Annotated in this window: 67 protein-coding genes and 1 pseudogene (2 of these 68 cut by a window edge); 16 read left to right on the forward strand and 52 right to left on the reverse strand. The window is 40.7% G+C overall.

Annotation, left to right across the window (positions count from 1 at the left end):
- The 9 genes from N521_RS08310 to rpsU form a co-directional block, all read right to left on the reverse strand.
- On the reverse strand, nt 1-1448 hold the 5' portion of the coding sequence (locus N521_RS08310; RefSeq protein WP_370648338.1) for an HD family phosphohydrolase. 667 nt of this gene lie to the left of the window's left edge; only the first 1448 of its 2115 coding nucleotides appear in the window; the start codon lies at nt 1446-1448; its stop codon lies off the left edge, out of view.
- 114 nt (nt 1449-1562) lie between these two features.
- Entirely contained in the window at nt 1563-2522 is a 960-nt protein-coding gene (locus N521_RS08315; RefSeq protein ID WP_008342419.1) for a PhoH family protein, read from the reverse strand.
- Between the two features lie 3 nt (nt 2523-2525).
- Complete coding sequence (gene yqfD, locus N521_RS08320; RefSeq protein ID WP_035390845.1) at nt 2526-3716, reverse strand: sporulation protein YqfD; 1191 nt, start codon at nt 3714-3716, stop codon at nt 2526-2528.
- An 18-nt stretch (nt 3717-3734) separates the two neighbouring features.
- Nucleotides 3735-4016 (reverse strand): sporulation protein YqfC, encoded by a 282-nt coding sequence (gene yqfC, locus N521_RS08325; RefSeq protein WP_003217398.1) that lies wholly within the window; start codon nt 4014-4016, stop codon nt 3735-3737.
- A 206-nt stretch (nt 4017-4222) separates the two neighbouring features.
- Nucleotides 4223-4702 (reverse strand): hypothetical protein, encoded by a 480-nt coding sequence (locus N521_RS08330; RefSeq protein WP_017358016.1) that lies wholly within the window; start codon nt 4700-4702, stop codon nt 4223-4225.
- 31 nt (nt 4703-4733) lie between these two features.
- Entirely contained in the window at nt 4734-5726 is a 993-nt protein-coding gene (floA, locus tag N521_RS08335; protein ID WP_007501317.1) for a flotillin-like protein FloA, read from the reverse strand.
- Between the two features lie 27 nt (nt 5727-5753).
- Nucleotides 5754-7067, reverse strand: coding sequence for an NfeD family protein (locus N521_RS08340; RefSeq protein WP_017367624.1), 1314 nt, complete (start codon nt 7065-7067; stop codon nt 5754-5756).
- Nucleotides 7068-7208: 141 nt separating this feature from the next.
- A complete protein-coding gene (locus N521_RS08345) occupies nt 7209-7658 on the reverse strand; it encodes a GatB/YqeY domain-containing protein (RefSeq protein ID WP_007501319.1) in 450 nt (149 codons plus the stop codon).
- A 14-nt stretch (nt 7659-7672) separates the two neighbouring features.
- Nucleotides 7673-7846 carry a 30S ribosomal protein S21 gene (rpsU, locus tag N521_RS08350; protein WP_003152957.1) on the reverse strand — a complete coding sequence of 58 codons (174 nt, stop codon included), beginning with the start codon at nt 7844-7846 and terminating at the stop codon, nt 7673-7675.
- A gap of 182 nt (nt 7847-8028) precedes the next feature.
- Between rpsU and N521_RS08355 the strand changes: the two genes are divergently transcribed.
- Nucleotides 8029-8958, forward strand: coding sequence for a Na/Pi symporter (locus N521_RS08355; RefSeq protein WP_017367625.1), 930 nt, complete (start codon nt 8029-8031; stop codon nt 8956-8958).
- A 40-nt stretch (nt 8959-8998) separates the two neighbouring features.
- Here the strand turns inward: N521_RS08355 and mtaB are convergent, their stop codons facing one another.
- The 12 genes from mtaB to gpr form a co-directional block, all read right to left on the reverse strand.
- Nucleotides 8999-10357 (reverse strand): tRNA (N(6)-L-threonylcarbamoyladenosine(37)-C(2))-methylthiotransferase MtaB, encoded by a 1359-nt coding sequence (gene mtaB / locus N521_RS08360; protein ID WP_017367626.1) that lies wholly within the window; start codon nt 10355-10357, stop codon nt 8999-9001.
- Complete coding sequence (locus N521_RS08365) at nt 10357-11127, reverse strand: 16S rRNA (uracil(1498)-N(3))-methyltransferase (protein WP_035390848.1); 771 nt, start codon at nt 11125-11127, stop codon at nt 10357-10359. Before N521_RS08365 ends, mtaB begins: the two co-directional genes overlap by 1 nt.
- A 23-nt stretch (nt 11128-11150) precedes the next feature.
- A complete protein-coding gene (gene prmA / locus N521_RS08370) occupies nt 11151-12086 on the reverse strand; it encodes a 50S ribosomal protein L11 methyltransferase (RefSeq protein ID WP_035390850.1) in 936 nt (311 codons plus the stop codon).
- 22 nt (nt 12087-12108) lie between these two features.
- Nucleotides 12109-13242 carry a molecular chaperone DnaJ gene (gene dnaJ, locus N521_RS08375; RefSeq protein WP_035390852.1) on the reverse strand — a complete coding sequence of 378 codons (1134 nt, stop codon included), beginning with the start codon at nt 13240-13242 and terminating at the stop codon, nt 12109-12111.
- 165 nt (nt 13243-13407) lie between these two features.
- Nucleotides 13408-15246: a molecular chaperone DnaK gene (gene dnaK / locus N521_RS08380; protein ID WP_008342469.1), complete on the reverse strand. Its 1839-nt coding sequence runs from the start codon at nt 15244-15246 to the stop codon at nt 13408-13410.
- Nucleotides 15247-15270: 24 nt separating this feature from the next.
- Nucleotides 15271-15828 (reverse strand): nucleotide exchange factor GrpE, encoded by a 558-nt coding sequence (gene grpE, locus N521_RS08385; RefSeq protein ID WP_008342471.1) that lies wholly within the window; start codon nt 15826-15828, stop codon nt 15271-15273.
- Between the two features lie 63 nt (nt 15829-15891).
- Entirely contained in the window at nt 15892-16923 is a 1032-nt protein-coding gene (gene hrcA / locus N521_RS08390) for a heat-inducible transcriptional repressor HrcA (protein ID WP_008342473.1), read from the reverse strand.
- Nucleotides 16924-17004: 81 nt separating this feature from the next.
- The gene (gene hemW / locus N521_RS08395) at nt 17005-18144 is read right to left on the reverse strand and encodes a radical SAM family heme chaperone HemW (RefSeq protein ID WP_035390855.1); all 1140 of its coding nucleotides are present in this window, start codon (nt 18142-18144) and stop codon (nt 17005-17007) included.
- Nucleotides 18145-18258: 114 nt separating this feature from the next.
- Nucleotides 18259-20097: a translation elongation factor 4 gene (gene lepA / locus N521_RS08400; protein ID WP_008342476.1), complete on the reverse strand. Its 1839-nt coding sequence runs from the start codon at nt 20095-20097 to the stop codon at nt 18259-18261.
- A 165-nt stretch (nt 20098-20262) separates the two neighbouring features.
- Entirely contained in the window at nt 20263-20595 is a 333-nt protein-coding gene (locus tag N521_RS08405; RefSeq protein WP_017358024.1) for a YqxA family protein, read from the reverse strand.
- A 13-nt stretch (nt 20596-20608) separates the two neighbouring features.
- Nucleotides 20609-21817, reverse strand: a complete 1209-nt coding sequence (locus N521_RS08410; protein WP_007501337.1) for a stage II sporulation protein P — start codon at nt 21815-21817, stop codon at nt 20609-20611.
- Nucleotides 21818-21883: 66 nt separating this feature from the next.
- A complete protein-coding gene (gene gpr, locus N521_RS08415; protein WP_035390857.1) occupies nt 21884-22999 on the reverse strand; it encodes a GPR endopeptidase in 1116 nt (371 codons plus the stop codon).
- A gap of 198 nt (nt 23000-23197) precedes the next feature.
- On the opposite strand from gpr, the gene rpsT reads away from it, so the two are divergent.
- Nucleotides 23198-23464, forward strand: a complete 267-nt coding sequence (rpsT, locus tag N521_RS08420) for a 30S ribosomal protein S20 (protein ID WP_008342485.1) — start codon at nt 23198-23200, stop codon at nt 23462-23464.
- 134 nt (nt 23465-23598) lie between these two features.
- Here rpsT and holA read toward each other — a convergent pair whose 3' ends face one another.
- Entirely contained in the window at nt 23599-24618 is a 1020-nt protein-coding gene (holA, locus tag N521_RS08425; RefSeq protein WP_017358025.1) for a DNA polymerase III subunit delta, read from the reverse strand.
- 238 nt (nt 24619-24856) lie between these two features.
- Here holA and N521_RS19160 point away from each other — a divergent pair, with 238 nt between their 5' ends.
- A complete protein-coding gene (locus N521_RS19160; RefSeq protein ID WP_008342491.1) occupies nt 24857-24991 on the forward strand; it encodes a YqzM family protein in 135 nt (44 codons plus the stop codon).
- 39 nt (nt 24992-25030) lie between these two features.
- Here N521_RS19160 and N521_RS08435 read toward each other — a convergent pair whose 3' ends face one another.
- The 3 genes from N521_RS08435 to N521_RS08445 all read right to left on the reverse strand — a co-directional run bounded on the left by N521_RS08435 (nt 25031) and on the right by N521_RS08445 (nt 28615).
- Complete coding sequence (locus N521_RS08435; RefSeq protein WP_035390859.1) at nt 25031-27358, reverse strand: DNA internalization-related competence protein ComEC/Rec2; 2328 nt, start codon at nt 27356-27358, stop codon at nt 25031-25033.
- Nucleotides 27351-27920: a ComE operon protein 2 gene (locus N521_RS08440; RefSeq protein ID WP_008342495.1), complete on the reverse strand. Its 570-nt coding sequence runs from the start codon at nt 27918-27920 to the stop codon at nt 27351-27353. Before N521_RS08440 ends, N521_RS08435 begins: the two co-directional genes overlap by 8 nt.
- 65 nt (nt 27921-27985) lie before the next feature.
- Nucleotides 27986-28615: a helix-hairpin-helix domain-containing protein gene (locus N521_RS08445; protein WP_035390861.1), complete on the reverse strand. Its 630-nt coding sequence runs from the start codon at nt 28613-28615 to the stop codon at nt 27986-27988.
- A gap of 90 nt (nt 28616-28705) precedes the next feature.
- Here N521_RS08445 and comER point away from each other — a divergent pair, with 90 nt between their 5' ends.
- A complete protein-coding gene (gene comER, locus N521_RS08450) occupies nt 28706-29554 on the forward strand; it encodes a late competence protein ComER (protein WP_008342498.1) in 849 nt (282 codons plus the stop codon).
- A gap of 48 nt (nt 29555-29602) precedes the next feature.
- On the opposite strand, the gene N521_RS08455 is transcribed toward comER, so the two are convergent.
- From N521_RS08455 to N521_RS08490, 8 genes are read right to left on the reverse strand one after another with little or no spacing between them, the layout of a single operon-like run.
- On the reverse strand, nt 29603-30346 hold the full coding sequence (locus N521_RS08455) for a class I SAM-dependent DNA methyltransferase (protein ID WP_035390863.1): 744 nt from the start codon (nt 30344-30346) through the stop codon (nt 29603-29605).
- The gene (gene rsfS, locus N521_RS08460) at nt 30343-30699 is read right to left on the reverse strand and encodes a ribosome silencing factor (protein WP_008342502.1); all 357 of its coding nucleotides are present in this window, start codon (nt 30697-30699) and stop codon (nt 30343-30345) included. Before rsfS ends, N521_RS08455 begins: the two co-directional genes overlap by 4 nt.
- A 12-nt stretch (nt 30700-30711) precedes the next feature.
- Nucleotides 30712-31275, reverse strand: a complete 564-nt coding sequence (gene yqeK, locus N521_RS08465; RefSeq protein ID WP_035390865.1) for a bis(5'-nucleosyl)-tetraphosphatase (symmetrical) YqeK — start codon at nt 31273-31275, stop codon at nt 30712-30714.
- Nucleotides 31265-31834: a nicotinate-nucleotide adenylyltransferase gene (locus tag N521_RS08470; RefSeq protein WP_035390868.1), complete on the reverse strand. Its 570-nt coding sequence runs from the start codon at nt 31832-31834 to the stop codon at nt 31265-31267. The genes yqeK and N521_RS08470 overlap by 11 nt, the downstream gene beginning before the upstream one ends.
- Nucleotides 31835-31847: 13 nt before the next feature.
- The gene (gene yhbY, locus N521_RS08475; protein ID WP_008342507.1) at nt 31848-32138 is read right to left on the reverse strand and encodes a ribosome assembly RNA-binding protein YhbY; all 291 of its coding nucleotides are present in this window, start codon (nt 32136-32138) and stop codon (nt 31848-31850) included.
- A complete protein-coding gene (gene aroE, locus N521_RS08480) occupies nt 32132-32974 on the reverse strand; it encodes a shikimate dehydrogenase (RefSeq protein WP_008342509.1) in 843 nt (280 codons plus the stop codon). The genes yhbY and aroE overlap by 7 nt, the downstream gene beginning before the upstream one ends.
- Before the next feature lie 21 nt (nt 32975-32995).
- Nucleotides 32996-34096, reverse strand: coding sequence for a ribosome biogenesis GTPase YqeH (gene yqeH / locus N521_RS08485; RefSeq protein WP_007501357.1), 1101 nt, complete (start codon nt 34094-34096; stop codon nt 32996-32998).
- Nucleotides 34097-34098: 2 nt separating this feature from the next.
- Nucleotides 34099-34620 (reverse strand): YqeG family HAD IIIA-type phosphatase, encoded by a 522-nt coding sequence (locus N521_RS08490; RefSeq protein WP_008356191.1) that lies wholly within the window; start codon nt 34618-34620, stop codon nt 34099-34101.
- 362 nt (nt 34621-34982) lie between these two features.
- On the opposite strand from N521_RS08490, the gene N521_RS08495 reads away from it, so the two are divergent.
- The gene (locus tag N521_RS08495) at nt 34983-35123 is read left to right on the forward strand and encodes a sporulation histidine kinase inhibitor Sda (protein WP_003217327.1); all 141 of its coding nucleotides are present in this window, start codon (nt 34983-34985) and stop codon (nt 35121-35123) included.
- A 136-nt stretch (nt 35124-35259) separates the two neighbouring features.
- On the opposite strand, the gene N521_RS19660 is transcribed toward N521_RS08495, so the two are convergent.
- From N521_RS19660 to N521_RS08510, 4 genes are all read right to left on the reverse strand, one after another.
- Nucleotides 35260-35409 carry a hypothetical protein gene (locus tag N521_RS19660; RefSeq protein WP_003217499.1) on the reverse strand — a complete coding sequence of 50 codons (150 nt, stop codon included), beginning with the start codon at nt 35407-35409 and terminating at the stop codon, nt 35260-35262.
- A gap of 78 nt (nt 35410-35487) precedes the next feature.
- Nucleotides 35488-36216 carry an SGNH/GDSL hydrolase family protein gene (locus N521_RS08500; RefSeq protein ID WP_225310445.1) on the reverse strand — a complete coding sequence of 243 codons (729 nt, stop codon included), beginning with the start codon at nt 36214-36216 and terminating at the stop codon, nt 35488-35490.
- Nucleotides 36217-36287: 71 nt separating this feature from the next.
- Complete coding sequence (locus N521_RS08505; RefSeq protein WP_035390873.1) at nt 36288-37028, reverse strand: polysaccharide deacetylase family protein; 741 nt, start codon at nt 37026-37028, stop codon at nt 36288-36290.
- A gap of 165 nt (nt 37029-37193) precedes the next feature.
- Entirely contained in the window at nt 37194-38315 is a 1122-nt protein-coding gene (locus N521_RS08510; protein WP_035390875.1) for a response regulator aspartate phosphatase, read from the reverse strand.
- A gap of 231 nt (nt 38316-38546) precedes the next feature.
- Between N521_RS08510 and sigK the strand changes: the two genes are divergently transcribed.
- The 4 genes and pseudogenes from sigK (at nt 38547) to N521_RS08525 (ending at nt 41536) form a co-directional block, all read left to right on the forward strand.
- Entirely contained in the window at nt 38547-39275 is a 729-nt protein-coding gene (gene sigK, locus N521_RS08515) for an RNA polymerase sporulation sigma factor SigK (RefSeq protein WP_058014952.1), read from the forward strand.
- A 490-nt stretch (nt 39276-39765) separates the two neighbouring features.
- On the forward strand, nt 39766-40425 hold the full coding sequence (locus N521_RS08520) for a hypothetical protein (protein WP_017358036.1): 660 nt from the start codon (nt 39766-39768) through the stop codon (nt 40423-40425).
- A 27-nt stretch (nt 40426-40452) separates the two neighbouring features.
- Nucleotides 40453-40610 (forward strand): annotated as a pseudogene (locus N521_RS19990) (RNA polymerase subunit sigma-70); the annotation flags it as partial.
- A 224-nt stretch (nt 40611-40834) separates the two neighbouring features.
- Nucleotides 40835-41536: a FadR/GntR family transcriptional regulator gene (locus N521_RS08525; protein ID WP_008342522.1), complete on the forward strand. Its 702-nt coding sequence runs from the start codon at nt 40835-40837 to the stop codon at nt 41534-41536.
- 110 nt (nt 41537-41646) lie between these two features.
- Here the strand turns inward: N521_RS08525 and N521_RS19565 are convergent, their stop codons facing one another.
- The 12 genes from N521_RS19565 to N521_RS08580 form a co-directional block, all read right to left on the reverse strand.
- The gene (locus tag N521_RS19565) at nt 41647-41787 is read right to left on the reverse strand and encodes a GapA-binding peptide SR1P (protein ID WP_017358037.1); all 141 of its coding nucleotides are present in this window, start codon (nt 41785-41787) and stop codon (nt 41647-41649) included.
- Nucleotides 41788-41915: 128 nt separating this feature from the next.
- Complete coding sequence (locus tag N521_RS08530; RefSeq protein WP_017358038.1) at nt 41916-43256, reverse strand: MFS transporter; 1341 nt, start codon at nt 43254-43256, stop codon at nt 41916-41918.
- A 177-nt stretch (nt 43257-43433) separates the two neighbouring features.
- Complete coding sequence (locus N521_RS08535) at nt 43434-44192, reverse strand: SDR family NAD(P)-dependent oxidoreductase (protein ID WP_035390877.1); 759 nt, start codon at nt 44190-44192, stop codon at nt 43434-43436.
- Between the two features lie 16 nt (nt 44193-44208).
- Nucleotides 44209-45168 carry a transketolase family protein gene (locus N521_RS08540; RefSeq protein WP_017358040.1) on the reverse strand — a complete coding sequence of 320 codons (960 nt, stop codon included), beginning with the start codon at nt 45166-45168 and terminating at the stop codon, nt 44209-44211.
- Nucleotides 45165-46001, reverse strand: coding sequence for a transketolase (locus N521_RS08545; protein WP_017358041.1), 837 nt, complete (start codon nt 45999-46001; stop codon nt 45165-45167). The genes N521_RS08540 and N521_RS08545 overlap by 4 nt, the downstream gene beginning before the upstream one ends.
- Nucleotides 46002-46259: 258 nt before the next feature.
- Nucleotides 46260-46532, reverse strand: coding sequence for a DUF3986 family protein (locus N521_RS08550; protein ID WP_035390879.1), 273 nt, complete (start codon nt 46530-46532; stop codon nt 46260-46262).
- Nucleotides 46533-46562: 30 nt separating this feature from the next.
- Nucleotides 46563-46973 (reverse strand): Imm1 family immunity protein, encoded by a 411-nt coding sequence (locus N521_RS08555; protein WP_035390881.1) that lies wholly within the window; start codon nt 46971-46973, stop codon nt 46563-46565.
- 20 nt (nt 46974-46993) lie between these two features.
- Nucleotides 46994-47422 carry an NUDIX hydrolase gene (locus N521_RS08560; RefSeq protein ID WP_035390882.1) on the reverse strand — a complete coding sequence of 143 codons (429 nt, stop codon included), beginning with the start codon at nt 47420-47422 and terminating at the stop codon, nt 46994-46996.
- Between the two features lie 225 nt (nt 47423-47647).
- Nucleotides 47648-47875 carry a hypothetical protein gene (locus N521_RS08565; protein WP_035390884.1) on the reverse strand — a complete coding sequence of 76 codons (228 nt, stop codon included), beginning with the start codon at nt 47873-47875 and terminating at the stop codon, nt 47648-47650.
- Nucleotides 47876-47977: 102 nt separating this feature from the next.
- Nucleotides 47978-49390, reverse strand: a complete 1413-nt coding sequence (locus N521_RS08570) for a polysaccharide deacetylase family protein (protein ID WP_035390886.1) — start codon at nt 49388-49390, stop codon at nt 47978-47980.
- A gap of 154 nt (nt 49391-49544) precedes the next feature.
- Complete coding sequence (locus N521_RS08575; RefSeq protein ID WP_035390889.1) at nt 49545-50099, reverse strand: hypothetical protein; 555 nt, start codon at nt 50097-50099, stop codon at nt 49545-49547.
- A complete protein-coding gene (locus N521_RS08580) occupies nt 50053-50655 on the reverse strand; it encodes a GNAT family N-acetyltransferase (RefSeq protein ID WP_420359193.1) in 603 nt (200 codons plus the stop codon). The genes N521_RS08575 and N521_RS08580 overlap by 47 nt, the downstream gene beginning before the upstream one ends.
- Nucleotides 50656-50943: 288 nt before the next feature.
- Between N521_RS08580 and N521_RS08585 the strand changes: the two genes are divergently transcribed.
- The 5 genes from N521_RS08585 to N521_RS08605 all read left to right on the forward strand — a co-directional run bounded on the left by N521_RS08585 (nt 50944) and on the right by N521_RS08605 (nt 54838).
- Nucleotides 50944-51270, forward strand: coding sequence for an uberolysin/carnocyclin family circular bacteriocin (locus N521_RS08585; protein ID WP_017358050.1), 327 nt, complete (start codon nt 50944-50946; stop codon nt 51268-51270).
- A gap of 299 nt (nt 51271-51569) precedes the next feature.
- Nucleotides 51570-53108, forward strand: coding sequence for a hypothetical protein (locus N521_RS08590; RefSeq protein ID WP_225310443.1), 1539 nt, complete (start codon nt 51570-51572; stop codon nt 53106-53108).
- Between the two features lies 1 nt (nt 53109).
- Nucleotides 53110-53610: a stage II sporulation protein M gene (locus tag N521_RS08595; RefSeq protein ID WP_035390893.1), complete on the forward strand. Its 501-nt coding sequence runs from the start codon at nt 53110-53112 to the stop codon at nt 53608-53610.
- Nucleotides 53611-53631: 21 nt separating this feature from the next.
- Nucleotides 53632-54177 (forward strand): hypothetical protein, encoded by a 546-nt coding sequence (locus N521_RS08600; protein WP_035390894.1) that lies wholly within the window; start codon nt 53632-53634, stop codon nt 54175-54177.
- A complete protein-coding gene (locus tag N521_RS08605) occupies nt 54170-54838 on the forward strand; it encodes an ABC transporter ATP-binding protein (protein WP_035390895.1) in 669 nt (222 codons plus the stop codon). The genes N521_RS08600 and N521_RS08605 overlap by 8 nt, the downstream gene beginning before the upstream one ends.
- Nucleotides 54839-54890: 52 nt before the next feature.
- On the opposite strand, the gene N521_RS08610 is transcribed toward N521_RS08605, so the two are convergent.
- On the reverse strand, nt 54891-55184 hold the full coding sequence (locus N521_RS08610; protein ID WP_008342559.1) for a CotD family spore coat protein: 294 nt from the start codon (nt 55182-55184) through the stop codon (nt 54891-54893).
- Nucleotides 55185-55367: 183 nt separating this feature from the next.
- On the opposite strand from N521_RS08610, the gene N521_RS08615 reads away from it, so the two are divergent.
- Nucleotides 55368-55685 (forward strand): hypothetical protein, encoded by a 318-nt coding sequence (locus tag N521_RS08615; protein WP_035391001.1) that lies wholly within the window; start codon nt 55368-55370, stop codon nt 55683-55685.
- 27 nt (nt 55686-55712) lie between these two features.
- Nucleotides 55713-55934 (forward strand): hypothetical protein, encoded by a 222-nt coding sequence (locus N521_RS08620; protein ID WP_224558471.1) that lies wholly within the window; start codon nt 55713-55715, stop codon nt 55932-55934.
- Between the two features lie 241 nt (nt 55935-56175).
- Here the strand turns inward: N521_RS08620 and N521_RS08625 are convergent, their stop codons facing one another.
- Nucleotides 56176-57516, reverse strand: a complete 1341-nt coding sequence (locus N521_RS08625) for a sugar porter family MFS transporter (protein ID WP_007501378.1) — start codon at nt 57514-57516, stop codon at nt 56176-56178.
- Between the two features lie 84 nt (nt 57517-57600).
- Nucleotides 57601-57671, reverse strand: partial view of an L-arabinose isomerase gene (gene araA, locus N521_RS08630; protein ID WP_019743625.1) — the end only. The gene runs 1351 nt beyond the window's last position; only the last 71 of its 1422 coding nucleotides appear in the window; its start codon lies beyond the right edge, outside the window — the gene reads right to left on this strand; it ends in the stop codon at nt 57601-57603.

The following is a 57671-nucleotide window of genomic DNA, read 5'->3' on the forward strand; positions in this document are numbered from 1 at the left end:
AGCAGCGGATGATTCGGGTTCGATAATTCAATAAGCTTCATGGTCGAAAGAATGCCAAACATGCTCTCAAAGACTGGCATTAACCCGATAACCAAAATAGCCGATGCAAACCCTGACACAATCGCCATGATGAGGTTTACACCTATTTCAAGCCCTGATGGAGAAGAATTTTGAATCAGCATAATGGACAGCACAACAAGTACATTCACCAAAGCTACCCAAAGCCCCGCCTGCAAAATTTTTGATCTCGCATTATGTTTTCTCAAAAATAAAATCCCCGCCATCCCGCTTATTAAATAATAAGCACAGATGACATAGTTAAAGACGCCTGTTACTCCTTGATTAAACATCATACTGCCGCAAAGGGCAAATACAAGGCCGGAGAAGATCGCCAGCCGCTCATTGATCAGCAGCTTAATCAGCATCGTGCCAAGTGCCACAGGCACGACGTAGCCGATGGTTGTATATTTGGTTTCCTGGAAGAGACTGAATACTTCCATGATGATTAAAATAATGGTGAAAATAAGCGAGTACAGCAGTAACGATTTATTCTTATGGACGAGCGACTTTTTCCTCGATTCCAGTGAGTGGACAATCGCCGCTAAGAAGAGACCAATTAAGATGATAAGACCGCTTACAGGCTTAAACAAATTGGAGCTGTTTAAAAGGCCGGTCAGTTCTAATTTGCGATACACTTCGCGGTCAATGAGCTCTCCTTCTTCCACTAAAATTTGCCCTTGCTTAATTTGAACCGGCTGGATATTATCAGCTGCTTCTTGTCTTTTCTTCTCTGTTGCGACCGGGTCAAATACATAGTTTGGAATAATCGCAAATTCACCAATTTCTTTCGCTGCATTTAAATATTTTGACGGAATCGAATTGTTTTCAAGCTCTGCTTTCACTTGTTTTTTCTCATCTTGCAGCTTAGAAGCTGTGATTTCTTTACTCATGAGAGAATTGACCACTGTGATGATGGAGTCCTTTGTAAAAGAAAGGTTTTCGTCGCTTGCTTGGAGCAGTGCTTTAATCGATTGATCCGAAACAGCTTCCTGCATATCGGTTGTGAGTTTCTCTTTTACACGCTTCACCATCTCTTGATCTGTTGGCGGGTTCTCTTTGTCATCAGCTGCTGCTTTCTTCTCTTCTTTAATGGCTTCAAAGAGGGATGAAATGAGGTCAACACGATTATCAGAATACGCTTTTTTGAGTGTATATTGGTCTTCCACTTGATCCGTTGCTTCTTGTTTCTTTTCTTCTGTTGCTTCTTGGTCATCAACGGTAGACGGAGAATAGATGGTCTGTTCGCTCACTGAAAACAAATCTAGGTCGAGCGATTCAGGCTTTACATGGAAGAAGAGCACCACAAACAGGATGGCCGCTAAACCAGCGTATAGCAGTACGTTTAAATAGCGTGAGCGCTCCATTTTCTGAGGTTCTTTTTTAGACAGCAGCCTTTTGCGCTTACTGCCTTTCTGATTCTTTCTCAAGGAAAGTACCTCCTTTTTTACTTTAAACCACGATCGAAACAAAATGACCCGATTAAGGCGATCGGGTCACTCAGTTCATTTTTGCTTTTCGTATGCTCCAATGATCTTCGCCACAAGCGGGTGTCTGACCACATCTGTCTGATCTAATTCAATGAATGAGATACCCTTGATCTCAGCAAGCATGTCCTTTGCAGCTGCAAGGCCTGACTGCATACCTTTAGGCAAATCAATTTGTGTAATATCTCCTGTAATGACCATTTTAGAACCAAAGCCTAGTCTCGTCAAAAACATTTTCATTTGAGCTGGCGTTGTATTCTGCGCTTCATCTAAAATCACAAATGCATCATCAAGCGTCCGCCCTCTCATATAGGCAAGAGGGGCAATTTCAATCACTCCGCGCTCAATTAAACGTTCCGTATGATCACTACCAAGCACATCGTGCAGAGCATCATATAGCGGTCTTAAATAAGGATCGACTTTTTCTTTTAAATCTCCTGGCAAAAAGCCAAGACTTTCTCCTGCTTCAACAGCTGGCCTTGTCAGGATAATCCGTTTGACATGTCCATTTTTCAGGGCATGTACGGCGTTGACCACTGCTAAATACGTTTTACCTGTACCAGCAGGTCCAATCCCAAAGACCAGATCATCTTTTTTCATTGCCGCAGCATATTCACGCTGGCCGATCGTTTTGACTCTGATCGACTTGCCTTTGGCATTTTTCGTAATTTCATCTTCATACATATTTTCAAAATAATTGAGCTTGTCTTTTTGCGCCATTTTAATGGCATAGACGACATCCCGCTCAGAAATCTCAATTCCTTTACGAATGAGATGTAAGAGAGATGTAATCAAACGGCTCACAGTATCTCTTGATGCTTCCTGACCAGAAACATACACTTTCTCTCCACGTGTGATAATGGAGACATTCAGCTCGTTTTCCATCAGTTTCAGATAAGCATCTTGATTGCCAAATAAAGCAATGGCTTCGTTTGGGCTATCCAATTTTTGTTGAATCTCAAGTAAATGTTCTGTCATTCTCTAGTCTCCCTGAACAATAGGTGTTGGTTGAACAATATCTTCTATTACTTGGTAAAGGATGATTAACTTAACTTTACCATTCCCTGTTGTCTCGTGCAAAACTTTTTCACTTTTCACCTCACCTGTTTGACCTAGCTTTTCTTCTAATTCTTTTTTACCCATTTTAATCCCTGCTTGAACCGCTTCTTTATTTGTGTATTCTCGATTTATTTTTTCACTTTCTCGTGTGATTTCCTTTTCATAGGAGAACGGCAATTGCATATTCAAAAAATGAAGCGGGTGAACTTCTGTTTCTGTTTTCGGCTGCTGAAAATCATCTTTTTTAAAGGAAAATCCCCAAAATGGGATGGAGCCTCCAAATAAGGAGAGCTTGTGCTTTGTCTTCATTTTACCCGTAAAGACATCAAAAGATGTTCGAAGAGGGACAGAAACTTCAGATCGGTACCATGTTTCACCATATATTTTCGCTTTAGCTCCGACCGTTTTTTTCTGATCTTCACTCCCAATTAAACCTGAGACGAGCATCTGCCCTTTTTTCACATGCTCATCGACCTGGGCAAGCGGTTCTCCCTTTTCTACATACATTCTCGTGATAACCGCCTTTTTCTTGGCAAAGATGTGCTGAGGACTTGTATATTTCTCCTTTTCAGGTTCATTTTTTTCGACCACTTTCATTTGAAACGTCGTTCCGTTCAGTTCAACTCCGACCCATGTAATGCTCTGAATATTGGTCGTCAATGACTTTTGTATTTTTTCAGGTGTCCCCATGAGAAACTGAAAACGCCCTTTTTGTACCCCTATTTCGTCCAGATGCTTTCTCATTTGGTGTTCTGTTTCTGGATTCGCACCTTTAATCTCAATTTTCCACACCATATTTGAAAGAGCCAATATCGTCACTAGGAAAAAAGCCATCCCGAGGGTGAAGCCAATATTTCTTCTCGACCATAGAAGAAGAAACGGGAACCCTTTCTTTTGATGAAACGAACATTTCACCTCATGATGTCTGCGCACTTTTCTAAAGGCATGTACATCTGAGAGGCGAATAAATAAGCGCACGCTGTCTTGACGGCGGCTCACTTGAAAAATTGTGATCCCCTGTCTCGTGCACTCATTGATTAGCCGCTCAATACCGCTTCCTCTTATCTCCACTTCCACTCTGCCAATAAAATAGGAAAACCATTTGTTCTTCACGTTTCTCCCCTCCGTCAGTTAAGAATCAATATAACGGACCTCATCGATTTTCCCCTCTAATAAGATCTCTTCTGGCAAAATCGTTTTAATCACAAAGTCTTTTCCTGAAATAATGCACTGTCCTTGCTTGAGCATCAGCCTTACCTCTTGATCACTGAAAAGTAAAAGCCCTTTATGGTTCTCTATGTAAATATGGAGTCTGCCAACCATCGTAATACGGGGAAGATCCATCATCACGTCCGGAGGGATTTCAAGTGTTCTTGTCAGCCATGCTTTAAGTTGATTTTTTCTTTTTCCCATTCAATAAGAACCCCTTCCCACCTCATGTGTATGAGATCAAACTGAAAGATGGTGAGACTGATGAGAAAGTCTCTATATCATCCTATTCCTCAGCGGTTCATATCATGCTAATGAATCCCGTAAAACAGCCGTTTCATCATTTTGACTAAGAAAAATCTCCATTACGCAACAAAAAAGCCCCCTTAAGAATAAGGGGACTTTCTTCTTTATCTTTTATATGGTCGTTTCATCGTTCGATGCGGCTTTTTCGCACGAGGCTCTCCAAATACTTCACCAAGGATCATCCCTTGAACGACCGTATCTTGGTTGAGCTTCTCAATGATTTTCGGCTTCATTTCAGCAGATGCTGCCTTTGGCCTAGTAAGCTGTCTTTCAAGCGATTGAAACTCTTTATTCAGCTCGCTTTTTCTTTCTTCCATTTCGGCAAGTGTAGCGGTATAACGATCCTGTAAGGACTGTGAACCTTGTTTCTTCATCCCGCCATGATCATGTACATCGCCAAAATCGTCCAACTGGTCTGTTTTGACCGGGGCTGGTCGTGTTTGTTCTGCCTTCTTTTGAGGAGCTGGCTTTTGCTGCCGGTTATTTTGTTCCTTCTCCTCTTGTTTGCCGATTTTCCCAAAGACCGCAGAGATAATACCGATGATAATCGCTATTAGTAACGGATTTTCAAATAGAATGTCCAATGGGCTCCCTCCTTAAAGCGTGAGAGGATGCTTATTTGTTTTCATTATCAGATGGACCTTTTGTCATTTTGCCAAATGAATCTCTCATATCCGTATCAGCATCGATATTCTTAATGTTCATGTAGTCCATAACTCCAATATTACCTTCACGTAGTGCTTCGGCCATTGCAAGTGGTACTTCAGCCTCTGCTTCTACTACTTTCGCGCGCATTTCTTCAACTCTCGCACGCATTTCTTGTTCTTGTGCAACAGCCATAGCGCGGCGTTCTTCTGCTTTCGCCTGTGCAATGTTTTTGTCGGCTTCTGCTTGGTCTGTCTGCAGGATCGCCCCGATATTCTTACCGATATCAACATCTGCGATATCAATCGAGAGAATTTCAAATGCTGTACCTGAATCTAATCCTTTACCAAGAACCGTTTGAGAAATCATATCAGGATTTTCAAGAACCTTTTTATGATTATCTGATGAACCGATTGTCGAAACAATCCCTTCACCTACACGAGCAATGATCGTTTCTTCCCCTGCACCACCGACAAGCCTGTCAATGTTTGCACGAACTGTAATACGTGCTTTTGCTTTTACTTCAATCCCGTCCATCGCAACACCTGAGATAAATGGTGTTTCAATGACTTTAGGGTTTACACTCATTTGGACAGCTTCAAGTACGTCACGGCCTGCTAGGTCGATTGCCGCACAGCGAGCAAAGTTCAATTCGATATTCGCACGCTGAGCTGCGATCAGTGCGTTGACAACTCGGTCTACGTTACCACCTGCAAGATAGTGGCTTTCTAATTGGTTAATCGTCGCATCAAGACCTGCTTTATGCGCTTTGATGAGCGGGTTGACCACTCGGTTTGGAATCACTCGGCGAAGCCTCATTCCTACAAGTGTAAAAATGCTCACTCTTACGCCAGCCGCTAGGGCAGAAATCCACAGCATCACCGGTACAAAGGTGAAGAAGATCGATAGAACGATCAAACCTGCTGCGATAATCACAAATAATAGTAAAGTAGATGGATCCATTTTATTCCTCCTATAAAATCAGTATATCTATACTTTCCTCACGACAATGCGTGAGCCTTCCGCTTTCACAATTTTTACTTGTTCATCCTTATCGATAAAAGCACCTTCTGACACAACATCAATGCGCTCGTCTCCGAATACAATCGTACCAGATGGACGAAGTGCTGTTGCTGTCACTGCGATTTGTCCTACAAGATCATCTCTTGTTTCATTTGAGACATAACCACTTTCTTTATTGGTTGAATCGGTTAAAATGAACTTTTTAAAAAATTTCATACGTTTCCCCAACACCTTTGTCAATAAAATAACTGCTATGATTGAAACAGCAGTGGCAATCAAGATGGAAATCGCCATTTCTGTAAAGCTTCCAGCTGCTAAAAATAAGCTGACAACAACACAGATTAGTCCAATGACACCCACGATTCCCCCTGGCAAAAATAATTCCAGAATGATCAACACAATCCCTGCCAAAAACAGGAACAATGTCTCATATCCTGCAAAACCTGCCACGAGATGACCATAAAAGAATAGAAGAAGCGCTGTGACTCCCATGGTGCCTGGGACCCCAAACCCGGGAGAATATAATTCAACAATTAACCCTAAGCTCGCGATGGATAAAAGGATAGGAATGACGATCGGATGCGTGAGAAAACGCGCAACCTTTTCAGCAAAGCTCACTTCATCGTATTGAACAGAAGCGTCTGCTAAGTTCAGCTTCTGAAGCAAGTCATCCATATTTTTCGCTTCTCCTTCTGCATAACCGAACTGAAGTGCCCGATCTGTATTAAAGGTCAGCAATTCTCCTTTTGGTGCACCAGCTTCTTTTGCGTCTATATCTACATCTGCCATCGCAAGAGCATATTTTGGATTACGCCCCTGCTTTTCAGCAGCGTCACTCATTTCAGCAAGCCATAGAGATTCAGATTTTTGATCGGCAGCGTTGCCTTCACCATCAATGATCGCAGCAGCCCCCATCTTTCCGTTTGGGGTCATATAAATTTGATCGGCATTTAAGGCAATGAATGCCCCGGCTGAAAGCGCTCTATGATTCACAAACGCTGTCACTGGGATATCGGATGCACGAATGGTATCGGCGATTTCAAGCGCCGCATCGACTGCACCACCTGGTGTATTGATGTCGAGAATGATGTGCTTCGCCCGTTCCGACTTTGCCTGCTCAAATGATCGTTCAATGAATTTAGAAAGTCCTTTTTCTACTGTATCTTCAATTGGGATAACATGAACTTTCTGATCTGCTGATTTCGCGGTCAATTGAACCCCTAATAACAAGCATATTATAAAACAACTGAAGAGAGCAATAGAAATTTTCATTTTTTTCATCTATTTGGTGATCCCCCCTCTCTTTCTTTCATTTTACCGTTCCTTTACATACGTTACAAATGTATCATAGGTTTCATTTTTATATGACAGGTTTATGAAGACATAAAAAAAGTACCCTTCTAACATGAGAAGGATACTTTTTTATTGAGACAGTTGCTCGCTGACAAGTCTGTTAATCACAGCACCATCAGCTTTACCTTTTACTTTTGGCATAATAGCGCTCATCACTTTACCCATATCAGCTTTCGATGAAGCACCGGTTTCGGCGATTGTTTCTTTCACAACCGCCTGCAGTTCTTCTTCAGAAAGCTGTTCAGGTAAATAAACGTCTAAAATGTCAATCTCTTTTTGAACTTTATCTACTAAATCTAAGCGATTAGCTTTCGAAAATTCATGGAGGGAGTCTTTACGTTGCTTAATCTCGCGGGAAAGGACGGTTAGTTCCTCATCTCCGGTCAAACTGTCTTTCTTAAGCTTTATTGCTTCATTTTGCAGTGAAGCCTTTACCATACGAATGACAATAAGCTTGTCTTTCTCTCGGTTTTTCATAAAAAGCTTCATATCAGAATTTAATTGCTCAAGAAGACTCATAAAATCCACCCTCTTTAGAATTTACGTTTTCTAGCAGCTTCAGACTTTTTCTTACGCTTTACGCTAGGCTTTTCATAAAATTCACGCTTTCTTGCTTCTTGCAATGTTCCAGTTTTGGATACACTGCGTTTAAAGCGACGAAGAGCATCTTCAAGCGATTCGTTTTTTCTAACGACCGTTTTTGACATTCTCTTTCCCTCCCTCCGAATACACCAATCGACTGCATTAAAAAAAGATATACATGCAAAACATGTACCTAGACATTATAATATAAGCCTAGGTTGAGGTCAACTAAGTGATTTGGAAATATATTTTCGTCATGAGCAGGTAGACAAGTCCATATATTCATTGGTAAGAGGAGGACTTTTCTATGATGGCGATCATTTATTTTTGTGCACTTATTTTCATTTTTTTATGGGCAATGGGTTTGCTTAGGAAAGGATTAATGGCGCTCACGTCGTCTCGTATTGAGAAATCACTTCTTCTCTTTACAGATCATCCAGTCAAAGCATTCTTGGTCAGTATTGTGTTTACAGGGGTTCTTCAAAGCAGTTCGGCATTTATGGTCATCGTTATCGGCTTTGTGAGTACAGGCATTCTCACGTTTAAAAAATCCATACCCATGATTCTTGGAACGAATATCGGCTCAACATTTACGACAGAATTTATTGCCATTAAGATGGACGTGTTTATGTGGGTTCTGATTGCAGCTGGTCTTTTATGTATCATTTTGGGCAGGAAGTCTTTTCGATATGCAGGAAAAAGTTTATTTGGGCTTGGCATGATCTTTTTTTGTATTCAAAGTTTTTCAAAAATTGCAGGGATGATGACCAGTCAGCCAGAGACACTGCGTTTCCTTGAAATGATGCAGCACTCCGATTGGACAGCTCTTCTCTCTGGTACAGTGCTCACGGCGATTGTTCATTCAAGTTCTGTATGTATCGGTATTTTGATGGGATTTATGAATGAAGGGACTGTCGCTCTAAAAGAAGGCATCAGCTTTGTTTTAGGATCCAATATCGGAACATGTATTACTGCCGTGATGGCTGCTATCTCTGGCGGTTATGCAGCCCGCCAAACCGCGTATGCGCACGTCGTGTTTAATGTTCTAGGTGTTCTTTTATGTCTTCCTTTTCTCGCCTTTATCACAGAGTTTGTTGCGTTTTTAGCAAGCTCTCCTGCCCAGCAGATTGCGCACTTTAGTCTGCTGTTTAATGTTGCAAGTTCTCTCCTCTTTTTCCCGTTCATCCGCCCTTTTCACGCCTTGATTTTGTTCCTTCTTCCGAATCGGTCAACATAAAAGAAACCGGCTTGCCTAATGGCTGCCGGTTTTTCATTCATTATGAGGTCATTCTCACTTGATCCGTCTGCACGTCATCACTTATACGGACGAATTGTCCTTCGTTATAAGGATAACCTGCTTTCGTAATCTTCACTTTCACCAAACGGCCGATCATGTCTTCTGTTCCTTCAAATACGACCTTCATGTAGTTATCAGTATATCCTACATACAGATTGTGCGTTCCGTCTTGTTCTTTGAAGGATTCTTCTGGAATAATCTCTAAGACATCGCCTTCATATGCCGATGCATATTCTTTCGCAAGCTGATCAGAAAGAGCAATGAGGCGGTGAACTCGTTCATTTTTCACATTCTCATCTACTTGATCTTCCATTCTTGCAGCAGGCGTACCTGTCCGTTTGCTGTAAGGGAACACATGGAGCTCAGAGAATTGATGGTCTTTGACAAAATTGTATGTTTCCATAAATTCTTCTTCTGTTTCTCCTGGGAATCCAACGATCACATCTGAAGTGACAGCAAGACCTGGCAATGCTTTTTTGAGCTTCGTTAAACGCTCTGCAAAGAATTCCATTGTGTATTTACGGCGCATTCTTTTCAGTACAGTATTAGAACCAGATTGAAGCGGAATGTGCAAGTGTCTCACAATTTTATCTGACTGATCGAGCACTTCAATCACTTCGTCTGTAATTTGACTTGCTTCAATGGATGAAATGCGGATTCGTTTTAATCCCGCCACACGTTCATCTAATTCTTTCAGAAGCTTAGCAAAGTTATAATCCTTTAAATCTTCACCGTATCCACCTGTATGAATACCTGTTAATACAATTTCTTTGTAGCCAGCATCGACAAGCTGCTGCGCTTGATTGATGACTTCTTCTGGATCGCGAGAACGCAGTAATCCGCGAGCCCAAGGGATAATGCAGAATGTACAGAAATTGTTACAGCCTTCTTGGATTTTTAATGAAGCACGTGTTCTGTCAGTAAACGCAGGAACATCTAGTTCTTCAAAGACCCGTGCTTTCATGATATTGCCAACTCCATTGATCGGCTGTCTTTCTCTTCTGTATTCTTCAATATAACCAAGCAGTTTATGTCTGTCTTGTGTGCCAACCACAATATCAACACCAGGAATCGCCATGATTTCTGCCGGAGACGTTTGTGCGTAACAGCCTGTTACACAAATGACACCATCCGGATTATGACGAATGGCTCTTCTAATGACTTGGCGGCTTTTTTTATCGCCTGTATTGGTGACGGTACATGTATTAATGACATATACGTCTGCTTTTGATTCATAATCTTTTCTTTCATAGCCAGCTTCTTTAAACAGTTGCCAGATGGCTTCTGTTTCGTAGTGATTGACCTTACAGCCAAGTGTATGGAACGCTACTGTTCCCATCATGATTCACCTCTTAATAACTCTGTTTGATAAGATATAGCAGAAAGCGCGTAAAGAGGAGCTGTTTCTGTTCTTAAAATGCGTGGTCCAAGCCCGCAAATGACTGCACCATGCGCTTCAAGTTCTTCAATCTCCTTTTCTGCTAAACCGCCTTCTGGACCAAAAACCACTAATAAGGTTTGTCCGCCCTTCATCTGTTGGAGCACCGTTTGAAACCGGCTTTGCTCGCCTTCTTTCGATGATTCTTCGTATGCAACGACACATTTATCGAATTCACCGGCCAGTTGAATCAGCTCTTTAAATGTTGATACTGGATGAACGCGCGGAATGATATTCCGGTAAGACTGCTCGGCAGCTTCTTTCGCAATTTTTTCCCAGCGATCTCGTTTTTTTAATGACTTTTTTTGGTCAAGTTTTGTAATCGAACGAGTCGCTTGAAACGGAATAAAAGCACTTGCGCCAAGCTCGGTGCCTTTTTGGATAATCCATTCAAGCTTATCCCCTTTTGGCAGACCGCTTGCAATCGTCACCTTGATCGGAAGCTCTCGATTCTGATTCGTCCAGCCTTCCAAGTGACAAATCACTTCTTCCTTTGTTATTGTATCAATTTTACTGAGCGCTTCAAAGCCGTCTGTCGTTAAGCAAAGGATGTCTTCTCCTGCTTTCATCCGCATGACGTTTGCAAGGTGATGAACATCTTCACCCTTTATGACGATGTTTCCCTTTTCCGTCACTTCTTCTTTTGTGAGGTCGATAAAATATCGTTGCATACGTGTCCTGACACCTACTCGCTTTATTTTTTCGCTATAATGCTGACCCAATCTTCCATTGACAGCACTTCAACAATCTCAAAACCGGCTTCTTCTAAAGCCGTTTTGACTTGTAATTTCTTTTGTCCGATAATGCCTGATGTAATAAAGTAACCGTCTTTCTTCAATAGATCATACGCTTGATCTGTAAAGCGCAAGATGACCTCTGCAAGGATGTTGGCCACAATCACATCGCGTTCACCTGAAATCCCATCAAGTAAATTGTTTTGTTTTACCGTTACTTGCTCGCTCACACCATTTAATTCGATGTTCTGCTTTGCACTTTCCACTGCAACGGTGTCGAGATCAAATGCATGAATGTCTTTTGCACCGAGCATTGCAGCGGCAACACTTAAAATGCCAGATCCTGTTCCAACGTCAATCACCGTGTCGTTTTCCTTCACATAGCGCTCAAGCGCCTGAATGCAAAGAACCGTTGTTGGATGTGTACCGGTTCCAAATGCCATTCCAGGGTCCATTTCGATGATCAATTCATCAGAATGAACGGGTGTGTACTCTTCCCATGTTGGGACGATGGTAAATTTCTCAGAGATTTTCACAGGATGATAGTATTTCTTCCATGCAGTCGCCCATTCTTCTTCGTTTACTTCACAAATTGACAGTGTATTTCGTCCAAGGTCAATATCATATAGAAGAAGATTGTTGATGGCTTCTTTGATCTCATCTACCGTTTCCATCAAAAAACTATTCATCGGAAGGTAGGCTTTGACGATAACCCCTTCCTCAGGATAATCATTCGGATCGAGCTGGTAGATCTCACCGTATACATTTTCACGTTCCTTGACTAAATCAAGCGGGTCCTCAATCACGACACCACTTGCACCTGCTTCATGCAAAATATTGGTGATCGGTTCCACCGCTTCATTTGTTGTATGGACGCTTATTTCTGACCACTTCAATACTACCAACTCCTTATCCGTCTTACTCGCCTTTAAATGCGCGTTTCACCTTATCGAAAAAGCTCATTTCTTGTTCGTCCGGTTTATTTCCGCTCACTTCAGCAAATTTTCTAATGATATCTTTTTGATTTTCAGTTAAATTCGTCGGTGTTACGACGCGTACAACGATATGCTGATCGCCTTGACCATAACCGCGTACATTTTTTACACCTTTTCCTTTGAGTCTAAACTTCGTGCCCGTTTGTGTGCCCGCAGGAACTTTTAATTTGACTTTCCCATGTAATGTCGGCACTTCAATTTCATCACCTAGTGCAGCCTGCGCAAAGGTAAGCGGCATTTCGCAGTAGATGTCATCTCCATCTCGTTCGAAGAATTCATGCGCCCTCACATGGAAAACAACAAATAGATCGCCTGGAGGTCCTCCATTTACACCTGGTTCACCTTGACCAGATACTCTAAGCTGCTGACCATCGTCCACACCTGCTGGGATCGTCACATTGATTTTCTTAAGCTTACGCACTTTACCAGATCCACCACATGTTGAACACTTATGTTCAATTTGTTTACCAGTTCCGCTACAGTAGTTACATACTCTGCGGTTGACTACTTTACCAAATGGCGTGGATTGCTCGACATTTAGTTGACCTGATCCGCCGCAATGTGAGCATGTCTTCGCCTGTGTTCCAGGTTTTGCACCTGATCCATGACACGTTTCACATGATTCCTCGCGGGGAATCTCGATCGTTGCTTCTTTCCCAAATGCCGCTTCTTCAAATGAAAGGGTCATTGTATATTGAAGGTCCGCTCCTTGACGCGGTGCATTTGGATCTCTTCTTCTGGCTCCGCCGCCAAAAATACTAGAGAAGATGTCATCAAATCCGCCGAAGCCGCCAAAGTCTCCTCCACCGCCAAATCCGCCGCCACCAAATCCTTGGTTTGGATCGGTGTGACCGAACTGGTCATAATGTGAACGTTTTTGATCGTCAGAAAGGGTTTCATAGGCTTCTTTTACTTCTTTGAATTTCTCATCTGAGCCAGCTTCTTTATTAATATCAGGGTGATACTTTTTTGAAAGCTTGCGGTATGCCTTTTTGATTTCGTCCTTTGAGGCGCTCTTACTCACGCCAAGCACTTCATAGTAATCACGCTTACTCATCTCTTCACACTCCCGATTTTCTCACATAAATACGATTGTATCATTTTAAATTGATCTTTTTCAATTCCTTTTCATCGTTGAAAAGAAAAAAGTCAAAGCCAAGAGATCCTGACTTTGACTTTCTGACGAGTACGTTTCAGCAGTCTTTTTCAAAAGTAAAGGTGATTATTTTTTCTCTTGATCGTCGTTTACTTCTTCGTATTCTGCATCCACTACATTGTCATCTGCTTTTTGAGCACCTTCAGCGCCTTCTTGCTGAGCTTGTGCTTGTTTTGCAGCTTCTTCATAGAGCTTTGTCGTTAATTCTTGAACGATTGTTTGTAGCTCATCTTTTTTCGCTTTGATGTCTTCAAGCTCGCCTTTTTCGATCGCAGCTTTTAGCGCATCTTTTGCATCATTCGCTTTTTTCACTTGCTCTTCATCGATTTTGCCTTCAAGATCTTTTAATGTTTTTTCTGTCGTAAACACTAATTGATCTGCTTCATTGCGCACTTCGATTTCTTCTTTTTTCTTCGCATCTGCTTCAGCATTTTCTTCTGCTTCTTTGACCATTTTTTCGATCTCATCATCAGAAAGACCTGAAGAAGATTTGATTGTGATGTTTTGTTCTTTTCCAGTACCCATATCTTTCGCACGTACGTTGACAATACCGTTTTTATCGATATCAAAAGATACTTCGATTTGTGGTACGCCGCGTGGTGCTGGCGGGATATCAGTCAATTGGAAACGACCTAATGTTTTGTTGTCTGCTGCCATTGGACGCTCACCTTGTAAGACGTGAATGTCTACAGCAGTTTGGTTGTCAGCAGCCGTTGAGAATACTTGAGATTTGCTTGTTGGAATCGTTGTATTACGTTCAATCAGCTTTGTGAATACGCCGCCCATTGTTTCAATTCCTAAAGAAAGTGGTGTGACGTCAAGAAGAACAACGTCTTTGACATCTCCTGTGATAACTCCACCTTGAATTGCCGCACCAAGTGCAACCACTTCATCAGGGTTTACGCCTTTATGAGGCTCTTTACCTGTTTCTTTTTTGATTGCTTCTTGTACTGCAGGAATACGAGTTGATCCACCAACAAGGATGACTTTATCAATCTCGCTAGCAGATAGACCAGCATCTTTCAGTGATTGACGTACAGGTGTCATTGTACGCTCTACAAGGTCTGCAGAAAGCTCTTCGAATTTAGCACGCGTTAGCGTTAATTCTAGGTGAAGAGGACCTGCATCTCCAGCTGTGATAAATGGCAGTGAGATTTGTGTAGAAGATACACCAGAAAGATCTTTTTTCGCTTTTTCAGCAGCATCTTTTAAGCGCTGAAGCGCCATTTTATCTTTAGAAAGATCAATGCCGTTTTCTTTTTTGAACTCAGCCACTAGATGATCGATGATGACTTGGTCAAAATCGTCTCCACCTAGACGGTTGTCCCCAGCAGTTGAACGTACTTCAAAGACGCCATCTCCAAGCTCAAGGACCGATACGTCAAATGTACCGCCACCAAGGTCATATACAAGGATCGTTTGATCTTCATCTGTTTTATCTAAACCATAAGCAAGTGCAGCTGCTGTTGGTTCGTTGATGATACGTTCTACTTCAAGACCAGCAATTTTACCAGCATCTTTTGTTGCTTGTCGCTCTGCGTCGTTGAAGTAAGCAGGAACTGTAATAACCGCTTTTGTTACTTCTTCGCCAAGATAAGCTTCAGCGTAAGATTTAAGGTGTTGAAGGATGATTGCAGAGATTTCCTGCGGCGTGTAGTTCTTGCCTTCAACTTCTACTTTATAATCTGTACCCATATGTCTTTTAACAGACATGATGGTGTTCGGGTTTGTAATTGATTGACGTTTCGCTACTTCACCTACTTGGCGCTCTCCATTTTTAAAAGCGACAACAGATGGTGTTGTACGTGCTCCTTCAGCGTTTGCAATAACTTTTGGCTCGCCGCCTTCGAGTACTGCAACGCATGAGTTTGTTGTTCCTAAGTCAATACCAATGATTTTACTCATATTCGATGACCTCCCATTATGTAGTTATTGATTTACTTTTACCATTGATGGACGAATAACTCGGTCTTTGAGTTTATAGCCCTTTTGCAATTCTTCTACAACGATGTTTGAATCGTAGTTTTCATCTTCAACTTGCATGACGGCTTGATGAAGGTTTGGATCGAACTCTTTGCCGACAGCTTCAATTGGTTCAACGCCTTCATTTTTCAACGCTTCTACCAGCTGGCGGTAAACCATTTGCATACCTTCTAACAAACTTTTCGTCTGCTCATTGTCTGGATCGATTCCAAGCGCTCTTTCAAAGTTGTCGAGAGCTGGGAGAAGGTCGCTGACAACATGTTGAGAACGATATTTTTGCACGGTCTCCACTTCAGTTCGAGCACGGCGTTTATAGTTTTCAAAATCTGCTTGAACACGCAGAATTTTGTTTTCTTTTTCATCTAGAAGCTGCTGCAATTCATCAATCTTCTCTTGGAAGGCAGACTGTTCATCGTGCTTTACTTCCTCAGTTTCTGCTTGAACTGCTTCTTCTTGTGCTTCAACCTCTGCTGCTTGCTCAGGTGTCTGTTTTTCTTCTGACATTGTGTTCACCTCCCTCAAAAGATTCAATTATACGAAGGGGCTGTGCCCCCACCTTTTATCACCCTACTCATCATACAAATTGGAAAGTGCGTTTGACAAGTCTTTTGATACATGATGCAAAAGACTAACGACTCGCCCGTAATCCATACGGGTTGGGCCAATGACAGCGATGGAGCCGAGTGATTTTTGATCAATCGCATAAGTTGCTGTGATTAAACTGCAGTTCTCCATTGCTTCCAAATTGTTTTCTGAACCGATTTTAATGGTGATTCCTTGCTGATTTGGATGAAACAGCTGCATGACATCGTTCTTTTGTTCAATCAGCATCATGAGTGAACGAATGCGGTCAATGTCATGAAACTCTGGCTGGTTCAACATATTAATCTTCCCGCCAAAGAAAAGTTTTGATTCATTTTGTGTTGAAGTGAATGTGTTACCAAGTGCATCTAAAATATGATCATAGTCTTTTAAATGCGTGCGAAGGAGCATCACTACTTCTTTATACATCCTGTCCTTCAGCTGATCCATCGGGACTCCGGCTAAGCGGCTGTTTAAAATATTCATTAGCTTCTCAATATCGGAGACATCAAGATGCTCAGAGAAGGTAATGGTTTTGTTTTCAACATGCCCGCTGTCTGTAATCATAATCGCTACTGCTTTATTAGGCTGGACAGGGACAAGCTGAATTTGCTTCAATCGATTTTCACTTAGCTTTGGACCAAGGACAATCGATGTGTAGTTTGTGAGATCTGATAAAATTTCCGCCGATTTTTGAACTGTTTTTTCCAGCTCAAAAATTTTCTCCTGAAATACTGACTGGATGAGCACAAGCTCTTTAGATGACAGTTTTCGCGGAGAGAGCAAATGATCTACATAATAACGATATCCTTTTTCGGAAGGAATTCTTCCTGATGAAGAATGGGTCTTTTCAATAAAACCGAGTTCCTCCAAATCAGCCATTTCGTTTCTAATCGTCGCAGAGCTGAATGTAATGTCTTCTTTTTTGGAAAGAGTCCTTGATCCAACTGGCTGCGCCGAACGAATAAAGTCATTAATAATGACTTGTAGAATCAAAAGCTGACGATTTGTTAACATCATCATCACCCCTGTTAGCACTCTCTTTCAACGAGTGCTAATTGTATAAACAAAATTACCAAACTCAAATTAAAATGTCAATTATAACTCACCGAGAAACGCTTGAAATACTTCATTCCCTAACAATTTTCCTTTTCTTGTTAAACGAATGCCAATCTCATCCTGTTCAATGAGACCTTTTTCTGCTAATTCTTCAAGAATGGCGGGAAAGAGTGCTTCTGGTGATGCTCCAAATTTCGCTTGAAAGTGAGCACTTTTCACGCCTTCAATTTTCCGCAAACCTAAGAACATTTCTTCTTCGATCTGTTCTGCTTTTGTCACCTGATGCGTTTCCTTATATGGAAACCCTGTTTGTTCAATGAGCTCTAAGTAATGCTTCACTGGTCCAGCGTTCACATTACGGACGCCATCTACATACCCGTGCGCTCCTGCGCCAAAACCAAAGTAATCTTCGTTGCTCCAATAGGTGAGGTTATGCTGGCTTTCAAAACCTGGTTTGGCGTAATTGCTAATCTCATATTGTTTGAGTCCGTGCCGCTCCATTTCATCCATGACGAGCTCATACATTTCAGCCTCACGTTCTTGCGGTGGTAAATGCAGTTTCCCTTTTTGCATCAAATTGTAAAAGACCGTCTTTGGCTCGACAATCAGTGAATAAACCGAATAATGTTCTGCACCTAATGAAAAAGCGGTCTCTAGTGAATGCATGACATGATGCTTCTCTTGGTGAGGCAAACCAAACATCAGATCAAGACTAATGTTGTCAAACCCAACTGCTCTTGCTCGCTCGAAAGACGTGAGAACATCTTTCTTTTGATGAACCCGTCCGATTTTTTTGAGCAGGTCATCTTCAAATGTTTGAACACCAAAGCTCAGCCGATTAACGCCTGCTGATTTTAAGACATTCAATTTCTCAAGCGATAGTTCGTCTGGGTTTGCTTCTACTGCAAACTCGATTAAGTTTTTGGTTGGTTTTAATACGCGGTGAATGCTGTCCATAAGCTGATCTAATTGGCTGGTTGTCAGTGATGTCGGGGTTCCCCCGCCAATAAAGATCGTCTTTAGTTCTTGCTCCCCTTTTTGATCGATCGTGTGCTGCATTTCTTTTTCAAGAGCGGCTAAGTATTCATCGACCGGCTGGGTTTTAATGAAAAATTTATTAAAATCACAATAGTGACAAATGTGCTCACAAAATGGAATGTGAATGTATGCTGCTTTCATTTGTTGACACCTTCTTTACAGGTAAAGAGCCGCAGTTTATCGCTGCGGCCTCTTCGTTTGTTTTCGACTATAAACGTCAAGGCGAGCATTGTAAAGCAGGTTGCCTTGAGGATGTTATTTTTTCGGTGTGCTGTCGTCCATTTTCAGCACGGCCATAAATGCTTCTTGTGGGACTTCTACAGAACCCACTTGCTTCATGCGCTTTTTCCCTTCTTTTTGCTTCTCAAGAAGCTTTCTTTTCCGGGAAATATCTCCACCATAACACTTCGCTAGTACGTTCTTGCGCATTGCTTTAATGGTAGACCGAGCAACAATCTTTTGACCGATCGCTGCCTGAACTGGTACTTCAAAGTGCTGGCGCGGAATTAGTTCTTTCAGCTTTTCTACAATGATCTTTCCGCGTTCATATGCATAATCGCGGTGAACAATAAAGGAAAGCGCATCGATTTTTTCGCCATTAAGCATGATATCCATTTTCACTAGAGTGGATGGGCGATAGCCGATCAGCTCGTAATCAAAGGATGCATACCCTTTTGTATTGGACTTTAATTGATCAAAGAATTCGTATACGATCTCTGCCAGAGGAATTTCGTACACAATACTTACGCGGTTTGCATCAAGATATTGCATATCAATGAAATTGCCGCGCTTTCCTTGGCAAAGCTCCATCACAGAACCAACATAATCATTTGGCACCATCATTGTTGCCTTCACGTATGGCTCTTCAATTCGCTCAATCTTTTGCGGATCAGGCAAATTGGATGGGTTATCTACGACGATTTTTTCTCCGTCTGTCATATACACATCGTAAATAACACTTGGCGCTGTCGTAATAAGGTCGATTTTAAATTCACGTTCAATCCGTTCTTGGATGATTTCCATATGAAGCATGCCAAGGAAGCCGCAGCGGAAGCCGAAGCCAAGTGCTTGGGATGTCTCTGCCTCATATTGAAGTGAAGAATCATTTAATTCAAGCTTTTCTAACGCTTCACGCAAGTCGTTATATTTCGCTGTGTCAATTGGATAAAGGCCGCAGTACACCATTGGGTTCAGCTTTCTATATCCAGGCAGAGCTTCTTTCGCAGGGTTTACCGCACTTGTGATCGTATCCCCTACTCGTGTATCACCAACGTTTTTAATGGCAGCTGTTAAATAGCCAACATCTCCAACAGTGAGTTCGTCTGTTGGCATTGCTTTCGGTGTAAATACGCCGACTTCAAGCACTTCAAATTCTTTGCCTGTCGCCATCATCTTGATTTTTTGACCCGGTTTGACGGTTCCTTCGACAATTCGTATGTAAGCAATGACGCCACGATACGCATCGTAGAGAGAATCAAAAATGAGGGCTTGAAGTGGTGCTTCCGGATCTCCAGCTGGTGCCGGCACCTTTTCGACGATTTGTTCTAAAATATCCTCGATCCCGATGCCCGCCTTAGCAGAGGTAAGAACAGCTTCAGATGCATCCAACCCGATGACATCTTCAATTTCTTGTCTTACACGTTCAGGTTCTGCACTCGGCAGATCAATTTTGTTAATGATCGGCAGGATTTCTAAGTTGTTATCAAGAGCTAAATAAACGTTCGCTAGTGTCTGTGCTTCAATGCCTTGTGCTGCATCCACCACAAGAATTGCACCTTCACAGGCAGCTAGGCTTCGAGATACCTCATAGGTGAAGTCGACATGCCCTGGTGTATCAATCAGGTGCATAATATATTCTTCTCCATCCTTTGCCTGATATTTCAGCTGGACAGAGTTTAATTTGATCGTAATGCCGCGTTCACGCTCTAAGTCCATGGAATCAAGTAATTGTTCTTTCATTTCTCGTTGCGTAATCGCCGCTGTTTTTTCCAAAATACGGTCAGCCAATGTGGATTTCCCATGGTCAATATGGGCGATAATGGAGAAATTTCGAATTCTTGATTGCCGTTCTAATCGTTTTTCTTTATCTGTCACAATCTATCACTCCTACTATAAAACGCGGGTTGCGCTAGGTTAGATTATATCAATAGGGCTGTAAAGATTCAATCGAAATCAAGAAAAGCCGCTCATCGGTTAGCGGCTTTTGCGAAAAGGTGTGATATCTTATGAAATAACATCCAACATGATGCTTACAACAGTTTATTTACCATTCACCCAATCATAAAGTGTACGGGCTGCATGCGTCATACCATCTGATAATGCTTTTCCGGCCTTAGAGAAGGCATTAAAGCTCTCCATTTCTTCTAGCTGCTTTTGTTTTTCTGCTAAGTCCTTTTGTGTGACAGCTGTTCCGAGGATAGAAGCTTCTTTTTCTTGATCATCATTCGTTTGCACAGTGAAGGCCCCTTTTAATTGTGGATCATGATACCCTTTCATTTGCAGCATGCCATTATTGGCTTGCTGCATTCCTAAAAAGACACCGAATAGCAATACGAGCGATAAAATAATGGTTTTTCCGATAAATGAGCCCATGTCCTCCACCACCTTAAGACCGTTTTTTCTCATCCTTTGCTTTGCCGTCTACCTTTTCTGCGTCCCAGAAAATTTCACTGAACACATCAGCTGCTGCATTGGATGCGTTTTTCAGTTCTTCCATATTATTATCCACACCGCCAAATTCTAATAGGAGGGCTTTGTCAGATAAATCTTGATTATAGATTCCATTATCACCAATTTCTCCTTTGGCAAACACACCGACACTAAGTCCTTTATATTTTTTCTCCATCAAATGGTGGAACTCTGTCGCCAGCTTTAAGTTTTTCTCATAGCTTTGATTTTTCTTCCCTACAACAAAAGCGATTCTCGCATATTTCTTGCCTTTGATTTCTACTGTCGTATCTTTCTTTCTTCTTGAATCCCGGTGAATATCGATTAAGTAATCTAGGTCATCATTTTTAGCGAGAGCTTCTTTTACAACCAATCTGGATTCATTATATGATTGAGGATACTTCAACCCTTTTTTCAGCAGTCTTTTTTCAATTTCTGTTTTATCCACTGTATTGCCGATTCCTTGCTGATCGAGCGCTTTACCAAACATCTCCCCGACAAGGGTGACGTTCACTTTTGAGTGGCGCGCATTGTTTGGGTTTGTTTCTCCTTTTAAAAATGGTAAATATGATTCCGTATTATGTGTGTGATAAATGTACACAGCTTTTCGTTTTCCTGTCGACTGGTCCGGCTCTTTTGCAGGCGTTTTCGGTTCATCTTCATCAAGCTTGTCCAGCTCAGCTAGATTTGCTTCTTTTTCATCTTTGATGACTTCACTTGGAGGCGGCGATTCCATTGGCATATTCGTATAGTCTGTACCTTCACCTGCTAGGATGATTTTTGTATCAAAGTGTTCAAAGCCTGGCAGCTCTCTTCCTAGAAAACTGCGGGGGTCTTCTAAATTGATACTTGTGGCAAGTTTGAGTGACAGCCCGGAGAAATGAAATCCTTTTTGATCTTCAGGGACTGCTGAGGCAAAATATTGATTTTCCATCCCCATTAGAGTTGCAAAGAATGCCCCTGACAGCTCATCTGCCACACCATATAATGACGCTTGAGGCCTAAGCTCAGGTTTTAAAGACGTCAAAGCCCCTGACATGACAAACACAACCACCAGAGAGACAATAAACAAAAAAATACTCTTCACTACTTTTGTTCCATTAATCGCAACGACCAACTGTCGAGGACGGCGAGGTCTTTTTTTCATGATTTACTCCCTCCAGCACGCTTTCTAGTAATTACACTATGAGCGAGCTAGAGAAAGTAGAACTGATTAATGATTATAGGAACCCATGTTGTCTTGAGAGATTTTTTGATGAAGTGCTGTATTTAACCCATTGGCGAGGACGTTCGCCATGTCATCAATGAATGTATCCACTTCCTTCGGTGTGACCATTAGATTTTGTCCAAGCGGTGCAAGCACCTCATGGATCAACTGTCTTTTTTCTTCTTCAGGAAGCATTCCGACGATTCCTAAAAAGGATTGACGCGTTTCATCATCTGGCAAATCTTCTTCATTCAGCACTTTTTTCTTGCCAAATGTCAGACCCGCTGGTACTAAAGATCGGGAAGGTCTATCATCTTTCAGTTCTCTACCAAAATGCTTTAACACGTAATCAATCGTGTCACTTGCGATCGTGACTGCATCGACCACTGTCGGTACACCAATGGCAATGACTGGAATCCCCAAGGTCTCTTTGCTTAATTCTTTTCGTTTATTTCCGACACCCGATCCTGGATGTATACCTGTATCAGAAATTTGAATTGTCGTATTCACCCGTTCTACTGCACGTGCAGCCAGTGCATCGATGGCGATCACAAAATCTGGTTTAGATCGTTCAATGACACCTTGTATAATGTCACTTGTTTCTATACCAGTCAGTCCCATGACTCCAGGCGATAATGAAGACACTGGGCGATAGCCTTCCTGCACATTCTCAGGCTGTAATTCAAATAAGTGGCGTGTCACCAGCAAATTTTCAACTGTGAGCGGCCCTAAAGCATCCGGCGTGACATTCCAGTTTCCGAGTCCTACGACAAGACAGCTCGCATCTGCCTGAATGCCGTGATCTTTTAAAAACTGAGCAAAATGATGGGCAAAAACTTCGACCACTTTTTCTTGCATCTCAGAGTCTTTCTCCCGAATTCCTTGCGCCTCAAGCGTCAAGTATGTCCCTGCCTTTTTTCCGGTCAACTCTTCTCCTTCTGTCGTAATCTCCACAGTGCGGATGCGGATGCCGTGCTCTTCCTTCTCCTTCTCAACAATTCCTTGAATACCGTCCTTTTTGACCACATTCGGATCGTTCTCTTGTTCTAGTATCTCTTTTGTTTCAACGGCCAAATCGGTCCGGATTTGATAAGCGCTTAAATCGAGTTTCTGTTTCTTCATGAAAAGGCTCCTTCCATCAAGTAATTAACAGTAGTCTTTCCATCTCGTTCAAGAAACATTCGAGCGCTTCATCAATGAAAAATACTTTACATTTATATTGCATTCTAAAGGTGTGTTTGATAGAATACAATTTGTTCTATTGTGAAGATTTAACCTTAAGACAATTGTGTTTAGGTTGTATCTTAGGAGGTGAAACACATGCCAAATATTAAATCAGCGATCAAACGTACAAAAACGAATAACGAACGCCGTGCACACAACGCAACAATCAAGTCTGCGATGCGTACTGCGATTAAACAAGTTGAAGTTTCTGTAGCTAACAACGATGCTGAGCAAGCAAAAGCTGCTCTTTCTTCTGCTGCAAAACGCATTGACAAAGCCGTTAAAACTGGTCTTGTACACAAAAACGCAGCTGCGCGTTACAAATCAAGACTTGCGAAACAAGTAAACGGACTTTCTGCATAATGTTTGCAACGCCTCAGTGATGAGGCACCTGTTTAACTGTACGTCCGTCCTGAACGGCTCAGCCATAAGGACAGACTGGCAATTATACATCTAAACAAAAACGACCCTCTTTTGAGAAGGTCGTTTTTTTATGTTCAAGCCCCTAATAACCGAAGCAGGAACAATTCTAATAATAGCTGCTTGTCCTTTTTACCCGTTTTCATTTCATAATCAATCGTGGAGAGCTCTTTGACGATGTACTTTAGCTCTTCTTCTGAAAACAGTCTTGCCTGATCCATCGCGAGTTTGACCCGAAAAGGGTGGACTTTCAGGTTTGACGCAATTTGTTTTTGCCCGTATCCCTGCTGAGCAAAGTACTTTGTCTGCAATATCAACCGAAATTGATTTGAAATGAGTGCCAATATTTTAATGGGTTCCTCATTTTGCTTTAGGAGGTCATAAAACATTTGCATCGCTTCAGACCGGCGCCTGTTCACGATTTGGTTAATCAGTTCGAAAATATTCTGCTCCAAACTTCGTGCAACGAGCTGATTGACATCCGCCAGCTCAATTTCCTCTCGCTGCCCAATATATGTACTTAGCTTTCGAACCTCTTGAAAAAGTGAGGACAGGCTCCCGCCACATAACATGACAAGCTGTTCTGCCGCTTCAGCCGAGATTGTTTTTCCTTCTGTTTTCACCAGCGTGATGGTGAAATCTGTTGTTTCTTTCGGATTTAACTCTTTCGCCTCAACTACAGCCGCTTTCTTTTTTAACAATTTGGTGATTTTCTTACGTTCGTCCAGTTTTTCATATGGGGCCAATAACACGAGAATCGTGTAGGGTGCTGGCTTTTCTAAATAAGCTTCTAACACAGAAAGCTGATGCTCGATCTTTTCTTTTTTCTTTTCTGCAGTGAGGAAATAAGGGTTCTTGATCACAACGAGACGCCGCTCTCCCATAAACGGAAATGTTTCTGCGTCCGTCACAGCCTGCTCAAGCGGCACCTCTTCCATATCGAAGACAGAGTAATTAAAATCCTTTGTTTCTTCGTCGACGACAGCTTGTCTCAATTTTGCAGCTGTCTCTTGAAGTAAATACGTTTCTTTTCCATATAAGCAATAAACGGGGTGAATATCCCCTTTTTTTAAATTGTTCCATACTTCAAAGACCATTCGCTTAAATCCCTCTCTTTCACTTCCTCCTCTATCCTAAAGTGTGTAGAGACATTAGTAAAGAGGAAGCTGAAAGTGCCGCCTCCTCATTTATAGTAAACGTCTCACGTAAGCTCCCGGGTCAGCTTACAGTCAGACGATATTCACAAAATGATCATGAAAATGGAAAACGGTTACTTTACCTTCTAGCAATTCCAAATGAGTTCAAGTATACTAAAAATAGCCAGGAGGGATGAAAATGAATGAATTTGAAAAGAATGTTCAAAGCAAGCGGAATGATGTGACCGACTCAGCTGTTGGTTTTATCGTCACATTCGGATTTTTCGCCTCAATGTTTATTTTGGCAACTGTGATACACCTCGTTGGATCTTAACTACATGAATGCAAGATGACTGCCGTTTTGGCAGTTTTTTTATTGATTTTGTAAGATATCATATGGAGGATGAGCGTAAAATGTTCCATCCTCTTCAAGAAATTCATAGGTCACACTTCCATCGATATCTGTACGATACACCCTTGTTTGATGATCATTTAATTTTTTCAAAACTTCTTGATGAGGATGCAGATACCGATTTCGTTCACCTGCTGAAATCAGTGCATATGACGGATTCAAATGCTGAAGCCATTCTTCACTTGTTGATCCTTTACTCCCGTGATGCCCAACCTTCAAGACATCCGCTCGTAGCTTGGGGTAAGCTTGAATGATGTCTCGTTCCCCTTCTTGTTCAAGATCCCCAGTCAGCATAAAACGCTTGCCGCCAAGCGTAAAGGTGAGGACCAGTGAATCATTATTTTTACTCGTCACCTGGTCACGAGCTGGATGCAGAACGTCAAATTTTTGTCCTCCAATTCTCAGCTGATCCCCTCTTTCCAACTCATCTACAGGAATCCGTTGATCAGCCGCTTCCTTTAAAAGCTGCGCATCCTCTGGATTTCGAGCAAAGCCTTTTGGGATTGCAAGGCGTTTGACTTTATTTCGCTTTATTAACCGCATCGCTTCTCCCATGTGATCTTGATCTGCGTGGGTAAGGATGAGGACATCAAGTTTTGCTATGCCTTTAGAATGCAGAAATGGAATAAGGGTTTGATCCCCAATTGTAGATACTTTACGTCTTTTTTTCCATGGCTCTTCTTCAAAAGAAAGCCTGCCTCCTGTATCAACTAATATATGCCCGGTTCGATAAGGTAGCTGAATAAACAAACTATCCCCTTGTCCTACATCTAACATCGTGACCTCTCCTTTTTGAAGAAAATTCGGCGTGAAATAGTGTACAGACAGCACACAAACGAGAATCAAAATCGGCACAAGATAAGATTTGATAGAAGTTTTACATTCCATCACAATGAATAGAAAAACAATGGAGGAAACCTCTAGGAGCACATGCCACCATGTCGATTTCATAAAAATGAGAGTAAGACTATCGTAAGCAGCCATGTGTGCAGACAATTGATGACTAAACTGGATCACCCAATCAAGCAGCTGAAACAGTGTTTGTCCAAGCGGAAGATAAATGATAGATAAAAGAAAAAAGAATAAGGACAGAGGCATGACAACCATTGTATAAAAAGGAACAAACATCATATTTAAAGGAACACTCAGCAAGGAAAATTGTTGAAAATAATATAAAAGAACAGGAAGCGAAGCAAGCTGTGCAATCAAGGAAATGAGGAATAACTGCATCACCGAACTTTTTGCTTTTGATAAAATACTAGTGGATAGCAAAATAAATAAGGTCACCACAAATGACAGTTGAAAACCGACATCAAATATATAAAGTGGTTGAATGGCTAATAAAAGCAAGAACGCTGCACTTAACACGACCGCAGAAGGCTGTTTCATTTCTTTTGGCAGACTTGTGATGACTAAATAAATTCCAGCCATGAGACAGGCTCTTAACACAGACGGTGCAGCACCTGTTAAACAAGCATAAACCGGCAAAAAGGATAATAAAAGAATACGCGCTGTCTCTCTTGTCACGCCAGCGCGAAGTAGACACCAAAATAGACAAGCGAGCAATGTTTGAACATGAAGTCCTGAAATGGCTAATAAATGAATGATGCCAAGCATTTGATAATCTCTTAATGTATCAGGGTCTATTAAATCACGATCGCCAAAAATAAGTGCCTGCACAATCCCAACAGAATTCTTCGGAACGTGATCTTCTAGAAATTTCAACCCCTTCTGCCTAATAGATGAAAGGTCATGTGAAGGGCTGTCATGTTTCGTGCAGCTTTTCATAGACTGCGTTAAGAAAATAGCATCAATGCCTTTTGTTTTTAGAAATTGATCATATTGAAAGCCATTCGGTATGGTTGCATGTTTAGGCAACCGCATCTCACCTGTCATATGACAGCTCATACCTGGCCCAACATCTTTTAGTGCTTCTTTTTCACGCTCTGTTTGAATCGTATAAAATGCCGCTAGTCGACGATTCTCTGATGAAACAGTCGCTGAAAAGCGATTGCCATCTATTTTCGGGATCGTTTCAATCACAACCGAATGAGAAAATGCTTTTTCTTGTACAGGATGATCCGTTTCAAAAGACTGATGCACCATAAAAATGAGCATATAGATCATTCCACACAAACTGACCATTAGAAAGAGCTGGGGTGTTTTTTTCAGCAGACTGAAAAGAAGACATACAAGAAGAAAAAGGAGAAAATACAGATGAAGATGATATGCGGCCAGAGCAATTCCAACAGCTGCTGAAATCGCCCCGAACGGCAAATACTTAAACATAGGAAGTAAATAATTGATTCGCCTTTTCATGCATTTGACGAATTTCTGTTTCGCTACGTCCTGATTCACTTAGTTTGCCTATTAAATCCGCAACAAAGGCTAATTTTTCTTGGTTTTTTAAGTCAATAATCATCTCATCTAGTTCGACCTGTTCTGTTTGAACTCCGGCCTGTTCAAATAAATCAACAGCATATGGATGATTTTTATAATCCTTCGCATAATACACTGTTCGAATACCTGCTTGAATAATCGCTTTACAGCACTGCAAGCAAGGAAAATGCGTCACATATATTTCAGCATCAGCTGTTGGTGCACCAAATTTGGCACATTGTAAAATAGCGTTCATCTCCGCATGGATTGTACGAACGCAGTGATGATCTATCACATAGCATCCTACATCTGCACAATGCACGTCACCGGCAATGGATCCATTATATCCACCTGCGATGATGCGCTTGTCTCTTACGATCGTTGCCCCAACAGCTAGCCGCTCACAGGTGCTTCGCAAGGCAAGCAAATGGCTTTGAGCCATAAAATATTGATTCCATGAAATTCTCTCCACGAGCTGATCCCTCCAGAATGATGGTTGGTATTAAGTGTACATGCCTTTCTTCTATACCGTCAATTCTACTTGACCGTCAGTTGATTTTTCAGCCGTTCAATGGTCTTCTCTCCAAAACCCGAAATATTCCGTAAATCTTCAATTTTCTGAAATTCTCCATGTTCTTCTCTATACGCAATGATGGCTTCCGCTTTGGCTGGGCCTATTCCGTTAATGGTCTGCAATTCCGCTGCATCAGCTTGATTGACATTCACCCCTTGACTCTTTTCATTTCCCGGCGGCGTATCAGCCGCTGCTGTTTGTCCCTGCTTGTCAGCCTCCCCCTTCTTTCGTACATAAATCATCATACTATCCTCTAATTTTGCTGCTTGATTGATGTCAACTGTATCTGCCTTGCTCGTAAAACCACCTGCTCTTTTAATGGCTTCTTCAACTCTGTCCTCAGCCATAAATGCATAAACGCCCGGCTTCCGTACAGCTCCTTTGACCTCTACTACGATGGATGTTGGCTCTTTTTCTGCACTCTCTTGTTTTTCTTCTAATGTGACTTGCGTTTCATGTTGTTCTTTCAATACACCTGGCTCGGCGCTGCCTTTCTCTTTTCCTGCTAAAAAGAAGAAACAGATGATGACGAGGATAATGATTCCCACTATCAGATAAAGACTGTATTTTTTCAACGAAATGAGCTGCTTCACTTGTTCACGCTTCTTTCAATCATATTTTCACGCTGCTTCACATACTGTTTAGAAGATAACAGATCCTATGCGTCTAAGGAGGGAGAACGTTTGAATATAGGGTTAATCGGTACAGGAAACATGGGTACCATACTTACTGAGGCATTTATTGAATCAAAAGCAGTCAATCCCTCATCCATCACCATTACAAATCGGACCATCGAAAAAGCGTTCAATATAAAAAAGAATCACCCAGAGGTCGAAGTGACGAAACAGCTTTCAGGAGCTGTAACAGATAAAGATTTCATCTTTGTTTGTGTCAAACCACTTGATATTTATCCGCTTTTAAAAGAACTGAGCCCACTTTTAAAAGAACAGCAAACCATTGTCATCATTACAAGTCCGGTTCATCCTGAACAGCTTCAAGACATTGTTCCTTGTCAAACAGCCAGACTGATCCCAAGCATCACCAACCGCGCATTATCAGGCGCATCACTTTTAACATTTGGTTCATCATGCAATGTCACGACAAAAGCAGCGCTCAGACAACTCGCTTCCCGCATTTCAACACCAATCGAAATTCATCATTCAATCACACGGGCAGCCTCAGATATTGTCAGCTGCGGTCCTGCCTTTATTAGCTTTCTTGTTCAGAAAATGATTGAAGCCGCTGTTGAAGAAACAGATATTTCAAAAGAAGAAGCCACCACCCTATCAGAAGATATGCTTGTAGGACTTGGCCGTTTGATTGAAAAAAGGGTGTATACCCTGCCTACACTGCAAGAGAAGGTGTGTGTAAAAGGCGGCGTCACCGGCGAGGGCATTAAAGCACTTGAAGCAGGTGTTCAAGATATGTTCCATCAGCTTTTTCAGAACACTCATGACAAGTTCGATGAGGATGTAGAAGCGGTTGCGCATCAATACCCACCGAGTGTGTTTACTGATGATCTCAGAAATTAAACATCTTCGCAACAAGCGAAAAAAGGGTTTTAAAAAACCATCGTTCCATTAAACGATGGTTTTTGGTTTCTTCGCTGAAATAAAATATCTTTCTGCACATTCTTGAGGTGCTTCATTTGTAAAATCAGCGGTCACTTCAATCTGTTCAAAGCCAGCGGACTCAAGGAACGCTGCATATGTCTCAAAAGGAAATGTACGCTGTTCGTGCGTTTCATCATAACGCTCATACACGTCTCCGTCTTTTACAAAAAAGCTTAAATCATGAATGACTGAAAATGGATGATCTCCTTTATCACTCTGCCAAATGTAGCTGATTTCTTCATCTTGATCGGCATAAGTAGAGCCAGGAAATACCTCTTCCATTTTAAAAGGGGTATGAACATCAAACAATAAAACCCCACCTGTCTCTAAAAGCTGAAACATGTTTTTAAAGGTTTTTTTGACGTCATTTTCGTTTTTTAGATAATTCAAAGAATCACAGCAAATAACCGCTGCTTGAAAAGTTTGTTCAAACCCCTCAAGCTCTCTCATATCTTGATGTAAAAATTGAATAGACTGCTTATGAGCCTGTGCTTTTTGCTGCGCAAATGCCAGCATCTCTTCACTTAGATCAATTCCTGTGACCATGTGGCCTTTTGCAGCTAACCGAAGAGAGATCTCTCCAGTTCCACAACCTACATCGATAATCGCACTATTTGGCTTGATATGCCGCTGTATCCACTGAACCCATTCATTATAAGGGGCATGTGTCATGAGCTTATCATACACACCTGCAAACCCTTGATAAATCATGAGTTAATGCCAAGCGAAAGCGTTTCTCTCGGCGCATCTCCCCAAAGCTTCTCTAAGTTATAGTATCCTCTTTCCTCTTTGTGGAACACATGAGCAATGACATCTCCTAGATCAATCAAGACCCATCTTGCTTCGTCAAAGCCTTCCATCTTTTTAACTTCGATGCCGCCTTCTTCTGCAAGGTGTTTCACTTCTCTTGCAATGGCCTGTACTTGTTTGTCAGAATTCCCGTGACAAATGAGAAAATAATCTGCAACAAGTGAGATCCCTTGCATATTCAGGGCAATAATGTCCTCTGCCCGTTTATCATCGCACGCTCCTGCTGCGATGTTTAAAATTGATGATGCATCCATCAAAATTCCTCCTTAGTTGTTCTTTTGCACAAGTGAGTTATAAGTAGCAAGTGTATCTGGGAAAACTGGCTGATTCTTTTTCATTAAAAAGCTGACGGTGTTTTTTAAAGATTGAATCAAGGCAAGATCCAAATCCTGCTCTGCTAACTCTCTTACTTCCTCTACACCAGGAAAATGGCGTCCTGGCTCTATATAATCGGCAACATAAATAACTTTTTCAAGCAATGTCATGTTCGGTCTGCCGGACGTATGGAATTCAATGGCTGTTAAAATATCTTGGTCGTCAATTCCAACTTCTTTTTTGACCAAATAGGCACCAACTGGGGCATGCCAAAGCTCAGGTGAATATTTAAGCAATAGAGGGTTCATCTGTTCTTGCTGGATGATGCCCTTCATTTCTTCTTTCGGTCTAAATTTAGCATAATCGTGGAAAATAGCCGCGATCTCTGCTTTTTTCACATCTGCACCAAAACGTTCAGCTAATGAAATGGCCGTCTCCATGACCCCAATTGTATGTGTATATCTATGCTCTGTTAACTGCTGTTTGACACAGTTTAAAGCTTCTTCACGATTCATATAAATGATGCTCCTTTATATAACACTCAACCGCTTTCGGAATCAAATAATCAACAGGTTTCCCCTGCTTCATTCGCTGCCTAATCAATGTCGATGATACATCAAAAGCCGGAACATCTGCAAACAAAAGAGGATACGCCGTACTTCCTTCATAACCTGGTCTTTTCATCCCAATAAAGGTGATCATCTGAAGCAAATCATCGATTCTATGCCATTTCGGCAAATACTCGACCATGTCCGCTCCAATCATAAAAAAGAACTCATCTTCAGGATGGCGCTTCTTCAACAGCTCAACCGTATCTACTGTATAAGATGGGCCCTCCCGCTCCATTTCAATAAGCTCAACTCGAAAATGAGGATTTGTCTGAATCGCTTTTTCCACCATTTTTACGCGGTGATGACTCTCTGCTCGTTTTCGGCCCGTTTTATGAGGGGGCTTGTGATTTGGGATAAACCAAATTTCATCAAGCCCTACTTGGAAACGCACCTCACTTGCCATCAGCAAATGCCCATTATGCAGAGGATCAAACGTACCGCCGAACAATCCTATTTTTTTCATATCATATCCACCTTTACGGCAGCTTAATTTGTTTATTTTCCTTTGATTCCTTATAAAGGACAATCACATTTCCGATCGTTTGAACTAGTTCAGCTTTTGCACCTTTTACAAGTGCTTTTGCAACCTCTGTTTTGTCCTCATCGCAGTTTTGCAATACGCTGACTTTTAAAAGTTCTCTTGCTTCAAGCGCCTCGGAAATTTGCTTGACCATATTGTCATTTACCCCGCCTTTTCCAACTTGAAAAATAGGTGATAAATGATGTGCTTGCGCACGTAAAAAACGTTTTTGCTTACCTTTTAACATGGTGTTCCTCCTAATTTCTCTATGACAATTGACTTCATTTTTCGGGCGTCAGGTGTAATGCCCGTCCACAGTTCAAAGGCTCTTACCGCCTGACCAACAAACATGCCGACGCCATCGACTGTTTTCAAACCTAACCCGGCTGCTTCGCTTAGCAGCTTTGTTTCTATTGGATTATACACAATATCACAAACGACCGCTGTTTTTTTTGCGTTCGCTAAAGAAATTGGGGTTTCTTCAACATTCGGATACATACCAATTGAGGTCGTATGGATGATGACATCATATTCCCCAAGCCGCTCTTCTGCTGTATTTAATGCAATGGCACGAGATGTGATTTTCCCATCGGCACTTTCAATTAAAGCCTCAGCTTTTTCAATGGTGCGGTTGGCGATATCAAATTGTTTCGGTGCATACTCAGCAATTGTCGTGTAAATCGCTCTTGCTGCTCCACCAGCACCAAGCAGGAGAAATGACAGCTCTGATAACGGCTGATCCAACGCTTCAAGCAATGAATGAAGAAAGCCTTCTCCATCTGTATTGTACCCAACGAGCTGATCTCCTTCGAGACGCACCGTATTGACGGCACCAAGGCGTTCAGCTGTCACATCAATTTTGTCGAGGTATTTCATGATTTCTACCTTGTGCGGAACAGTGACGTTAATGCCGCTGATTCCTAACGCTTTCATGCCGCTAATCGCATCTTTCAGGTCATCATTTTCTACTTGAAAGCCATGATAATGTCCATCAATTCCAGCATCCTTTAATGCTGCATTATGAATATCCGGAGACATTGAATGGCCAACAGGGTTACCGATTACTCCGTATAAAGGTTTCAAGGTCTCTCCCCCTCTGAACATTTAAATTAACGAACGTCTCATAAACACGTGCACGCCTTTTGGCGCATACACTTTGATTTGTTTCCCAGCATCATTTGCAGTCACCCAGCCTAATCCTGAAAAGACAATGTCCATTTTTGGCTGATCGATGGTGAAAGTGTGCGGAACGAGCGGCGGGAAATCTTCCATTCCCTCTTTTGATGGCGGTGAAAGCAGCTCACCTGCATGCTTTTCATATAAGTCATCTGCATTCTCCATCTTCGTCCTATGAATGTTGAGTTCATTTGGCATGTAGCAGACAAAGGATGTTCTGCCGCCTTTTACATAATCAAATCGAGCCAGTCCGCCAAAGTAAAGCGTTTGAGCTTCATTTAACTGGAACGTTCTCGGTTTCAATTCTTTTTTCGGCGTTAAAATCTTTAAGTCATTTTTGCCGACATAGTGCGCCATTTGATGGCGGTTGATGATCCCCGGTGTATCGAATAAAGCAGACCCGTCATCAAGCGGGATTTCAATCGCATCAAGTGTTGTCCCTGGGTATTGGGATGTGGTGATCACATTCTCTTCTCCAGACACCTCTTTGATAATGCGGTTAATAAATGTTGATTTCCCAACATTTGTACAGCCGACAACATAGACATTTCTGCCCTCACGGTAATGATCAATGGCCTCCATAACCTCAGGCACACCTTGTCCTCTGCTCGCACTGATTAAAAACACATCAATCGGATTGAGCCCATTTTCTTTTGCTTCCCGCTTCATCCATTGAACAAGACGGTCTTTTTTCACGGATTTCGGTAAAATATCTACCTTGTTGCCGACAAGTAAAATGGGATTACCACCAACAATACGGCTCAGTCCATTAATCCAGCTTCCGTTAAAGTCAAAAATATCAACGACCTTGACGATCAGAGAATCAGTCTCGCCAATGCTGTGTAAAATATTTAAAAAGTCGTCTTCTGTTAAAGACACATCCTGAATTTCATTGTAGTTCTTTAACCTAAAACAGCGCTGACAGATCACATCTTCTTTCAATAGAGATGCTGCCGGCGCATATCCTAATTGATCTTTATCTTCCGTCTGAATGGCTACACCGCAGCCAATACAAACAACCTTTTCCATTATTACTCTTCCTCCCACTGAATGTGGCCCTTACGCTTTAAGGCTCCTAAAATTCTACGTTCAATCTGCCTGTTAAACTTCGTGAAAAATCCGTCCGATGCCGCAACAGGTACAACCAAAATGGTATGGAAGCCATGCCTGTTTCCGCCAAGCACATCTGTCATAAGCTGATCGCCAATGACAACCACATCTTCTTTCTTCAATTGCATATCAGCGACGGCCTTATTAAAGGCTCTTCCCATCGGTTTTCTCGCTTTATAAATAAACGGGATATGAACCGGCTCAGAAAAAAGCTTGACCCTTTTTTCATTATTGTTCGATACAATCGTCACCTGTATCCCGTGATCTTTCATCTCTTGAAACCATTCAATTAAACGCGGGGTCGCACTTGGACGATCCCATTCTACTAGTGTGTTATCTAAATCCGTAATAATTCCTTTTACATTTCGTTCTTTTAGTTTTTGCGGCGAAATGTGGAAAATACTTTTCACAAATTCATCCGGTAAGAAATACTTCTTTAGCACAATTTGCACCCTTTCTTCCATTGGTTTTTCAGCGATTGTGTCGAATCAAATCACAATTTGTCTGTCTATCGAATACAATGAAAAAGTTTTCGACATATGATGAGGACCTTCAACAGGTGTGGATAATTTTACACACATTATCCACCTATATTTCATCATGCTTTCATTCAATTATAAACACTCTACCCACAAGTTATCCACTTAACCATGTGGATAACAGAACGATTGTTCTTGTTTCCCATTCATGGTAGATTAAAGGTACTTCAAAGACATTCGATCAACCTATGATGATATGTCTTTTCCTCAAGTTTTATGCCAACTTTTTCAGGGGAGGTGTTTTTCCCATCATATGGGTTTCTAGTATGAAAAAGCTGTCAGATGATTTACTTATAGAATCGTATTATAAAGCAAATGAAATGAACTTAAATCGCGACTTCATTGAATTAATTGAGACAGAAATGAAAAGACGTTCGCTCGGGCATATGCTCTCTGTTTCCTCTTAATTCCATATATCCAGGAACCATGCCTCCCGAGCACTCTCCTTTTTTAAACTCAGGTGACTGATATTATATCACTTGCGCTATAGGCTTACTACTATTTTCCGTAAAAAACACCCCTTCTGATCAAAGAAGAGGTGTCTTATTTGCAAGGCTGTTCATTCCAAAACCATAACCCTCCACCTACGACCAAAATGACGACAAGGAACACAACAAGAAAAGCGTAACCGATTCCTGCTCCTTGAGCTGGATAAGGCGAACACGCAGGGTAAGGATAAGGACATCCCCACATATCAGTTACCTCCTTCTAAGAAGATATACTGTTAGACTATGCTGGATGGATCGTCTTGTTTAGGCAGATGGCCTGCATTTAAAAATGTTTAATGACATCACGCTCTTTGATTTCGTTATAAATGATTCTTGCCCCTTTTGGTGTCATATGATTGCCAGAAGGGTCAATGAGGCCAGACTGAATCAAGGCGTTGTCACTATCTTCACCCGCTTCTCGGATGAACGCTTTCCAATTGTCGACAAGCGGCACTTGCTGTTTTTCAGCTACTTGTCTTGTGATGTCATTGTATGAGTTTTGCCAAGCTCTCGCCCCGCCTCTCTCAGCAAAATAAGATGACTTATATCTAGAATAATAATACAAGCCCTTTTTGCCTCCTTCCACCACAGGCACGCACGTCATGAGGATCGGGGTAATTCCCTCTTTCCTACTTTCAGAAATGAAGTAGGATAAGTTTTCTTTAAATCGTTTTTTGGTCACACGGGGATGTTTCCCGTCTAGAATCGCCGCATCATTTGTACCGAACATGATGAGGACGTAAGTTGGTTTTTGTTTTAAAATATCCTGCTCAAAGCGCAGCTTCGCATCTTCTGTTGTCTGCCCGCCAATCCCGGCATTCTGTACCTTGATTTGGCCGCGCTCGACGTTTTTCATGAGATTCACCCATTTTTCAGATGTGGGATAATCTCGAAAATCCCAGTTCGATCCTCTTGTGTTACTGTCACCAAATGCAATCACACTTTCCTGCGCCTGCTTCGAGCACCCAGCAGCAACACATAACAGGATGAAAAGGAAAACAAATTTCTTCACAACATTCACCTCCAAAAGCCCTCTTCATATAGTAAACGACAAGACTTTTGGTTTCAATGAATGACTGTTTCTTATTGTAATTGAACCGGCAGATAATCTCTGTTATGGTGCACCAGTTCGCTTACTTTCACAAACTCATAGCCCCTTTTCTTTAGTTCAGGTACGACTTGTTTCAGCGCTTCTACTGTCTGCTTACGATTTCCTCCGCCATCATGTAAAAGGATGATATCACCGCCCTGAATATTCTCAATAATACGGCTGGCAATTTTGTGTGTACCTGGCCTAGACCAGTCCTTCGGATCTTGCGTAAAGGACCACATCACGACATCGTATCCTTGCTTAGAAAGAATGCGGAATGACTTCATCGTCAAACGCCCGCCCGGAGGACGAAATAATAAGGGTCCTCCAGGCTGGAGAGAAGCGATATGAGCCGCTGATTCTTTTAATTCTTGCTTGATTTCTTTCGATGACAAAAGGTCAAAATACGTATGGTTCATCGTGTGATTGCCAAGCTCATTTCCTTCGCTCACAATCCGCTCTGCGAGCAGGGGATATGCATGAATACGGCTTCCGATGACAAAAAAGCTGGCATTCACTTCATGCTCTCTCAGTACATCTAGTATTTGATTTGTGTATACCGGATGAGGCCCATCATCAAAGGTTAACGCAATCTTTTTCCGTTCCTCTCTCATGTCCCAAAAGGCTCGTCCTGTTTTTTCTAGGTCGATTCTTTTTAATGTACGCGCCTCTATGTTACCAGGAACAAAAGCGCATATTACCAATATACATAACAAGATATGCAACCCTTTCATCAGACCGCCTCCACAGAACATCATTACACATTAAATTGCCCGCTTTCTGATGAATTCATTCAAGTTTCGTGATCGTCTACGCTTCTTTTTCACATAAAAAAGCCGGCCCATCAGGCCCGCTTTTTGTCTCACGTTTGGTTTCTCTCTTCAACTGTCGAACGTTGCTTAGAATTCATACAGACACTCTCCTTCTTGGATTTGATTTTGAGCCCATAGCAATTTTTGATAATACTGGTTGGACTTCTGGTATTGTTGAGAGGTTTCTAAGGCTGTCGCAATTTCTAGTGAGATATCCTCTATATAAGAGTATAGGCTAAGTTTTTCCAAATAATCAATGGTTTTTTGCAGTTGTTCTTCATTGATTTCCTGAACATATAAAGCATCCAGATACTCAAACATATGACAGAACAGCTGGTCTTCATGCTTCTTTGCGGCCAATTTCCCATCCTCTAATATGCGCCTTGCTTCGGTCTTCTCATTTTGTCTAAAAAGCAGCTTGGCCAGTGTATAAAGTGTATGAGGCAGCGTGGGAAGCAGCTCTTTTTTGGCGAGGTCAGCCGATTCGGTTAAATATCGTTCTGCTTCTTCTCGATAACCTAACTCCCCGTAACATTTCCCTAAATTATAGAGTGCTGAGCTATAAATGCGCGGGTGGTCAATTTCGGATGCGAGTTGTTTCGCCTTTTTCAAGTGAGGCAGTGCTCGATCTTTACGTTTTAAATCTTGATAATTTCCCGAGATGACAAAGAGGCACTGAATAATGCGAATGGCATATGCATCATGCTGATCGTATATTTCAAGCGCTTTTAAAATATGGTGCATGGAGACATGCGTTTGTTTCATTATATAGTAGGCTTCTGCTACCTTAAAATGAAACTCGGCCTGCTCAATATCATCAAATACCATAGACAGCTGTTTTTCTGCCATGCGATAATATTTGACGGCCTCCAAATATTCTTTTTGACTAAACTCATGCATGCCACGAAAAAATGCATGGTAATAATGCAGCATATCAGATAACTCATGATTGGAATTTTCGATTTTATCGACAAGGTTAGATACTGAGAAAGGTTGATATTTTGAAGGGTGTATATAGTCGAGCATAATTTGGTGCCGAAAACACATGAGCTGATAATAAATCAGTAAATGCTGGTCCTCTTCCATACGTTCAATTTCCGCTTCTACTTCCGCTTTCAAGATTTCCGCATCTGGAACACTGAACTGCCGTATCATTCGATACCATTCATTAATTTTCATACCGACATGTGAAGAAAGAACCTTCCCCATGTTCCGAAAAAACCCCTTCCTTTTCGGTCTAATATTACATATTTTAGCACGCTTCTAGACCGCCAAGCACCGCAAAGAAACCGCAAACATATGAGAGGTGCAGCAAAAACATACGCACAGAAGCACGTTTCTTTCAAATAAGATGATTTTTTCATCGTACAGACACAGACAATCCTTCCTTCACATACATTTGAGGATATAGGCAACGGCCTAAACATGGTGGAGGTGAAAATCGTGGCAGGAGTATTTACAGCGATGGGATTGATGGTCAAAGAATTGGTGTTTTTAGTGTCCTATGTTAAAAACAATGCCTTTCCACAACCCCTTTCGGGAGATGATGAAAAAAAATACTTAGCCCTTATGGCAGAGGGCGATGAACACGCAAGAAACATGCTGATTGAACATAATCTTCGGCTCGTCGCCCATATTGTCAAGAAATTTGAAAATACCGGGGAAGACGCTGAAGACCTCATCTCCATCGGGACGATCGGACTCATTAAAGCCATCGAAAGCTATTCCTCTGGAAAAGGAACAAAGCTGGCAACATATGCTGCGCGGTGTATTGAGAACGAAATCCTCATGCATTTACGCGCACTCAAAAAAACAAAAAAAGACGTCTCTCTGCATGACCCCATCGGTCAGGATAAAGAAGGAAATGAAATTTCATTAATTGACGTCTTAAAATCAGAAAATGAGGACGTGATTGATACCATTCAGCTCAACATGGAGCTTGAAAAAGTAAAAGAATATATCGACATTCTCGACGGCCGGGAAAAAGAAGTCATCGTCGGCCGGTTCGGTTTGGACTTAAAGAAAGAGAAAACGCAGCGGGAAATAGCCAAGGAGCTCGGGATATCGCGGAGCTATGTATCCCGTATTGAGAAGCGGGCGCTGATGAAGATGTTTCATGAGTTTTACCGGGCAGAGAAGGAGAAACGGAAACGGGAGAAGGGGAAGTGAAAATGAACTTCCCCTAACTTCTAACAAAAACAGACCTTATTAGGTCTGTTTTTTATTTCGGCACTAAGCTACTGTCTCGCTGCATTTCTTTTGATAATAGCTGCCGCCTTAGCCCTCAAGAACAATGGCAAGATTTTGGTGATGAATTTTGGGTCATGCACTTAGACATGAAGGAAATCAACTGATTACACCCCACTGTTTAGAGAATTGTGGAAAATGAAGGACAAACGGATTGCATATAAGTTTTGTATTTCAACTTTTATGTTTAGAAAAATAATAGCTATTCAGACTTATAATAATTTCACAAATGAAATATCAGCACTTTTTAATGTTACATACGAATTCACCACCGAACGTTTCGTGACTTTAAACCCATGCTATAAGTCATGAATTATTTTGTCTTATTTTGTCGAAAATCATCAATTTAATATTTTTTATATTATAATGTTTCCTGTATTACTAAAATGTGTATATAGAAGGGTGCAGACTAATGAAAAAAGCTAAACTAATTTTATTCTTATGCTTTATGGCAGTTCTAACTGCTTGCGGTAACACTAACAGTTCAACTGATCCAGCAAAAAAAGAAGAAACGAGCAAAGAGGCTTCAAAAGAATCAGCACAAAAAGAGGATAAACCAACATCAGGACTTCTAACCGAAATTGGCCAATGGGATAAAGATAAAAATGGTTCAACACTAACTTTGAAAAAGATAAATAACAAACAAAAAGAAATAGATTTAAGTCCTATTAAGATGAAAATACACGATGTTAAAGTATTTGAATACAGTAATTTAGGTGAACAAGATAAAGAGCTTCTTTCTTATAATAATTTTGAAAAAGATAAATACCATAGAATACAAATCACTTATACGACTGAAAACACTTCCGATAAAGATGTTTTGTTTTCTGGTGTTGATATTATTACCACTAATACAAAGAAACAAATTGAAGTCTATAAGACTAATTTGACTACGGATACAGGTGTTGGTTCTTTGTATGGTAAAGTCGAAAATGAAGGTATGGTTGTAGTTCCTTTACTGGTAGATGATGTTTCGGATTTGAATTCAATCACACTTCACTTAAGTGATGTCTATCTAAATGACGAACCTGAATTATTGCATGATGGGGCAAAAGTTAAATTCGATTTTTAAATTCTGCACCCCCCTTTTGACTTTAATAATGAAATCCTGATGCATTTACGCGCACTTAAAAAAACAAAAAAGACGTCTCTCTGCATGACCCCATCGGTCAGGATAAAGAAGGAAACGAAATTTCATTAATTGCCTTCTTACCATCTGAAAATGAAGATGTGACTGATACCATTCAGCTCTACATGACCGGTCCGGTTTGAAGTTAAAGAAAGAGAAGGCGAATTGAGCAGGGAATTTTAATAGAAAACATTTTGCAACAGAACAGGCCTTATAAGGTCTGTTTTTATTTGTTTAGGCTCTTACCATTTATGAATTATCTTTTAATTTTAAAAATGGTTTCGGTATATTTTTTTGCCCTTCAAATCTGAAAAGTATATAATTAATATACTTGTATGACAAATAAAGAGGGGTGATTTCTATTACATTCAATCCTGTTTCCAATAAAAAATTATACATACAAATTTATAATCAGATCCTTTCTGAAATACAGTTAGGCTCTTTTCAAATAGGAGATAAACTTCCTTCAGAAAGGGAATTATGCGAACAATTTGGTGTCAGCCGCGCACCTGTTAGACAAGCCCTCAGTGCACTAGAAATGAATGGTATTATTTATTCACGTCAAGGAGAAGGTGTCTTCGTTAAGAGTACGACCATACACAATGAAGGGTCCATCTCTATGAAATCGGCATCACCTGAGGATATCGTGGAAGCTAGAATGCATATCGAGCCTTTAATTATTCATTTTGCGGCTTTGAGAGCGACTGACGAAGATATTTTAGAACTGAAACAAACCATCAAAAAAATGGAAGAAGAAACACATTCAGGTGTATACGTCCCGGCAACTGACGAGCAGCTACATATGGGAATTGCAAAAGCGTCACATAATGATTTATTCATTACCTTTATGTCTTCCATTACGAACGCTATGAAGCAGCAGGAAATGTGGAGGTTTATACGTGATCGAACCGTTACCCGTTCTGACTATCGTGAGGTCAACTTTCAGGAGCATAAACTGATTATAGAAGCACTCGAAGAACGGAACGCAGCAGAAGCTGTGAAACGTATGACTGCCCACATGCAAAACCTATATGATCGATATTGGAAAAGCTAGGATCTTCCACTTCCAAATACGATATGAGAAGCTTCTTTTTATTTAATCGAAAAATAAGACGCATACAACAAGTAGAAGCCTTGCTGTTATGCGTCTTTGTCTTTTTAAGTTCATTTATTTTCCGATGCTCGGCACCCTTCGCATATTCCGTATAAGACTTTAACCCCTTCAGAGCCATAAGCGATGTCAATGATTTCTCCACATTCCCGGCAAACGATCGTATTTTGTGGTACATTTGTCTCTTTTTCCATGAAAATTTCAGCTCCAATCGTTTTATCCTCATGTATTGTCTCGTTTTCTTTCAGAACTTCTCCTGACAGCTAAATCACCACAATATTTCCCCTTACTACTTCCATCATAGTTTTTTTATGACCCTCGTTTAAATAGACTTTTCTATACTGGATTTTTCTGTACTTGCTTTTACAACTAGTGCTTTTCCTGACTGTTTAACTAAAAACACAATAATAAAAGAAGCCAGTATCATACTAACACCTAAAAAAATCATACTGATGTGAAAAGAACCTGTGACATCCTTAATGTACCCGACTATATATGGCCCAAAGAAACCGCCAAGATTGCCAATACTGTTGATTAGTGCGATCGCTCCACCGGCGGCTGCTCCTGTTAGAAAAGAAGGGGGAATGGCCCAAAATGGAGAATAAGCACCAAAGGCTCCGCACAAGGCAATGGTTAAAAACACAAAGGATAAGATCACACTGGAATTTGCTATATAACTGCTAATGATCATGGCCATCGCACTGACAGTTAAGCAGGCAGATACATGCCATCGCCTCTCGTTTTTCTTGTCAGAATGATTCCCGACCAGCACCATTACAATGATAGCGACGGTATACATGAAACCTAACAGCCAGCCCATTCCCTGCGTACTTAAGGAAATGGTGTCAGATAATCCTTTAGAGATTGTCGGCAAAAACATATTGATGCCGTAAAACCCAACCATCCAGCAGAAATAGCCTGCCGATAAAATGAGTACATCTCGATCTTTTAAAGCTTGAGTGAATGTATATCGCTTGACCTGTTCTTTTTCAAGCTTTTCTTTTGTTGTGACATGAATTAGCCACTCTTTTTCATCTTGATTCAGCCATTTTACATCTTCAAGTTTGTCATCCAAATAAAAGAATGCAATTACTCCAAGAATGAGTGCTGGAATCGCTTCTAAAATAAACAGCCACTGCCATCCAGACATATCCAGCCAATCAACACCTAATAGAAATGTAGAAAGTGGTGCACCTAGGGCATTCGCTCCCGGAATCGCCAGCATAAATCCAGCAATGGCTTTGGCATGATGTTTGGTTTGATAAAAACCGCTCAAATAAAACACCATACATGGATAAAAGCTAGCTTCTGCCGCACCCAATAAGAAACGTGCTGTATAAAACTGCCATGGTTCTTGAACAAAAGCCATTAAAATCGCAATAATTGCCCATGTCACCATAATTCGGCTGATCCATTTACTCGCACCGATCTTTGCCATAATGGCACTTCCCGGAACTTCTAATAAAAAATACCCTAAAAAGAATATTCCAGCCCCAAGTCCAAATACAGCATTTGAAAATCCCAAATCTTCATTCATTTGAAGAGCAGCAAATCCAATATTCACACGATCTAAAATAGCGATAACAAAACATAATGATAAAAATGGGATAAGGCGAAGTGTAACTTTACGAGTCGTCGACTTTTCTAATGCTTGTTGATTCAACATGATTCCCCCTTCAAGTTGCTTTGTCCAACTGCGTGAAGATGTCTAAATGGCATGACACATTTTTATTAAGCGCTTACAAAATATCATTTCATCAATCATTTTGACTGTGACTCTACTTCCTTTTTATTTAAAATAGAGTCAGGCATGTTCATGTGCCTGCTCCATTTCTTTCTACTAGTCCATATGTGAACCACCATTGATATCGATTTCTTCTCCTGTAATGTAGGATGCTTCTTTAGTAGCCAAAAATGTAATGGCGGCTGCGATTTCTTTCGTTTCACCTGGTCGGCCAAGTGGTATATTATCAATTACTTTTTCGGCTTCATCGATAGGAAGTGACTTCCAAATATCCGTATTCACAAGGCCTGGTGCCACACAATTCACTGTGATACCATCTTTCCCTACTTCACGGGCAAGGTTTTTAGAAAAACCTAATACTGCTGCTTTGGAAGCTGAATAATGTGCTCCTCCAAATACGCCTCCTCCCCTTTTAGCCGATACAGAAGACATGTTGATAATACGCCCATATTGCTGCTTGATCATTGGTTCTAGCACGGCTTGTGTACACAAGAACAAACCAAACATATTTACATTAAATACTCTTGTCATATCTTCAAGTGTCATGTTCTGAACGGTTACTTTTTGAGAAATACCTGCATTATTCACCAATATGTCAATGCGGCCAAACGCCTCAAGCGTTACAGCCACCATTTGATCAATTGATTCCTTATTTGTTACATTTACTACTACGCCTAACGCTTTTCCTCCGGCTTTTTGAATGGCTTCTACTGTGAAGCGAATCCCTTCTTCATTGATATCTGCTACCACGACAGCAGCACCCTGTTTAGCAAGTGTTAGAGCGATTGTTCGGCCAATTCCTTTTTCAGAACCGCTCCCTGTTACAATAGCTACTTGATTGTTTAATGTAAACATTGTAAATAACCTACTTTCAAATGTGATTGTTCAGCATGTCTTTTGCTGTATTTATGATGTTTTCGATTGTTATTCCATTTATTTCTAAAAGTTTTTCGTAAGGTGCAGATTCTCCAAAACGGTCTTGCACTCCGATCCGTTTGACTTTTCCTCGACCTTCTTCTGCTGCTACTTCACATACAGCACTGCCTAATCCGTTCAAAATGTTATGATCCTCTACAGTGATCATACGTCCAATATCGAGACACTCCACAACCGCCTCTCGATCTAGAGGTTTGATCGTATGCATATCTAAAAGTGATGCTTCAATCCCTTGTTCTTCTAGTTTTTTAACCGCTTCCAAAGCAAGGTATACTGTATCACCATTTGCAATGATCGCAATATCTTTGCCAGACCTTAATTTTTTGGCTTTTCCAATCACAAACTCCTCATGTTCATCATAAATCATCGGCACAGCATCTCGGGTAAAGCGCAAATACATGGGGCCATACGTATTCGCTGCCTCTTTGATCAATTTTCTCGTCGAATAGTAATCAGAGCCCATGATGACCGTCATATTGGGAAATGTTCTTAAAACGCCCATATCTTCTATCGCTTGATGACTTCCACCGTCATTTCCCGGTGTCAATCCTCCGTGCGAGCAGGCAATCTTTACATTCAAATTCGGATAGCATATTTCTTGACGGATTTGCTCTGCCATGCGCAGCGAGCCAAAAACTGCGTAAGTGCTTACAAATGGAATTTTTCCAGTTGTCGCAAGACCAGCTGCCAGCCCGGCACCATTTTGTTCGGCAATTCCAACGTTCACATGCTGATTGGGAAGCTGTTTTATGAATTCTCCTGTTTTGCATGATTTTCCGATATCAATATCAATCACGTAAATATGTTGATTCTCTTTTCCTAACTTAACAATTTCATCACCGAAGGCTTCACGTGTCGCTTTTTTCTTAATGACCGCTTTTTCAGTTTGGCTCATGATCTCAAACCTCCTGCTAATTCTTCTAATGCCTGTTCATACTCTTTCTCATTTGGCGCAACACCGTGCCATGAGCAGATATTTTCCATGTAGGAAACGCCTTTGCCTTTAATTGTGTCTGCTACAATACATTTCGGCTTTCCATTTTTCATGTTTTTCACTTGATTCAATGTTTCGACTATCTCTTCCATCGAATGTCCGTCAATTCGCTTTGTTTCAAACCCGAATACTTCAAACTTCATTTCTATGTCTTGCAGCGGCATGATTTCCTCGCAGAAACCATCAATTTGCAGACGATTATTGTCAACAAAAACAATTAAATTATCAAGACGATATTTGACTGCGGTTTGAACCGCTTCCCAAATTTGTCCTTCTTGACATTCGCCATCGCCTACCATCGCAAATACCCGATAATCTTTTTCATCCCGTTTACCCGCAAGCGCCATACCAACCCCACAAGAAAGTCCTTGGCCTAATGAACCTGTTGAAATATCAATTCCAGGGCATTTCTTCATATCAGGATGACCTTGAAACGGTGAACCGTACTGTCTCAATTTGTATACGTTTTCAAAAGGGACATAACCTTTTAGCGCTAAGGCAGCATATTGAATAGGTGCAACATGGCCTTTCGATAAAACAAAACGATCACGATCTTCCCAGTTAGGATTTTGGGGATCGATATTCATCTCTTTGAAATAAAGGGCCGTGATGATATCAGCAGCTGATAAAGAGCCGCCAGGATGCCCCGATTGCGCTTCATAAATCATCGTAATCGCCGTTTGTCTAAGTTCAATCGCTTTTGCTTTTAAATTCGCCAAACTTACATCTTTCACTGGATCACCTCATTTTATTATTTGAAATCCAATCTTATATTCTTAGTTACTTGTTCACTTGTATGACAAGTAATTTATGAGAACACTATACAATTCTTGAAAGCATTTGTCTATCTATTTTTTGAATTTTTAAACAATCAATGCAGATTTGTATTAGATGCTCTTTAGATTACATAGAGCAAAATTTTAGAAAATCAGTATCCAACATAAAAAAACATCACTCGTCATTTTCATTGAGTGATGTTTCACATTCTGTATTTATCTCACTACCCCGTTTTCTTTTAAAAAACGCTCAAACAGCTGATTCCCTTCCTCTTCAATTTTGTCATCTTCAATAGAATACTCCCCAATCAACAGCCCTAAATCTTCATATTTTTCATAATGTTTTAAAAGCGTTATCTCATACCATGTATGGTCAAAGAATAATTGCCACTTTCCTGTTTCTAAACTCTTAAAAAACACCCCTTCAACATCAAGACCCTGTTCGTAATAGCCAACATGTACATGCATGGTATCATCTAAACGACACATTTTATTCTCCTTCTCGTTCCCCGTAAAACTTTATAGACCTTGCTGAAAATCAATCGTCCTCAACTCCACCCATTCAACACTATCAGGTACCGATTTTGTTTTTAGAAAATGTTGAACGATTTCATAAGCTTGATGTCGATCGACGTAGCTGCATGAAGGTACATACAATGGTGCGCCTGCAACGACATGCTTGATCGTTTCTATCTTCTCTACTTTTTTAAAAGGAACCAAAAAATCTGGATATCTCATGAGAAAAAAGCCATAAGGTTCATGATAAAAGAAAACAAGACTTTCCGTTTCCCAATCTTCATCCACTTCAATAGAAGATTCTCCATTCCCTTGTTTCCAATAGTCTTCACCCTTATGGAAGAAGATTTCTTTCATCCATTCTTCTCCCGGATTTTCCACTGGAGCACCGGTTGGTCCATAATACAAAAACATTCCATTCTCTCCTTGTTCATTTATTGATCCCTTGTTCTCTTTCCTTCAAATGTGTAAAATGCACGCGTCTGTTTATTTAATTTTAACATGCTGAATAACTGTGGATTTAGTTTTTCAGCATCTTGAGTGCTTACCCATTTTACTTCTTCAATATCATGATCAGGATCTAAAATATTCATCTCTCCCCCGATGATTTCCCCAAAAAACGTAAAAATAAGTGCGTGATGCATGTTATCTTGAAAGAGTATTTCCCGAACAGAATGAAGTTCATTTATTTTAATCACATACCCTGTTTCTTCTCTCACCTCACGGATCACAGCTTGCTGCAGATGTTCTCCTTCTTCCACTGCACCACCGGGAAACTCCCAATAACCTTTGACATTCTTCACCATTAAAATATTTTCATCCATGTCATAAATCAAAACTGATACCACGTCAACTCGCTTCAATTGAATCCTCCTTCACCCATTGTCGAATATATAAAATGAAATGTTTATATCAATCTTTTCTCATTATACTGTATCCTTGTTACGAAAGATTGGAGGGCTTAGCGCGTGGATCATCATGCTCTTACTGATTGTGCTAATAGGATTTGACGAACATCGTCTCTCTTTTGAGACAATTAAGGAATCAAACGAGAAAATCATCGAAACCAGAAAAGTAAAAAACCTCCTTCATTTAGCGGGAGGTTTGTTTATTTGATTCTCTTTCAATTGTTTCTCATCACATAACATATATCTGATCCGCTGTAGATAATGGAGCGCAATATGACCGAGACAGAACATAAGCCCGATCATCGCGAGAATATAGATAGGCAGCATCAAACCAGGTACATTGTTTATGACAAAAGCCAAACCAACTACTGTCAGCATAATGAGGCTAATAAACCTTATCAATACCACTTGAAGTCCCCCTTCATATTCACCTTAACAGATTTTCCCTTTATTTTTATGACCTGCTTAAAAAAAGATGCGAATCCACTAAGATTCACACCAAAAGGGGTATTACCTATTCGGCTCATTTCTCTTCTCACGCGCTTCCTTCCACTGCTCAAGCTCAGATACCGTCAATAATTGATATCCCTGTTTTGTGAGTTCTTTGATAATCGTGACGGCTGCGTTTGCTGAGGTGTCATAGATGTCGTGCATTAAGACTGTTTCACCGCTAGATACATGGGCTAGAATGTAGTTCGCGACGTATTGGCTGTTTCGATATTTCCAGTCTTCAGGATCCACATCCCAAAGGGTCACTTTCATGTGAAGAGCTTCGTTGATTTGCCCGTTTGTCCCGCCATATGGCGGTCTAAAATGAGTCGGTGTGAACCCGCTCGCTTTTTCAATGATTTGCTGCGTGTCTTCTACTTGTTTGACCGCTTGTTTTAAAGGGAGTCTTGTGAGCAAAGGGTGGTTATAGGAATGGTTTCCAATTTCATTTCCACCCTTTCTGATTTCATTTAACATATCGGGATAATACTGAACCCTGCTTCCTAATACAAAAAATGTTGCATGTCCTTTGTTTTCTTTTAAAGCTGTTAAGATTTTTGAAGTCGTTGATGGATTTGGTCCATCATCAAATGTAATGGCGATGGCTTTTTGATGTGGGTTAAATACTCGCTGTTTTGGCAGTTTTACGATCTTTCTTTTTGCGATCGGTTCTTTTTTCTCGTTTTTGTTCTTTTCTTTATTGATGTATTCTGGCTTTAACATTCCTTTAAGCAGTGTTTTTTTAATCGCCAGCACTTGAGGGCCTTTATTGTCTGGTGCAATTTGTCCTGCTAGAAAGTAGAATTCAATAAAACGATCTTTGATGGCAAAATACTGATAGTTCTTCGCCACAGGAGACGTTCCCTGTTTGAGCAGCGGCTGATTTTCAGCTAGCGTTCGATCTTTTTTTAATTCCTCAAAAGTCATATTGGATAATTTTTGAATATTGTCCTTCTTTGATAGAAAGATATCGTTGATTGATAAAAATGTCTGTTTCTTGAAATCAAAGTTCATCACCTTCGTTTGATTGACGCCTTGCTTTCCGCCCTTCACTTCATATGTATTGAATTTGATTGCGACGGTTTGCTTGGCATAATGAATGATCTCATAATCGATGTTTAATTCGTATCGTTTTTCTTCATTGACATCACTCGCTTGACTAAATGATGTTTTAAACTTTTCTAACGCTGTCTCTGCAAATCTTTTGATCTCCTGATCTAGTTTTTCTTGATGAAACAGCGGATAGTTGACAGCATATCTCATGAATTTCCCGTCATTCACAAGTGTGACAATTTCAACTTGTTTGTAGCTCGCATCTTGTTCTACTTTTTTCCTCTCTGTCCCGCTTGCTTGCTGGTTATGATAAAACGCAGCGATACCGATGACGATCGCAAGTACACATAGGACGAGACTGACCTTCCCTTTCATTGACACAATGATTCTCCTCTCGTGATGCCGTCATGTCTAAATGGCGTGTGTTTGTAGGATAGACTTTTCGCAGCCCCTTTTTAGTTTCCGAAAAACACACTTGTCACATTTTCGACATATTTTACAAGAGACATATAAAAAGGGCTTGATCGCTCAGCCCTTATTTTTGCATATACAGTTGGAATAACTTTGTTTCTTCATCAATAGAGCGTGCCTGGTCAAAAGCTGCTCTGACTGTTTTTGAGTTGTTCACCAGCTCATACAGCATGGTGAGAACAAAAATAAATGACGCATTTCCATCAATGTAGTCATCGGGCGCTGTATAGGAGATCGCCCCTGTTTCTAAAAAAGCCTCTGCCACCTTTTTTTCACCTAGTGTACAGCCTGTACATATAATGTGGACTCCATTTAACGAAGCATACCGCTTTATGTCATCCGCACCAAAAGCAGCACCTCTCGGCTCACCCTCTTCGTATACATCTTCTCCTAACTCCGGCATGAGAAACGCTCCTTCTTCTCCGTGAAAGGATAAAAGAATGAAATCCGTCTCGCCTCTATTCCTCCCGGATAAAACATTAATCAGGTCATTCGGTCTGCCTATCCAATGCATATCGACTTTTGTGCCAAAATTTTCAAGTGCTGCACGAAGCGCAAAGGATTCCAGCTCACTATTTGGTCCGGCTGCCAATGTGATACGCATGACTGGCTGGCTCATTTATATCCCCTCCAAACGATGATAAACATAGCACCATTTTTTCCTCATCTACATATGCACCATTTATTTTTAGTGCTTTTTCTTCTACCGCATACGACTTAAATCCAACAGACTTGTAAAGATGTTTGGCTAGGTCGTTTGTTGTGACCACTGTTAAATATATTTGTTCGATGTCTTTTTTTTCGCGTGCAAAAGAAAGTACTTTTGTCAGAAGTGCCTTCCCCATTCCTTTTCCGCGTCCATTAGCCGTTACATACATCGCTACCACATTGGCACGGTGCTTTAATTTCTGCAAGGTTTCTTGTATGAGTGTAACCGAGCCGACCAGCTGACCTTGATGAAAGGCACCGAATGTCCACATAGATTGTGTAGAGGCAAAACGAGCCTTATATTTATTCTTCGTATCTAGCTTCTCTTCCTCGTAACTCATAGCAAAACTCTCTGGATTTAATCGGAGTGCTTCTAATCTCAAGTTCGCATATTCTTGAGCATCTTCTGGTGTTAACAATCGAATATTCAGAAAATCGCCTCCATCAGAATGAATTGATACTTCCAATTTTATCTTGAAAGGCGCTTTTGATCAAAGAATATTGGTTCATTTACATGTAGCACATTTCTTATAGACTTTTAGGCTCTCTTTCGTTTTTGTGAAAACAAGGTCATTTTGATCATGTTCACTCGATATTTCCTATCCAAAACGATTCTTTTCTCACTTATCTTTTCACTTATTTTATATTAACCTATAACTAATTCATGAAAAAAAAGAAAAAAAAGGATTGATATGAACAAAAACATATCATAAGATAGAATAGTAATAAAAAGACAAAAAAGGGAGGAATTTGATATGACAGAAACAAGAAATGAAATCAAACTACATGTTCTTTTTGGTGCTTTAGCAGTAGGATTCCTTATGCTAGCTCTTTTTTCCTTCTCGCTACAAGTACTGCCAGTTGCTGATCTAGCAAAAGAATTTGGTATTCCAGGCAGTGTTGCCGCTGTGGTTCTTAATGTGGTTGAAGCGGGTGGAGCTGTCACTACAATTGTCTCCATTTTAACTGCTGTAGGTTCAGGCGGTCTTTCTCTTATTGCTGCGGCTGGTAAAGAGACAATTCGTCAATACCTTAAAAACGAAATTAAGAAAAAAGGCCGTAAAGCCGTTATCGCTTGGTAATTTATTTAACGACTCAATAGAAGGAGACTCTGTTCTCCTTCTATTTAAATTTTTGTGCAGGTGAGAAGATGTTATATCCTTTATTATCACTACTTCTATCCATTAGACTGGAGCAGCAGTATTCTAATATCGCTCAGTACGTTATACGAAAAATTCCATTTCTCAAGTCGTTTTCTTCAAAACAGTACATATTTTTTTCTTGTATTCTTGATATCATATTCGGATGCATGATTGTATTCGTTATATCTTCATTTCTTTACTCCCCCGTCTATCAAATAGAATGGGAAAGTGCTTTTGTGATGTTTTTATTTTTATTTTCTATCGTCAAAGGAATTGAATCTTATAGAAGAACTCATCTTCTTCCTTTTAAAGAATTGATACAGCTAGCACCTGTTTCCTCTAGACAACTTTTTCAAACGCTTCTGTTTTCAGAATTGATTTGGCTTGTGTTTACGAGTTTGAGCACTTATTTGATCTATTTTTTGTTTCAATATGATATTGTTCAAACACACGATCTGGCATTCTGGTTAAAACATGTCAATGTGATGCTGACAAGTATCTTCCTATTTATCATCAGCAATAAGATATTCGGTGCTTATATTTATAACATCGTCGTAAAAAAAATCGGGGCCATTCGTGTCCTCTTTTTTGCAAGCATCGCTTTGCTTTTTTTCTTTTTCGGAAGGGTTCTCATATTAAACATCATTTTCCCTTTTTATCACACCTTCCAGCAACTATTTCAATCGATCTCATCGCTTGCAGAAGATTCGTTTTGGATCACTCTTTCAAACAAGCTGATCTCTTTATATCAACATGATCTTCAGCAAATGCATCATGCTTTATTTTCAGATGGCTCTGTTTTTCTACAATTTCAAGCCCTTTTTAATTCACCTATTACATTGATTGTTGTGATACTAGGTAGTGCGCTTGTCATGAGAAGTCCTGTTCGATGGATTCCAACGGAAAAAGATCAAGACCAAAGCTCAAAGCATTTTCGGGATTTATTTTATTGGTACTTTCAAGTACTGCATAAAATTCAGGGTTCGCTGTTTAGACAAAATGCGTTGATTCAAAAAGACATCAAGCTGCTGAAAGAAAAAAGGTGGCTCTTATCTAAAGAATTTTTTAATTATATGTTCATGTCATATGAAGCCTTCTTTTATATTGGTGTTTTTACCGGATTGATCTCGATCATCGATCATCAAGCCTTGCAAATTCAGCTGCTATTCACACTCAATATTATGATACTAGCAAATCAATCTTATGAGATGAGAATGCTGACACCTTCTATTTTTGCTTTAAGTGCTGAAAAAAAGAACATTTGGCTTTACGAGCTTTCTCAAATATCTCTTTTACAATTTTTCTTATCAAAAATCCAGTTATTTTATTGTTTATTTTCCATACCAGCGCTCTTTTTACTATTCATTAATCTATCTATCATGACTGTGTATCAACTGTTTCATGTTCAGATGCTCATTCAACTGGTGGTATTAGGGGTTGGCTTTTTCATTTTTCCTTTGATTCAGCTTTACTTGTTTCCATTCACAACGAAATTCAATTTTATTCATGAGCATGAAATAGGGACAACAAATGAGGAACTAGAGATCATCGATAAAGGTCAGGCATTTGCCAGAAACTTTCTTGTGCTGCCTTTTATGTACTATTTGATTTTGACCTCTTTTCTCCCTATTTTGCAGCAGTCCTCAGGGCTCGTAAACGTGCTGTTCGCTATATATTTTGCGATCGTTTCAGTGATTTGCTGGATATTATGCCGCAAGACCATTTATAAAGGAATTGAGTATGTTGAAAAAAATAAGATATTTTCTATCGGAGAATAGATTGATTCTACGTCTCGGCTATCTTTACGCCGGTGTATTTATTGCAGCTTTGCTCATTGGAAGTCTCCTTCCTTATGATCAGATTCCTTATTTAAAAAAGGATGAAGACATGTTTTTTCTCTCTATTTTTTCAAACAATTTACAGGTTGGGCTTGCCATACTAGGTATCGGCGCTTTTACTGGCGGCATTATGTCTGCTGGCATTCTTTTTTATAATGGCTATATCATCGGAAAACTCATTCAGTTTTTGATAGCCCATCATGAAGTGAAGCAGTTATTCACTGGCCTCATGCCGCATGCTTTTGTTGAGATTCTTGGTTTGATCCTCTTTTCAATCGTCAGTGCTTTTCCATTCATTTATCTTTACCGGTTTATGAAAGGTAAGGCCATTGATGTAAGAAAGCTGACTCGTACTGTGGTTCAGTTAATCTTTTCCGCTGTAGTGCTCTTGTTGATTGCCTCTCTTTTAGAGGAATATGTTAGCCATGTACATCTATCTTAAAAGAAAGGAGAATGTGGTTCTATGGAGCTACTTCTACGCCCTAAACAATTTTTCAATCAACATCAATCGATCAAAACCATTGTAGGTCTTGTCTTACTATCTTTATTTGTTTCAACTGTTTTTTTAACATTTTTTATCATTGATTTGTTAGTAGAGGAGCCTTTATCTGCTGGAAAACAATTAGCCAGCATTGTGTTTATCTTTTTACTGACAATCCCGCTTTATTTCATATTAAATTTTCTCGGTACTGTCGTGACTTCGATTTATATGTACTTTTTTCATAAAACGTTTATTTTGCGCAAAATGTATTTTGTCATCTTGCTTTATAATGCGTTGCTTCTATTAGTGAATAGCGCAGCAATCTATTGTGTGATGGTACTCGATTTAGATCATTATTTTATCTTCATCCAAGCGGTTTCTTTTTTGATCAACTTGTACCTTTTACGCATCCTATATGATGGGATCATTTATTATGCTGAAGGATCAAAAAAAGCCGCCCTTGCGACCGTCATCTTGTATATGCTGGTGACCACTGTTTTTGTTATTGGAGGATTTATCAATGGCTAGTTTGCAAGTGTCTCAGCTATCTTTTCGTTATGAAACAACTGAAGAAAGCTCTCCCCTCCTTGATCAAGTATCCTTTCATCTGAAAGAAGGTGATCGTGCTTGTATTATCGGGAAAAACGGCAGCGGTAAATCGACACTTTTAAAGATCATCGCAGGTCTGCTTCCTTCAGTATCCGAAACGATTTTACTCAACGAACAGCATCATCCTGGGTCAGCTCTTTATAAAGGGTTGGTCGCGTACATCCCAGATAAGCCTTTGGTTTATGATGCGCTGACTGGTATCGAGCATATGAATCTTATACAGTCGCTATGGAAAATGAATCAGTCAGAAAAAGAGGTATACAAAAAGACCTTTCTCTCGCTTTGTGATGTATTTGATTTAACTCATGCACTTAAGATGCCTGTCAAACAATATTCACTAGGTATGAGATATAAGCTTTTCTTTAATTGTATGGCGGCCAGATCACCAGAGCTAATCATTCTTGATGAACCTTTTACATCTCTTGATGAGGCATCTCAAATGCAGTCTATTTCTTTATTAAAAGAAGAATTCTCTGATCAATGTGTTTTATTTACAAGCCATCAGCGCTACCTTTATTCAGAATTAGGAAATCGTTTTTTCGAGCTTGATCACGGACAACTAAATGAAATAGAGCGTTGAACATACAAAAGGCATCCCATCACAGGATGCCTCACTTCTTTTTACCATTAAACTACCACTTACAGCGTTTGACCGGGCGGCAGCAAGGATTCTTGATATCACTGCCACAGTCATATTCTTCCACAATATACTCATTTCGAGTAGATTGCGTCACAGGGTAGTAGTTTTCAATTCTTTTGATGTTTTTATTGACGTTTGTGATATGAGTAGGATGAATCTTTCTGATCGTTTGTTCATTTGTTGTCGTGTTGACAATTTGACGTGTAGGGGATACAACCGTTTCAACTTCTCCATGATTCCCCCTGCGAGGTCCAAAGAAAAAATTGTCTAATCGATTCCGGCTCATCTCAACACCCCTTCAAGTTGTCTTTCACTTACACTCTATCTTATGTCAGAGGTACGATTAGTGATTAGATGCTTGTCTATTTTTGATAAAATCCGCTGGTGATCTAGTAGTCTCTTTCTTTACAATAGGACAATTTTAACATATTATACAAATGATCTCTTGTGAAGGAAAGGACATTCATTGATGAAAACAAGACATAAGCTTTTTTCATTTTTCATCCTGCTCGTCGTGATCATCACCCTTCCCTTGCTGTCGCCTATGGTTTTTACAAATGCGACTGAAAGAGGAGCGATACGGCATGCCATTTATCAAGAAGGCTACCCTTACCAAAGCTATTTTGCTATTTTGCAAAAAAAGGACGGTGTAGACCCTCAATATGGTCAGCTGTATGATGTGTATTGGCAGGCTTGGAAAAGTGAGACGGGAATGACGCCTTCCGTCTGTTATTCAAAAAAGATAGAAGACCATGAATTTAAGGTCAGCTGCGGAACTGCACCGTAACATTTTTCAATAACTTTAAAATAAGAGGTGAACGATTTGATCAACACAACACAAACCATCGAACGAAACAAACTGGACATTGCACTTGAACTGACGCAATTGCACTTGAATCGATATGAAGCAAATCATCCTGATCAGCTGAGTGAAATTTATGCGAAATATTATGCGCTTCTTGAAGTGCTGGACGTATCCTCATCTGATCAATTAATGGATTTACTGCCAGATGAACTGAAACAAATACTTGATTAAAAAAACCCTCTATCCACACAGGATAGAGGGTTCAGGTTGTTGACAAAGGGCTAAAATGAACTTGATTTTAGCCCTTTGTCTTCTTTTCAGCGTGATAGAAAACCTTTGAATTCTAGGAAGGACGAGTACCGGCGCGGAGCAAATTTGACATTCGTGAGCACTGGCACGAAGGACTGACACCGAATGCGAGGGTTTGTCTACACGCTGAAACCATCTATCCACACAGGATAGATGGTTTCCTTTAGACACGTGCAGCCATATCGGTTTCGATTTGTTCTAAGCTTCTTCCTTTTGTTTCGACTAATACAAAGCGCGTGAACAACAGGCCAATTAAGCAGATGACCCCAAATGAGGAGAAAATCACGCCAAAGCTGAATTGGTCAGCCAAGATAGGGAAAACAAGGCCAACTGCTAATGATCCCGTCCAGTTAAAGGCAGAGGAAATGCCCGCCCCAATGCCTCTTACAGAAAGTGGAAAAATTTCACCAATAATAATCCATGTGATCGGTGCCCATGAGAAGGCATAGCACAAAATAAAGCAGCAAAGTGAAATCAATGTGACCCAGTTTAATATGCCTTCACTCACTCCGAGCGCACCTAATGCCGCTGGTGCAAAGAAAGACAGGGCCATCCCCGTTCCCCCAACTGTGAGAATCGTTCGGCGGTCGAACCGGTCGACGAATTGTAAAAAGATCACGGTCGTCACAACAAATATGACACCAACAATGACGGTAAAACCTGCGGCAACTTGCGGAGCAAGACCTACATTTCTTGCGATACTCGTTGCATAATACACAATGGAGTTCGCCCCCTGTATTTGCTGGAGTGTCGCCATTCCGACCCCAATAAAGAGAGCCATTCGGAATTTCTTTTGAAATAATTCACGAATGCCTGAGCGTTCTTCTTTTGCCACTTCTAAAATTTCTTGCATTTCTGCTTCAATCTCTTCACGTGATGAACGAAGTGATCCTAATACTTCACGTGCCTTATGAGCCATTCCGTGTTTAATTAAATATCTTGGAGATTCAGGAAGTTTCAGCATGCCAATATAAAGCACGATCGCAAATAAAGCAGCACTTCCCAGCATCCAGCGCCAGCTGTCTGGAATGGGTTCAAACACAAATGCGACGATATAGCTAAGCAATAATCCACTCACAATCATCAGCTGATTCAGGCCAGACAATTTCCCGCGGATTTTGGCTGGAGCGATTTCAGACATGTAAGCAGGCACGAGCGATGAGGCTGTCCCTACAGCTGTTCCTAAGAAAATTCGGGCAATGGTTAATGAGATTTCTTCTGGTGCAATGGCTGAGCCAAGCGCACCGACAAAAAAGATAATCGATGACACCAAAATGAGCTTTCTGCGGCCAAACTTATCCCCCATTAGACCGCTTAAAATGGAACCAATGATCGCCCCGCCCATTAATGAAGAAACGACGATGCCAAGCCATAACGGGCTGAGCTGAAATTCTTCCTGAATGTGCCCTTCCGCTCCTGCGATAATGCCAATATCATATCCAAATAAGATGCCTGCAAAGGACCCGAAAAAGAAGATAAATTTACTTGATACTTTTTTCTCCAAGTGGATGACCCCCCTCACTTAATAAACCGCTTTCATTTCTCCCTGCCATTCTACCGTTCACAGTAGAATGCATTTCACCCTTCTTTATAAAACCACATATTCTGCATTCACAAGCTTTGCAAAATGAACAATTTGATCAACCGTTAAATTGAGAG

The sequence above is a fragment of the Bacillus sp. UNC125MFCrub1.1 genome, assembly GCF_000701305.1.
In the GTDB taxonomy this organism is placed as follows: Bacteria; Bacillota; Bacilli; order Bacillales; family Bacillaceae; genus Bacillus; species Bacillus altitudinis.

What these genes read in the sequence shown, in the direction of transcription:
- N521_RS08315 (WP_008342419.1), bottom strand. Translation starts at nt 2,522, where the DNA reads ATGACAGAACATTTACTTGAGATTCAACAAAAATTGGATAGCCCAAAC.
- yqfC (WP_003217398.1), bottom strand. Translation starts at nt 4,016, where the DNA reads ATGGGAAAAAGAAAAAATCAACTTAAAGCATGGCTGACAAGAACACTT.
- floA (WP_007501317.1), bottom strand. Translation starts at nt 5,726, where the DNA reads ATGGATCCATCTACTTTACTATTATTTGTGATTATCGCAGCAGGTTTG.
- N521_RS08340 (WP_017367624.1), bottom strand. Translation starts at nt 7,067, where the DNA reads ATGAAAAAAATGAAAATTTCTATTGCTCTCTTCAGTTGTTTTATAATA.
- N521_RS08345 (WP_007501319.1), bottom strand. Translation starts at nt 7,658, where the DNA reads ATGAGTCTTCTTGAGCAATTAAATTCTGATATGAAGCTTTTTATGAAA.
- rpsU (WP_003152957.1), bottom strand. Translation starts at nt 7,846, where the DNA reads ATGTCAAAAACGGTCGTTAGAAAAAACGAATCGCTTGAAGATGCTCTT.
- N521_RS08355 (WP_017367625.1), top strand. Translation starts at nt 8,029, where the DNA reads ATGATGGCGATCATTTATTTTTGTGCACTTATTTTCATTTTTTTATGG.
- mtaB (WP_017367626.1), bottom strand. Translation starts at nt 10,357, where the DNA reads ATGGGAACAGTAGCGTTCCATACACTTGGCTGTAAGGTCAATCACTAC.
- N521_RS08365 (WP_035390848.1), bottom strand. Translation starts at nt 11,127, where the DNA reads ATGCAACGATATTTTATCGACCTCACAAAAGAAGAAGTGACGGAAAAG.
- dnaJ (WP_035390852.1), bottom strand. Translation starts at nt 13,242, where the DNA reads ATGAGTAAGCGTGATTACTATGAAGTGCTTGGCGTGAGTAAGAGCGCC.
- dnaK (WP_008342469.1), bottom strand. Translation starts at nt 15,246, where the DNA reads ATGAGTAAAATCATTGGTATTGACTTAGGAACAACAAACTCATGCGTT.
- grpE (WP_008342471.1), bottom strand. Translation starts at nt 15,828, where the DNA reads ATGTCAGAAGAAAAACAGACACCTGAGCAAGCAGCAGAGGTTGAAGCA.
- hrcA (WP_008342473.1), bottom strand. Translation starts at nt 16,923, where the DNA reads ATGTTAACAAATCGTCAGCTTTTGATTCTACAAGTCATTATTAATGAC.
- hemW (WP_035390855.1), bottom strand. Translation starts at nt 18,144, where the DNA reads ATGAAAGCAGCATACATTCACATTCCATTTTGTGAGCACATTTGTCAC.
- N521_RS08405 (WP_017358024.1), bottom strand. Translation starts at nt 20,595, where the DNA reads ATGGGCTCATTTATCGGAAAAACCATTATTTTATCGCTCGTATTGCTA.
- N521_RS08410 (WP_007501337.1), bottom strand. Translation starts at nt 21,817, where the DNA reads ATGAAAAAAAGACCTCGCCGTCCTCGACAGTTGGTCGTTGCGATTAAT.
- gpr (WP_035390857.1), bottom strand. Translation starts at nt 22,999, where the DNA reads ATGAAGAAACAGAAACTCGATTTAAGCGCTTATCAAATCCGGACCGAT.
- rpsT (WP_008342485.1), top strand. Translation starts at nt 23,198, where the DNA reads ATGCCAAATATTAAATCAGCGATCAAACGTACAAAAACGAATAACGAA.
- holA (WP_017358025.1), bottom strand. Translation starts at nt 24,618, where the DNA reads ATGGTCTTTGAAGTATGGAACAATTTAAAAAAAGGGGATATTCACCCC.
- N521_RS19160 (WP_008342491.1), top strand. Translation starts at nt 24,857, where the DNA reads ATGAATGAATTTGAAAAGAATGTTCAAAGCAAGCGGAATGATGTGACC.
- N521_RS08435 (WP_035390859.1), bottom strand. Translation starts at nt 27,358, where the DNA reads ATGTTTAAGTATTTGCCGTTCGGGGCGATTTCAGCAGCTGTTGGAATT.
- N521_RS08455 (WP_035390863.1), bottom strand. Translation starts at nt 30,346, where the DNA reads ATGATTTATCAAGGGTTTGCAGGTGTGTATGATAAGCTCATGACACAT.
- rsfS (WP_008342502.1), bottom strand. Translation starts at nt 30,699, where the DNA reads ATGGATGCATCATCAATTTTAAACATCGCAGCAGGAGCGTGCGATGAT.
- yqeK (WP_035390865.1), bottom strand. Translation starts at nt 31,275, where the DNA reads ATGAATCGTGAAGAAGCTTTAAACTGTGTCAAACAGCAGTTAACAGAG.
- N521_RS08470 (WP_035390868.1), bottom strand. Translation starts at nt 31,834, where the DNA reads ATGAAAAAAATAGGATTGTTCGGCGGTACGTTTGATCCTCTGCATAAT.
- yhbY (WP_008342507.1), bottom strand. Translation starts at nt 32,138, where the DNA reads ATGTTAAAAGGTAAGCAAAAACGTTTTTTACGTGCGCAAGCACATCAT.
- yqeH (WP_007501357.1), bottom strand. Translation starts at nt 34,096, where the DNA reads ATGGAAAAGGTTGTTTGTATTGGCTGCGGTGTAGCCATTCAGACGGAA.
- N521_RS08495 (WP_003217327.1), top strand. Translation starts at nt 34,983, where the DNA reads ATGAAAAAGCTGTCAGATGATTTACTTATAGAATCGTATTATAAAGCA.
- N521_RS19660 (WP_003217499.1), bottom strand. Translation starts at nt 35,409, where the DNA reads ATGTGGGGATGTCCTTATCCTTACCCTGCGTGTTCGCCTTATCCAGCT.
- N521_RS08505 (WP_035390873.1), bottom strand. Translation starts at nt 37,028, where the DNA reads ATGAAAGGGTTGCATATCTTGTTATGTATATTGGTAATATGCGCTTTT.
- N521_RS08510 (WP_035390875.1), bottom strand. Translation starts at nt 38,315, where the DNA reads ATGGGGAAGGTTCTTTCTTCACATGTCGGTATGAAAATTAATGAATGG.
- N521_RS08520 (WP_017358036.1), top strand. Translation starts at nt 39,766, where the DNA reads ATGAAAAAAGCTAAACTAATTTTATTCTTATGCTTTATGGCAGTTCTA.
- N521_RS19565 (WP_017358037.1), bottom strand. Translation starts at nt 41,787, where the DNA reads ATGGAAAAAGAGACAAATGTACCACAAAATACGATCGTTTGCCGGGAA.
- N521_RS08535 (WP_035390877.1), bottom strand. Translation starts at nt 44,192, where the DNA reads ATGTTTACATTAAACAATCAAGTAGCTATTGTAACAGGGAGCGGTTCT.
- N521_RS08540 (WP_017358040.1), bottom strand. Translation starts at nt 45,168, where the DNA reads ATGAGCCAAACTGAAAAAGCGGTCATTAAGAAAAAAGCGACACGTGAA.
- N521_RS08550 (WP_035390879.1), bottom strand. Translation starts at nt 46,532, where the DNA reads ATGTGTCGTTTAGATGATACCATGCATGTACATGTTGGCTATTACGAA.
- N521_RS08555 (WP_035390881.1), bottom strand. Translation starts at nt 46,973, where the DNA reads ATGTTTTTGTATTATGGACCAACCGGTGCTCCAGTGGAAAATCCGGGA.
- N521_RS08575 (WP_035390889.1), bottom strand. Translation starts at nt 50,099, where the DNA reads ATGAGCCAGCCAGTCATGCGTATCACATTGGCAGCCGGACCAAATAGT.
- N521_RS08585 (WP_017358050.1), top strand. Translation starts at nt 50,944, where the DNA reads ATGACAGAAACAAGAAATGAAATCAAACTACATGTTCTTTTTGGTGCT.
- N521_RS08590 (WP_225310443.1), top strand. Translation starts at nt 51,570, where the DNA reads ATGTTTTTATTTTTATTTTCTATCGTCAAAGGAATTGAATCTTATAGA.
- N521_RS08600 (WP_035390894.1), top strand. Translation starts at nt 53,632, where the DNA reads ATGGAGCTACTTCTACGCCCTAAACAATTTTTCAATCAACATCAATCG.
- N521_RS08605 (WP_035390895.1), top strand. Translation starts at nt 54,170, where the DNA reads ATGGCTAGTTTGCAAGTGTCTCAGCTATCTTTTCGTTATGAAACAACT.
- N521_RS08610 (WP_008342559.1), bottom strand. Translation starts at nt 55,184, where the DNA reads ATGAGCCGGAATCGATTAGACAATTTTTTCTTTGGACCTCGCAGGGGG.
- N521_RS08615 (WP_035391001.1), top strand. Translation starts at nt 55,368, where the DNA reads ATGAAAACAAGACATAAGCTTTTTTCATTTTTCATCCTGCTCGTCGTG.